The 57,409-nt window shown below is 71.7% G+C and carries 48 protein-coding genes and 1 pseudogene (1 of these 49 cut by a window edge); 29 read left to right on the top strand and 20 right to left on the bottom strand.

Going from position 1 to position 57,409, the window contains the following annotated elements:
• The 5 genes from AB0F81_RS19835 to AB0F81_RS19815 form a co-directional block, all read left to right on the top strand.
• Positions 1–128, top strand: partial view of a carbohydrate ABC transporter permease gene (locus AB0F81_RS19835; protein ID WP_360199221.1) — the final stretch only. It extends 703 nt beyond the left edge of the window; 128 of the gene's 831 nt are visible here — the last part of the coding sequence; its start codon lies off the left edge, out of view; the stop codon is at positions 126–128.
• Between the two features lie 11 nt (positions 129–139).
• Positions 140–1,372, top strand: coding sequence for a sn-glycerol-3-phosphate ABC transporter ATP-binding protein UgpC (gene ugpC / locus AB0F81_RS19830; protein ID WP_360199219.1), 1,233 nt, complete (start codon positions 140–142; stop codon positions 1,370–1,372).
• Positions 1,362–2,936, top strand: coding sequence for a glycoside hydrolase family 13 protein (locus tag AB0F81_RS19825; protein ID WP_360199217.1), 1,575 nt, complete (start codon positions 1,362–1,364; stop codon positions 2,934–2,936). Before ugpC ends, AB0F81_RS19825 begins: the two co-directional genes overlap by 11 nt.
• 232 nt (positions 2,937–3,168) lie before the next feature.
• Positions 3,169–4,524, top strand: coding sequence for a cellulase family glycosylhydrolase (locus AB0F81_RS19820; RefSeq protein WP_360199215.1), 1,356 nt, complete (start codon positions 3,169–3,171; stop codon positions 4,522–4,524).
• Between the two features lie 398 nt (positions 4,525–4,922).
• Entirely contained in the window at positions 4,923–7,085 is a 2,163-nt protein-coding gene (locus tag AB0F81_RS19815; protein WP_360199213.1) for a molybdopterin-dependent oxidoreductase, read from the top strand.
• Here the strand turns inward: AB0F81_RS19815 and AB0F81_RS19810 are convergent.
• Positions 7,082–7,282, bottom strand: a pseudogene (locus AB0F81_RS19810) (hypothetical protein); the annotation flags it as partial. The gene AB0F81_RS19815 and the pseudogene AB0F81_RS19810 overlap by 4 nt on opposite strands.
• Positions 7,283–7,425: 143 nt before the next feature.
• Between AB0F81_RS19810 and AB0F81_RS19805 the strand changes: the two are divergent.
• From AB0F81_RS19805 to AB0F81_RS19780, 6 genes are all read left to right on the top strand, one after another.
• Complete coding sequence (locus AB0F81_RS19805) at positions 7,426–7,917, top strand: hypothetical protein (protein WP_360199211.1); 492 nt, start codon at positions 7,426–7,428, stop codon at positions 7,915–7,917.
• Between the two features lie 149 nt (positions 7,918–8,066).
• Positions 8,067–11,000, top strand: coding sequence for a M36 family metallopeptidase (locus tag AB0F81_RS19800; RefSeq protein ID WP_360199209.1), 2,934 nt, complete (start codon positions 8,067–8,069; stop codon positions 10,998–11,000).
• Positions 11,001–11,159: 159 nt separating this feature from the next.
• On the top strand, positions 11,160–12,107 hold the full coding sequence (locus AB0F81_RS19795) for an ABC transporter substrate-binding protein (protein ID WP_360199207.1): 948 nt from the start codon (positions 11,160–11,162) through the stop codon (positions 12,105–12,107).
• Complete coding sequence (locus tag AB0F81_RS19790) at positions 12,104–12,889, top strand: class I SAM-dependent methyltransferase (RefSeq protein ID WP_360199205.1); 786 nt, start codon at positions 12,104–12,106, stop codon at positions 12,887–12,889. The genes AB0F81_RS19795 and AB0F81_RS19790 overlap by 4 nt, the downstream gene beginning before the upstream one ends.
• Positions 12,886–13,632, top strand: a complete 747-nt coding sequence (locus AB0F81_RS19785) for an ABC transporter permease (protein ID WP_360199203.1) — start codon at positions 12,886–12,888, stop codon at positions 13,630–13,632. Before AB0F81_RS19790 ends, AB0F81_RS19785 begins: the two co-directional genes overlap by 4 nt.
• Positions 13,629–14,369, top strand: a complete 741-nt coding sequence (locus AB0F81_RS19780; RefSeq protein ID WP_360199201.1) for an ABC transporter ATP-binding protein — start codon at positions 13,629–13,631, stop codon at positions 14,367–14,369. Before AB0F81_RS19785 ends, AB0F81_RS19780 begins: the two co-directional genes overlap by 4 nt.
• A gap of 7 nt (positions 14,370–14,376) precedes the next feature.
• Here AB0F81_RS19780 and AB0F81_RS19775 read toward each other — a convergent pair whose 3' ends face one another.
• On the bottom strand, positions 14,377–14,907 hold the full coding sequence (locus AB0F81_RS19775; protein WP_360199199.1) for a hypothetical protein: 531 nt from the start codon (positions 14,905–14,907) through the stop codon (positions 14,377–14,379).
• Positions 14,908–15,013: 106 nt separating this feature from the next.
• Here AB0F81_RS19775 and AB0F81_RS19770 point away from each other — a divergent pair, with 106 nt between their 5' ends.
• The 3 genes from AB0F81_RS19770 to AB0F81_RS19760 all read left to right on the top strand — a co-directional run bounded on the left by AB0F81_RS19770 (position 15,014) and on the right by AB0F81_RS19760 (position 18,967).
• Positions 15,014–16,021 (top strand): aldo/keto reductase, encoded by a 1,008-nt coding sequence (locus AB0F81_RS19770; RefSeq protein WP_360199197.1) that lies wholly within the window; start codon positions 15,014–15,016, stop codon positions 16,019–16,021.
• 248 nt (positions 16,022–16,269) lie between these two features.
• A complete protein-coding gene (locus tag AB0F81_RS19765; protein ID WP_360199195.1) occupies positions 16,270–18,051 on the top strand; it encodes a LamG-like jellyroll fold domain-containing protein in 1,782 nt (593 codons plus the stop codon).
• A gap of 97 nt (positions 18,052–18,148) precedes the next feature.
• Entirely contained in the window at positions 18,149–18,967 is an 819-nt protein-coding gene (locus tag AB0F81_RS19760; protein WP_360199193.1) for a MerR family transcriptional regulator, read from the top strand.
• 15 nt (positions 18,968–18,982) lie between these two features.
• Here AB0F81_RS19760 and AB0F81_RS19755 read toward each other — a convergent pair whose 3' ends face one another.
• The 7 genes from AB0F81_RS19755 to AB0F81_RS19725 all read right to left on the bottom strand — a co-directional run bounded on the left by AB0F81_RS19755 (position 18,983) and on the right by AB0F81_RS19725 (position 29,801).
• The gene (locus tag AB0F81_RS19755; protein WP_360199191.1) at positions 18,983–19,501 is read right to left on the bottom strand and encodes a hypothetical protein; all 519 of its coding nucleotides are present in this window, start codon (positions 19,499–19,501) and stop codon (positions 18,983–18,985) included.
• A 19-nt stretch (positions 19,502–19,520) separates the two neighbouring features.
• A complete protein-coding gene (locus AB0F81_RS19750) occupies positions 19,521–21,170 on the bottom strand; it encodes an alpha/beta hydrolase (RefSeq protein WP_360199235.1) in 1,650 nt (549 codons plus the stop codon).
• Positions 21,171–21,228: 58 nt separating this feature from the next.
• Positions 21,229–21,543 carry a type VII secretion target gene (locus AB0F81_RS19745; protein ID WP_360199189.1) on the bottom strand — a complete coding sequence of 105 codons (315 nt, stop codon included), beginning with the start codon at positions 21,541–21,543 and terminating at the stop codon, positions 21,229–21,231.
• Positions 21,544–21,647: 104 nt separating this feature from the next.
• The gene (locus tag AB0F81_RS19740) at positions 21,648–25,019 is read right to left on the bottom strand and encodes a discoidin domain-containing protein (protein ID WP_360199187.1); all 3,372 of its coding nucleotides are present in this window, start codon (positions 25,017–25,019) and stop codon (positions 21,648–21,650) included.
• Positions 25,016–26,440, bottom strand: coding sequence for a glycoside hydrolase family 43 protein (locus AB0F81_RS19735; RefSeq protein WP_360199185.1), 1,425 nt, complete (start codon positions 26,438–26,440; stop codon positions 25,016–25,018). Before AB0F81_RS19735 ends, AB0F81_RS19740 begins: the two co-directional genes overlap by 4 nt.
• Positions 26,441–26,450: 10 nt before the next feature.
• Positions 26,451–28,910: a beta-L-arabinofuranosidase domain-containing protein gene (locus AB0F81_RS19730; protein ID WP_360199183.1), complete on the bottom strand. Its 2,460-nt coding sequence runs from the start codon at positions 28,908–28,910 to the stop codon at positions 26,451–26,453.
• Positions 28,911–28,973: 63 nt separating this feature from the next.
• Entirely contained in the window at positions 28,974–29,801 is an 828-nt protein-coding gene (locus AB0F81_RS19725) for a hypothetical protein (RefSeq protein WP_360199181.1), read from the bottom strand.
• Between the two features lie 297 nt (positions 29,802–30,098).
• Between AB0F81_RS19725 and AB0F81_RS19720 the strand changes: the two genes are divergently transcribed.
• The gene (locus AB0F81_RS19720; RefSeq protein ID WP_360199179.1) at positions 30,099–30,662 is read left to right on the top strand and encodes a hypothetical protein; all 564 of its coding nucleotides are present in this window, start codon (positions 30,099–30,101) and stop codon (positions 30,660–30,662) included.
• 460 nt (positions 30,663–31,122) lie between these two features.
• Here AB0F81_RS19720 and AB0F81_RS19715 read toward each other — a convergent pair whose 3' ends face one another.
• The 3 genes from AB0F81_RS19715 to AB0F81_RS19705 all read right to left on the bottom strand — a co-directional run bounded on the left by AB0F81_RS19715 (position 31,123) and on the right by AB0F81_RS19705 (position 32,978).
• Positions 31,123–31,449, bottom strand: coding sequence for a transcriptional regulator (locus AB0F81_RS19715; protein WP_360199177.1), 327 nt, complete (start codon positions 31,447–31,449; stop codon positions 31,123–31,125).
• On the bottom strand, positions 31,446–31,919 hold the full coding sequence (locus tag AB0F81_RS19710; RefSeq protein ID WP_360199175.1) for a hypothetical protein: 474 nt from the start codon (positions 31,917–31,919) through the stop codon (positions 31,446–31,448). The genes AB0F81_RS19715 and AB0F81_RS19710 overlap by 4 nt, the downstream gene beginning before the upstream one ends.
• A gap of 78 nt (positions 31,920–31,997) precedes the next feature.
• Complete coding sequence (locus AB0F81_RS19705; protein WP_360199173.1) at positions 31,998–32,978, bottom strand: NAD(P)-dependent alcohol dehydrogenase; 981 nt, start codon at positions 32,976–32,978, stop codon at positions 31,998–32,000.
• Positions 32,979–33,127: 149 nt separating this feature from the next.
• Here AB0F81_RS19705 and AB0F81_RS19700 point away from each other — a divergent pair, with 149 nt between their 5' ends.
• Together AB0F81_RS19700 and AB0F81_RS19695 are read left to right on the top strand one after the other, a co-directional pair.
• The gene (locus tag AB0F81_RS19700; RefSeq protein ID WP_360199171.1) at positions 33,128–33,382 is read left to right on the top strand and encodes a hypothetical protein; all 255 of its coding nucleotides are present in this window, start codon (positions 33,128–33,130) and stop codon (positions 33,380–33,382) included.
• Between the two features lie 113 nt (positions 33,383–33,495).
• Positions 33,496–34,797, top strand: a complete 1,302-nt coding sequence (locus AB0F81_RS19695; RefSeq protein WP_360199169.1) for a hypothetical protein — start codon at positions 33,496–33,498, stop codon at positions 34,795–34,797.
• Here the strand turns inward: AB0F81_RS19695 and AB0F81_RS19690 are convergent, their stop codons facing one another.
• Both AB0F81_RS19690 and AB0F81_RS19685 read right to left on the bottom strand, forming a co-directional pair.
• The gene (locus AB0F81_RS19690) at positions 34,798–35,286 is read right to left on the bottom strand and encodes a hypothetical protein (RefSeq protein WP_360199167.1); all 489 of its coding nucleotides are present in this window, start codon (positions 35,284–35,286) and stop codon (positions 34,798–34,800) included.
• 61 nt (positions 35,287–35,347) lie between these two features.
• Positions 35,348–36,229 (bottom strand): sulfotransferase domain-containing protein, encoded by an 882-nt coding sequence (locus AB0F81_RS19685; protein WP_360199165.1) that lies wholly within the window; start codon positions 36,227–36,229, stop codon positions 35,348–35,350.
• Positions 36,230–36,416: 187 nt separating this feature from the next.
• Here AB0F81_RS19685 and AB0F81_RS19680 point away from each other — a divergent pair, with 187 nt between their 5' ends.
• Positions 36,417–37,055 (top strand): TetR/AcrR family transcriptional regulator, encoded by a 639-nt coding sequence (locus AB0F81_RS19680; RefSeq protein ID WP_360199163.1) that lies wholly within the window; start codon positions 36,417–36,419, stop codon positions 37,053–37,055.
• Positions 37,052–37,513 carry a hotdog domain-containing protein gene (locus AB0F81_RS19675; protein ID WP_360199161.1) on the top strand — a complete coding sequence of 154 codons (462 nt, stop codon included), beginning with the start codon at positions 37,052–37,054 and terminating at the stop codon, positions 37,511–37,513. Before AB0F81_RS19680 ends, AB0F81_RS19675 begins: the two co-directional genes overlap by 4 nt.
• Here AB0F81_RS19675 and AB0F81_RS19670 read toward each other — a convergent pair.
• Together AB0F81_RS19670 and AB0F81_RS19665 are read right to left on the bottom strand one after the other, a co-directional pair.
• A complete protein-coding gene (locus AB0F81_RS19670) occupies positions 37,507–38,640 on the bottom strand; it encodes an acyl-CoA dehydrogenase family protein (protein ID WP_360199159.1) in 1,134 nt (377 codons plus the stop codon). The genes AB0F81_RS19675 and AB0F81_RS19670 overlap by 7 nt on opposite strands.
• 200 nt (positions 38,641–38,840) lie before the next feature.
• Positions 38,841–40,064, bottom strand: a complete 1,224-nt coding sequence (locus AB0F81_RS19665) for an MFS transporter (protein WP_360199157.1) — start codon at positions 40,062–40,064, stop codon at positions 38,841–38,843.
• A 25-nt stretch (positions 40,065–40,089) separates the two neighbouring features.
• Here AB0F81_RS19665 and AB0F81_RS19660 point away from each other — a divergent pair, with 25 nt between their 5' ends.
• The gene (locus AB0F81_RS19660; protein WP_360199155.1) at positions 40,090–40,965 is read left to right on the top strand and encodes a winged helix-turn-helix transcriptional regulator; all 876 of its coding nucleotides are present in this window, start codon (positions 40,090–40,092) and stop codon (positions 40,963–40,965) included.
• A 71-nt stretch (positions 40,966–41,036) separates the two neighbouring features.
• Here the strand turns inward: AB0F81_RS19660 and AB0F81_RS19655 are convergent, their stop codons facing one another.
• Positions 41,037–42,461 (bottom strand): MFS transporter, encoded by a 1,425-nt coding sequence (locus AB0F81_RS19655; protein ID WP_360199153.1) that lies wholly within the window; start codon positions 42,459–42,461, stop codon positions 41,037–41,039.
• Positions 42,462–42,536: 75 nt separating this feature from the next.
• A complete protein-coding gene (locus AB0F81_RS19650; protein ID WP_360199151.1) occupies positions 42,537–43,022 on the bottom strand; it encodes a MarR family winged helix-turn-helix transcriptional regulator in 486 nt (161 codons plus the stop codon).
• A 107-nt stretch (positions 43,023–43,129) separates the two neighbouring features.
• Between AB0F81_RS19650 and AB0F81_RS19645 the strand changes: the two genes are divergently transcribed.
• Positions 43,130–44,380: a cytochrome P450 gene (locus tag AB0F81_RS19645; protein ID WP_360199149.1), complete on the top strand. Its 1,251-nt coding sequence runs from the start codon at positions 43,130–43,132 to the stop codon at positions 44,378–44,380.
• On the opposite strand, the gene AB0F81_RS19640 is transcribed toward AB0F81_RS19645, so the two are convergent.
• On the bottom strand, positions 44,367–45,029 hold the full coding sequence (locus AB0F81_RS19640; protein WP_360199147.1) for a sensor domain-containing protein: 663 nt from the start codon (positions 45,027–45,029) through the stop codon (positions 44,367–44,369). The genes AB0F81_RS19645 and AB0F81_RS19640 overlap by 14 nt on opposite strands.
• Positions 45,030–45,144: 115 nt before the next feature.
• On the opposite strand from AB0F81_RS19640, the gene AB0F81_RS19635 reads away from it, so the two are divergent.
• The 7 genes from AB0F81_RS19635 to AB0F81_RS19605 all read left to right on the top strand — a co-directional run bounded on the left by AB0F81_RS19635 (position 45,145) and on the right by AB0F81_RS19605 (position 55,584).
• Positions 45,145–45,762: a response regulator transcription factor gene (locus AB0F81_RS19635; RefSeq protein WP_360199233.1), complete on the top strand. Its 618-nt coding sequence runs from the start codon at positions 45,145–45,147 to the stop codon at positions 45,760–45,762.
• Positions 45,763–45,810: 48 nt separating this feature from the next.
• Positions 45,811–46,368, top strand: coding sequence for a D-alanyl-D-alanine carboxypeptidase family protein (locus AB0F81_RS19630; protein ID WP_360199145.1), 558 nt, complete (start codon positions 45,811–45,813; stop codon positions 46,366–46,368).
• Between the two features lie 8 nt (positions 46,369–46,376).
• On the top strand, positions 46,377–48,356 hold the full coding sequence (locus AB0F81_RS19625) for an ATP-binding protein (RefSeq protein ID WP_360199143.1): 1,980 nt from the start codon (positions 46,377–46,379) through the stop codon (positions 48,354–48,356).
• Between the two features lie 163 nt (positions 48,357–48,519).
• Positions 48,520–50,808, top strand: coding sequence for a LuxR C-terminal-related transcriptional regulator (locus tag AB0F81_RS19620; protein WP_360199141.1), 2,289 nt, complete (start codon positions 48,520–48,522; stop codon positions 50,806–50,808).
• Positions 50,809–50,961: 153 nt separating this feature from the next.
• Entirely contained in the window at positions 50,962–52,206 is a 1,245-nt protein-coding gene (locus AB0F81_RS19615) for a hypothetical protein (RefSeq protein WP_360199139.1), read from the top strand.
• An 88-nt stretch (positions 52,207–52,294) separates the two neighbouring features.
• Complete coding sequence (locus AB0F81_RS19610) at positions 52,295–54,118, top strand: dynamin family protein (RefSeq protein ID WP_360199137.1); 1,824 nt, start codon at positions 52,295–52,297, stop codon at positions 54,116–54,118.
• Positions 54,115–55,584 (top strand): dynamin family protein, encoded by a 1,470-nt coding sequence (locus AB0F81_RS19605; RefSeq protein ID WP_360199135.1) that lies wholly within the window; start codon positions 54,115–54,117, stop codon positions 55,582–55,584. The genes AB0F81_RS19610 and AB0F81_RS19605 overlap by 4 nt, the downstream gene beginning before the upstream one ends.
• 11 nt (positions 55,585–55,595) lie before the next feature.
• Here AB0F81_RS19605 and AB0F81_RS19600 read toward each other — a convergent pair whose 3' ends face one another.
• On the bottom strand, positions 55,596–56,129 hold the full coding sequence (locus tag AB0F81_RS19600; protein WP_360199133.1) for a hypothetical protein: 534 nt from the start codon (positions 56,127–56,129) through the stop codon (positions 55,596–55,598).
• A gap of 105 nt (positions 56,130–56,234) precedes the next feature.
• On the opposite strand from AB0F81_RS19600, the gene AB0F81_RS19595 reads away from it, so the two are divergent.
• Positions 56,235–57,409 (top strand): Hsp70 family protein (locus AB0F81_RS19595; protein ID WP_360199131.1); only part of this gene is annotated, 1,175 nt, incomplete at its 3' end.

The raw sequence follows: 57,409 nt of genomic DNA, 5'->3' as shown, positions 1-57,409 counted from the left end.
AGTTCTCCCAGCCGACCGCGCCGATCGCGGCCGCCGCCGTGGTGGTCACCATCCCGGTCGTCGTCCTCGTACTGCTCTTCCAACGCAAGATCGTGGCCGGCCTGACGTCCGGCGCCGTCAAGGGCTGAAAGGGACTCTCATGGCAGGCATCGAGATGCGCAACATCGTCAAGGAATACGGCGACGGCTTCAAGGCGGTCAACGACGTCAGCCTGGACATCGCCGACGGGGAGTTCATGATCCTGGTCGGGCCGTCCGGCTGCGGCAAGTCCACGCTGCTCCGCATGATCGTCGGACTGGAGGACATCACCTCCGGCGACATGCTGATCGGCGGTGACCGGGTCAACGAGAAGGCGCCCCGGGACCGCAACCTGTCGATGGTCTTCCAGAACTACGCGCTCTACCCGCACCTGACCGTCTTCGAGAACATCGCCTTCCCGCTACGGCTGCAGAAGGGCCTGAAGGAGGACGAGATCCAGCGCCGGGTCCGCGAGGCGGCCTCGATGCTGGAGCTCAACGAGCACCTGGACCGCAAGCCGGCCAACCTCTCCGGCGGGCAGCGACAGCGGGTGGCGATGGGCCGGGCCATCGTCCGGCAGGTGAACGCGTTCCTGTTCGACGAGCCGCTGTCCAACCTGGACGCGAAGCTGCGCGGGCAGATGCGCACCGAGATCTCCCGGATGCAGCGCCGGCTCGGCACCACCACGGTCTACGTCACCCACGACCAGACCGAGGCGATGACGCTGGGCGACCGGGTCGCGGTGCTGCGCCGCGGCCTGCTGCAGCAGGTGGCCTCACCCCGCGAGCTGTACGAGCAGCCGGTCAACATGTTCGTCGCCGGCTTCATCGGTTCCCCGCCGATGAACTTCCTGCCCGCGGTGGTCGAGGGCGGCCGGCTGAAGCTGCCGTTCCTGGAGACCGACGTGCCCGCCGTGGCCGCCGACAAGGTGACCGACGGGCAGCTGCTGATCGCGGGGATGCGCCCCGATCACTTCGAGGACGCCCGGGTGCTCGACGAGGCCAAGCGGGCGAAGGGCGTGGTGTTCCGGGCCCGGGTCGACGTCACCGAGTGGCTCGGCGACTCGCAGTACGCGTACCTGCCGTTCGAGTCGAACGAGGAGGTGGCCGAGCAGCTCGCCGCCCTGGCCGCGGAACTCGACAGCGAGGCCCTGCGCAGCCAGCTGATCGTGTCGATCGACGCGACGAGCCGGCTGCGGGAGAACCACGAGGGCGAGTTCTGGGCGGACACCCGCCGGATGCACCTGTTCGAGCCGCGGACCGGGGAGAACCTGACCCGCGACGAGGCGGCCGCCGCCGACCTGGCCCAGCTCGAGCAGGAGGAACTCCGCGAGCGGATGGACCATGTCCGGTGAATGGTGGCGCAGCGCCGTCATATACCAGGTGTACGTGTGGAGTTTCGCCGACTCCGACGGCGACGGGATCGGGGACCTGCCCGGTGTCCGGTCCCGCCTGCCGTACCTGCGTGACCTGGGCGTCGACGCGGTCTGGCTGAACCCGTTCTACCCCTCGCCGCAGGCCGACAACGGCTACGACGTCGCCGACTACCGGGACGTGGACCCGCGGTTCGGCACGCTCGACGACGTGGCGGGACTGATCGCCGACGCGCACGACCTGGGTCTGCGGATCATCCTCGACCTGGTGCCGAACCACACCTCCGACCAGCATCCCTGGTTCCGGGCGGCGCTGGCCGCGCCGCCCGGCAGCCGGGAACGGGCCCGCTACCTGTTCCGCGACGGCCGCGGACCGGACGGCGCGCAGCCGCCGAACAACTGGATCAGCATGTTCGGCGGCCGCGCCTGGACCCGGGTCGGCTCGCAGTGGTACCTGCACCTGTTCGCGCCCGAGCAGCCCGACCTGGACTGGACCAACGACGAGGTCCGGGCCGAGTTCGAGGACATCCTGAGGTTCTGGTTCGACCTGGGCGCTGACGGTTTCCGCATCGACGTCGCGCACGGCCTCGCCAAGGACCCGCAGATGCCGGACCTGGGGGAGAAGCAGATCGCGACCGGCCCGGCGCCGGAGGGGCACCCGCACTGGGACCTCGACGAGGTGCACGACGTCTACCGGTCCTGGCGGCGGCTCAGCGACAGCTATCCGGGCGAGCGCGTCTTCGTCGGCGAGGTGTGGGTGCAGAGCCTGGACCGGCTCGCCCGTTACCTGCGGCGGGACGAGCTGCACACCGCCTTCAACTTCACCTTCCTGCTGGCGCGGTGGTCGGCGAAATCCTTGCGTACGGCGGTGGACGACAGCATCGGGCATCTGCTGACGGTGGGCGCCCCGGCGACCTGGGTGCTGTCCAACCACGACGTGATCCGGCACGTCACCCGGTACGGCGGCGGCGAACTCGGCCTCCGGCGGGCCCGGGCGGCCGCGCTGCTGATGCTGGCCCTGCCCGGCGGGGCGTACGTCTACCAGGGCGAGGAGCTGGGCCTGCCCGAGGTGACGGAGCTGCCCGACGAGCTGCGGCGGGACCCGACGTTCCGGCGCAGCCAGGGCGCCGACCCCGGTCGTGACGGGTGCCGGGTGCCGCTGCCGTGGTCGGGCGCCGTCCCGTCGTACGGCTTCGGCCCCGGTGCCGCCGCCTGGCTCCCGCAACCGCCGGAGTGGGCGCAGCTGACCGTGGCCCGGCAGACCGGCGACCCGGCTTCGATGCTGGAGCTCTACCGCTCGGCGCTGCGGCACCGCCGCGAGCTGCCGGCGCTGGGCGACGGCGCGCTGCACTGGCTGTCCACCGAGGACGAGGTGCTCGCCTTCCGCCGGGAACCGGGTTTCACCTGCGTGCTCAACGTCGGTGACGTCCCGGTCCCGCTGCCGCCCGAGGTGGACGGCGCCCGGCTGCTGCTGGCCAGTGATCCCGCCGCCGATCCGGGAACCCTGCCGGCGGCCTCCGCCGCGTGGTTCGCCGCCGGGCGGTAAGCGGTCGTTTTCACCCCGTAACGGCGCGGCAGCTTCCCAAGAGGTGGATTCCGGGAAGTCTTGCCAAATCGCTCACTATCCAAGATCATGGATGGTGCGTGCCCGTCCCGGTTCCCCCGTGCCCGGACGGGCACGCCCTTTCTCGGGCTCATTGCCAACCCTGTAACGACGTGAGTCAATGAATGCACGCGCTCATGGGAGCGCTCCCAACACCCTCTCCCGAGGTAGGTCCATGAAACGCCAACTCGCCACCCTCGCCGCCGCGCTGCTCGCGGCCGCCGCCGCGGTGCTCTTCCACGTCGCGCCCGCCTACGCCGCCACCGGCCTGCACGTGGCCGGCACCGACATCGTCGAGGCCAACGGGCAGAAGTTCGTGATGCGCGGCATCAACCACATGCACACCTGGTACACCAACCAGACCAACTCGTTCGCCGACATCAAGGCGAAAGGCGCCAACACCGTACGGGTGGTGCTCAGCGGCGGCCGGTGGACGGCCAACTCCGCCGCGGACGTCACCAACGTGATCAACCTGTGCAAGGCGAACCGCCTGATCTGCGTGCTGGAGAACCACGACACCACCGGGTACGGCGAGGACGCCGCGGCGTACAGCCTGGACCAGGCGGCCGACTACTGGATCGGGCTGAAGAGCGTGCTCGCCGGCCAGGAGGACTACGTCATCATCAACATCGGCAACGAGCCGATCGGCAACACCAACGCCGGACAGTGGACCGCCGCCACCGTCGCCGCGATCCAGAAGATGCGCGCCAACGGCTTCGAGCACCTGCTGATGATCGACGCCCCGAACTGGGGCCAGGACTGGCAGTACGTCATGCGGGACAACGCGCAGACCGTGCTGGACGCCGACACCCGCAACAACACGGTCCTGTCGATCCACATGTACGCGGTCTTCAACACCGCCGCCTCGATCACCGCCTACCTCGACCACTTCGAGAGGCAGGGCTGGCCGCTGGTGATCGGCGAGTTCGGCTGGCGGTTCGACGCGAGTCAGGTCGACCACGAGGCGATCCTCGCCGAGTCGGCCTTCCGTGATCTCGGCTATCTGGGCTGGTCGTGGGCCGGCAACACGGACCCGATCCTGGACATGGCCACCAACTTCAACCCGGACCAGCGCACCACCTGGGGCGACCGGATCTTCAACGGCGCCAACGGGATCCGGGCCACCGCGAAGGAGGCCACCATCTTCGGCCGCACCTCCTCACCGTCGGCGTCGCCGTCACCGTCGATGCCCGGCCCCGGCCCGAGTTCGCCCAGCCCGAGCAACCCCACGAGCGCCTGCACCGCCACCTACTCCGTGGCCGGCCAGTGGCCCGGCGGTTTCCAGGGCGACGTCAAGGTGACCGCGGGCCCCTCCGCGATCAACGGCTGGACCGTGACCTGGACCTACGCCAACGGCCAGACCGTCTCCGGCCACTGGGGCTCCACCGTGACCAGCAGCGGCGCCACGGTGACCGCCCGCAACGCCGGCTGGAACGGCCGCCTGGCCGCCGGCGCCAGCACGTCGTTCGGCTTCCTCGGCTCCTGGACCGGCGCCAACAGCGTCCCCGCGGTGACCTGCACGGCAAGCTGAAACCCACACCCACTCCGGGCGCCACGCCCGCTCACGCACCTTCGGCGTACGCCGTGAGCGCACGTCCCGCCCCGCACCCACCCTCCGGCTGACGCCCAGTGTCGGCGCGAGGGCGTGCCGGCCACTCCGGGCGTCAGCCGTTTCATCCGGCTGACGCCCGGAGCCGTCTCACCGGCGCGTAGGGCGCCCTGCCGGGCAGCCGGTTTATCCGGCTGGCGCCTGGCGCTGTTCCGGAGGCGTGGAGGGGGTGCTGGTGGGCAGCCGGGTTCTCCGGCTGGCGCCTGGTGCTGGCTGGGTGGCGCGGAGAGGGCTCTGGTGGGCAGCCGGCGGGGTGGGGCGATCATGGCGGATTCGTGGCAGGATACTCGCCAGTAACCGCCTGGAAGGCTGGTGAGACCATGCGCACGGCGTACCGGACCTGCCCTCTGTGTGAGGCCGCCTGCGGCCTGGAACTCACCGTGGCCGACGGCGAGGTGGTCGCCGCGCGCGGCGACCGCGAGCACGTCTTCAGTCACGGCTTCGTGTGCCCGAAGGGCGCCACGTTCGGCCAGCTCTCCAGCGATCCGGACCGGCTGCGCCGGCCGCTGGTGCGCCGCGACGGCCGGCACGTCGAGGTGGAGTGGGACGAGGCCTTCGCGGCCGTCGAGGCGGGCCTGCTGCCGATCATCGAGCGGGCCGGGCGCGACGCCGTCGGGGTCTACGTCGGCAACCCGAACGCCCACACCATGTCCGGCGGCCTCTACCTGTCGCCGCTGCTCAAGGCGATCGCCAGCCGCAACGTCTTCTCCGCCAGCACGGTCGACCAGATGCCCAAGCACGTCTCCTGCGGCTATCTGTTCGGCCACCCGCTCGCCATCCCGGTGCCCGACCTGGACCGCACCGACCTGCTGCTGATGCTCGGCGCCAACCCGTGGGAGTCCAACGGCAGCCTCGCCACCGCCGCCGACTTCCCGGGCCGGCTCAAGGCGATCCAGGCCCGTGGCGGCCGGTTCGTCGTGGTCGACCCGCGGCGCACCAGGACCGCCGAGCACGCCGACGAGCACCTGTTCATCCGGCCCGGCACGGACGCGTTCCTGCTGTTCGGCATCGTGCACACGCTCTTCGCCGAGGGCCTGGCCGAGCTGGGCGGGCTCGCCGGCCACGTGACCGGCGTCGAGCAGGTGCGGGAACTGGCCGAGCCGTTCGCGCCGGAAGTGGTCGCCGCCGCCTGCGACGTGCCGGCCGAGCGGATCCGCGGCCTGGCCCGGGAGCTGGCCGCCGCGCCCACCGCCGCGGTGTACGGGCGGATCGGCACCTGCACCGTCGAGTTCGGCACCCTGACCAGCTGGCTGATCGACGTGGTCAACGTGCTCACCGGCAACCTGGACCGGCCCGGCGGGGTGATGTTCCCGCTCGCGCCGCACCTGCGGCCGAACAGCCGGCCCGGCGGCAAGGGGTTCCGGGTCGGGCGCTGGCACAGCCGGGTCCGCGGGCTGCCCGAGGTCAAGGGCGAGCTGCCGGTGGCGACCCTGGCCGAGGAGATCGAGACTCCCGGCGACGGGCAGGTGCGGGCGCTCGTCACGGTGGCCGGCAACCCGGTGCTGTCCACGCCGAACAGCGGGCGCCTGGACCGGGCGCTCGGCTCGCTGGACTTCATGGTGAGCGTGGATCCGTACCTGAACGAGACCACCCGGCACGCCGACGTGGTCCTGCCGCCCACCGACAGCACGCGCAAGGGCCACTACGACTTCGCGTTCCTGGCGCTGTCGGTGCGCAACTTCGCGGCGTACTCGCCGCCGGTGCTGCCGGCCGACCCGGCCGGCATGGACGAGTGCGACGTCCTCGCCCGGCTCCTGCTGATCGTCACCGGCCGCGGCGCCGGCGCCGACCCCGCGATCGTGCACGAGGAGATGCTGGCCCGGGCTCTCGAGCGGGCCGGCGCCGCCGGGATGCGTGACGCGGTCACCGGTGACGGGCCGGCCGAGCGGCTGCTCGACGTGGCGCTGCGCGCCGGGGCCTACCAGCTCTCGCTGCAGAAGCTGCTGGACAACCCGCACGGGATCGACCTGGGGCCGCTGCAGCCGCGTATCCCGGAGGTGCTGAAGACGACGAGCGGCACTGTCGAGCTGTACCGGCCGGAGATCGCCGCCGAGGCCGAGCGACTGCGCGGCGCCCTCGACCGGCAGCGGCACGACCTGGTGCTGATCGGCCGCCGGCACCTGCGCTCCAACAACAGCTGGGGGCACAACGTGCCGGCGCTGGTGAAGGGACGTGACCGGTGCACCCTGCAGGTGCATCCGGCGGACGCGGCCCGGCTGGCCCTCGCCGACGGCGACGAGGCGCAGGTGACCTCACGGGCCGGCGGTCTGTCCGCGCGGGTCGAGGTGACCGACCGGGTGATGCCCGGGGTGGTGAGCCTGCCGCACGGGTGGGGTCACGATCTGCCCGGCACCCGGATCGCGGTCGCCGCCGCCCACCCCGGGGTGAACTCCAACGTCCTCACCGACGAGCTGGTCGTCGACCCGCTCTCCGGCAACAGCGTGCTGAACGGCATCCCGGTCGAGATCAAGGCGGTGGGCTAACCCGCGTTGTCGCTGGTGTACTCCTCGGGCGGGGTGCGCATCCCGCCGGTCGTGGCGTCGCCGGTGGTCGTGTTCGCCACGCCCGGTCCGGAGCGGGCCCGGTCCGGGAAGCTGGCCGGCCCGGCGGTGCCGCCGGTCGTGGTCATGATGCCGCCGTCGGCCGGCGGCGGACCGCCGTTGCGCAGCTGCTCGGGGTCGGTGTCCGGGTCCAGCGTGCTGGACAGTTCGGGATCAAGCTGGTCGCTCATGGTCCCGGAATGCCCGATCAGCGTCTCCTCAAACGACCTTGGGCCAGCACCGGGATTGATACCCGCGAAGGCATCGGCTAGCGTCCCCGCTCGTGATTCGTACCCGGGTATTTTCCGCCGTTCTGACCGGCGCCCTTCTCATGACCGTTGCCGCCTGTGGCGGCGACGACGCCGCGTCGACGGCCGGCGATGCCGCCGCGCCGGCCACCGCAGCGCCGGCCGAGACGACCGCGGCGGCCGCCCCGGCGGACGACAAGGCCCTCTGCGAGCAGGCCGGAGCCGCGAGCGAGCAGATGCGGACCGAGTTCGTCAAGCTGCTCACCGGCTCCCTCGAGGCGGGTGCCGAGCCGAAGCCGGAGGACTTCAAGAAGATCCTGGTCGGCATGGAGGAGTCGCTCACCAAGGCGGTCGGCACGGCCGACAGCGAGGTGGCGGTGGCGATGAAGGAGGTTGCCGCGCAGTCCGCGAAGGCGGCCGCGTCGGCGGACCCGTCGACGGCCGCCGAGGACCCCGCCTTCGAGAAGTCGGGCGTGGCGCTGGACGCCGCCTGCAAGAAGGTCGGCGTCGAGGTCAACTTCGCCTGACAGTCGAAACTCGCGTGAGGCCGGGACGTCGTCCCGGCCTCACCTGTTATTGATCACCTTCGATTCTGGACGTTCGGCCCATGTCGTGACCCCTCGGCTGTGGGGTCGGATCAAGGCGACCGGTCAATGCCGTCCGAAGAGGAGGTAGCGTGCGCACACCATCCCGTGCGTTGGCGGGCACCACCGCAACAGTCGTCGCCGCAGTGCTCGTGCTCGCCGTAGGATCCGGCGGGAACGCGGCCCCAGGCAGTCCGTCCCGGGCACCCGAGGGCGTGAAGGTGCACGGCGACGAGAACCACGCCAAGATCAAGGACAATCGCCGGGGCCGGGTCGCACCGACCTCGCAGCAGAAGGCGCAGGCCGCCGAGGCCGGCGCCCAGGCCCGGTGGAACGCGCTGGGCACCCCGGCCGCGCTGACCGCGGTGCGGGAGCCGCTGGCCGCCGGGCTGCCCGCGGACCCGGTTGCCGCCGCCAAGGCCTACGTGGCCGCCAACCGCGACGTGCTCGGCCTCACCGCCGAGGGCGCCGCCGCGCTCGAGGTGCTGACCAGCGCGCCGCTCGGGGAGGGCGCCGCGGTCGTCATGCGCCAGCGGTTCGGCACCCTCCCGGCCGGCGTCGACGGCCTGCTCTCGGTGGGCGTCCGCGACGGCAAGGTGTGGTATGTGAGCTCGTCGCTGGCCCGTGACGCCGGCGCGCCGCAGCCGGCCACCCTGACCGCGGCCGACGCCGAGCGCATCGCCCGGACCGACGCCGGGATCCCGGACGCGACGATCCTCAGCACCAAGCTGGTCGCCGTGCCGACGGCCGACCAGGGTGCGCGCGCGGCCTACCAGGTGACCCTCGGCGACGGCCTGACCGGCGCGGAGCCGGTCGCCTTCACCACCCATGTGGACGCCCGCGACGGCTCGGTCCTGGTCCGCCAGAACATCGTCGACTCGCACAGCGACAACCCGGAGTGGGACGTCTTCCCCAGCTCGCCGTCGACCAGGTACTCCTCGGCCGACACCCGCAAGACCTGGTGCTGGGCGCCGCAGCGCGGCTGCGACGAGGTGGTCGGCAACCCGGCCTCCCCGCTGCCGTGGGACGTGGACCCGGAGACCGAGACGCCGACCCTGACCACGAGCGGCAACAACGCCTTCGCGGTGCACAACTGGAACTCCAACGACCCGTTCACGGTCGGCACCGAGCTGGCGACGCCCAGCCCGACCCGGGAGTACCAGTACCCGTGGACCAACCAGTGGTACCGCGAGCAGTGCTCGCCGACCACCTTCGAGTCGCCGGCGCGCAACGACATCGACGCGGCCCGCGCCAACCTGTTCGCGCAGCACAACCGGATGCACGACTGGTCGTACCACCTCGGCTTCACCGAGGCGACCTGGAACATGCAGGACGAGAACCTGCGGCCCGGCGGTCTGGGCAACGACCCGGAGCAGGGCAACGCGCAGGCCGGTGGCATCAGCGGCGGCCCGCCGAACTTCGAGGCCCGCAACAACGCCAACCAGATCACCCCGGAGGACGGGGTGGCGCCGATCACCAACATGTACCTGTGGCAGCCGATCGCCGGTGTCTTCTACGCCCCGTGCGTCGACGGTGACTACGACATGTCGGTGATCGCCCACGAGTACACGCACGCCATCACCAACCGGATGATCGCCGGGCCGGACGCCGGGCTCAGCTCCCCGCAGGGCATGAGCGAGAGCTGGTCGGACCTGCTGTCGGTGGAGTACCTCGCCGAGCACGGTTACGCCCCGCGCGGCAGCCAGGGCTTCACCATCGGCCAGTACGTGACCGGTGACGGCAACGCCGGCATCCGCAACTACAACATGACGAGGAGCCCGCTCAACTACAGCTCGGTCGACTACGACTTCGTCGGCCTGCAGGTGCACGCCTCCGGTGAGGTGTGGAGCGCGGCCAACTACGACGTGCGCTCCGCTTTCCTCAAGCGGTACGGCGCGGGCAACGCCGCCCTGCAGAAGGCCTGCGCCAACGGCAAGGTGGCGGTCACCAAGTGCCCGGGCAACCGGCGCTGGATCCAGCTCGTCCTCGACTCGTTCCTGCTGATGGCCAACAGCGCCAACAGCCAGGTCGACGCCCGCGACGCGCTGCTCGGCGCGGACCTGGTCCGTTTCGGCGGCAGGAACCAGGACCTGATCTGGAACGCGTTCGCCAAGCGCGGCCTGGGCGAGACGGCCTTCAGCAACGGCGCCACCGACGCCGACCCGCGGCCGGGCTTCACCTCGCCGCACGCGCGGGAGGCGACGGTCACCTTCCGGCCGGTCGACGAGAACGGCCGCGCGGTGGCCGGGGCGAAGCTGTTCGTCGGTGACTACCAGGCGCGGGCCGTGCCGGTGGCCGACACCGACCCGGCGACGCCGCTGACCGACCAGGTCAGCCTGGTGGCGGGCCGGTACGGGTTCCTCGCCCAGGCGCCCGGTCACGGGCACGCCCGGGTGAGCGCGACGTCGCTGCGTTCCGGCGAGTCGGAGAGGCTGTATGTGCGGATGCCGCGCAACCTCGCGTCCGCCACGTCGGGCGCCACGGTCAGCGGCGACGGCATCAACCTGGCCCGGATCAACGACGACGACGAGGCGACCAACTGGGCGTCGCTGGGCAGCCCGGTGGCCGGCAAGCAGGTCACCGTCGACCTCAGCGGCGAGGCGCAGCGGGTCCGCCGGGTGCAGGTGAGCGCGATGCTGCGCCCGGCGATCACCGGTGACCCGGACGCCGGCGGGCAGAGCCGGTTCTCCGCCCTGCGGCAGTTCCGGGTGCTGGCCTGCACCGCGACGGCCACGGTCAGCTGTTCGGCTCCGGCGGACTTCCGGGCCGTCTACACCAGTAAGCCGGACGCGTTCCCGGCGGTCGCGCCGCGGCCGCGGGCCCCGCACCTGATCGTGCGGTCGTTCGACATCCCGTCGACGACGGCCACGCACCTGCGCGTCGAGGTCGTGACCAACCAGTGCACCGGCACGCCCGACTTCGCCGGTGAGCAGGACGCGGACCCGCGGGCGAACACCGACTGTGCCACCGCGAGCCCGCAGGCGCAGAACGTGCGGATCGCGGAGTTCCAGGCGTTCACCAGGTAGTTGCCGTCCATGGGGCGGGCAGGCCGGACGGCCTGCCCGTCCCATGCCGATCTTGCGCATCGAGCGGTATCGTTTCAGTGGTTTTGCCACCGACGCGGGGATCATGGCATGAAACGTGTCTGTGCACCATTCGCGACGCTATTACTGATAACAGTGCTTATGTCTGGCTGTGGGGACTCCGGCGACTCGGGAGAGGGCGCCGCGCCGGCCGACAAGATCACCTATCTGACCGCCTTCGGCGCGGTCGGCCGCGACGCCTTCGCCTTCGTGGCCCAGGAGAAGGGCTACTTCCGCGACGCCGGCCTCGACGTCACCATTCAGCTCGGCGCGGCCACCGGCGAGAACATCAAGGTGCTCGCCGCCGGGCGGGCGCAGTTCTCCCACCTCGACCTGACCGGCACCTGGATCACCATGGGCAAGGGGGAGTTCACCGACCTGCGCGCCTTCGCCGCCGTGCACCAGCAGACGCTGGTCTCGATCATCACCCTGGAGGGCTCGGGCATCACCGAGCCGAAACACCTCGAGGGCCGCAGGCTGGGCGCCGCCACCGGATCGGTCAACCAGCTGCTCTTCCCGGCGTACGCGCAGCTCGCCGGCATCGACGCGGCCAAGGTGGAGTGGGTCAACGCGCCGCCCGCGCAGCTGCCGACCCTGCTGGCCAGCGGCCGGGTGGACGCGCTGAGCACCTTCCTGATCGGCACCCGCGGCATCGAGAAGGCAGCCGGCGGCAAGAAGACCGTGGTCCTGCCCTACGGCGACTATCTGCCCGACCTCTACGGCAACGGGCTGGTCGGGCCCACCTCGATCGTCGAGGGCAACCCGGACCTCACCAAACGGTTCCGCGACGCCGCCCTGAAGGGCCTGCGGTACACGATGGAGCATCCGGACGAGGCGGCGCAGATCCTCAAGAAGGCGCAGCCCGCCGCCGACGTGACCGCCGCGGTCGGTGAGATCACCCTGATGGCGCCGTACGTGAAGGCGTCCGGCGTGATCGACCGCGACCGGGTCACCCAGGTCCTCGCCACCCTGGAGAAGGAGAAGCTGGTCAAGCCGGGGCTGCTGACCCCGGACACCGTCGTCGACTTCGACCTGGCGCCCACCGGATGAGAGCCACCTACTCCTTCGACAACGACGACCCGGCGGCGGCCGAGCGGCACGAGCTGCTCGCCGAGATGAACGACCCGTTCACCGTGGCGCGGCTGACCGCGCTCGGCGACCTCACCGGCCGCCGCTGCCTGGAGCTCGGCGCCGGCGGCGGCAGCATCGCCGGCTGGCTGGCCGCCCGGACCGGCCCGGGCGGGCGGGTGCTGGCCACCGACCTGAACCCGCGGCACCTGCCGGTCGACCGGGGCTACACGGTGCTGCGCCACGACCTGACCAGCGAACCGGTGCCGGACCCGCCGTGGGACCTGATCCACGCCCGCCTGGTGCTGGCCCATCTGCCCGGCCGCGCCACGATCCTGCAGCGCCTCGCCGAGGCACTCGCCCCGGACGGGATCCTGCTGGTCGAGGACTGGGCTTCGGCGTACCCCGGCATCGTGCTGGCCGCGCCCGATGCGGCCGCGGCCGACCTGGTCGAGCGCTACCACCGCATCCTCGTGGGCCGGCTGTTGCCGGCCAACGGCGCCGATCCGGCCTGGGGTGGCCGGGCGCACGCCGCGATGATCGCCGCGGGCCTGGCCGGCGTGCACACCGAGATCCGGGCCGAGTCGTGGGCCGGCGGCACCGCCGGCGCCCGCCTGATCGCGGTGAACGTGGCGCAGACCGGCGCCGGGCTGCGGGCGGCCGGGCTCACCGAGCGGGAGCTGACCCGGCTGTGCCGGCTGGCCGTCGATCCGGCCCTGGTGATCCGCAGCCACTTCACCTATTCGACGATGGGCCGACGGTGAAGTGGGGCCTGCCGATTCTCGGCACGGTGACCGCGATCGCGCTCTGGTGGGCGGGCACGGCCGTCCTCGGCATCCGCTCGTTCTTCCTGCCCGCCCCGCCGGACATCGTCGCCGCGTTCCGCGCCCAGCCCGCCTACCTGCTGCGTGAGCTCGCCGCCACGGTCACCGGGACGGTCGCCGGGTTCGGCATCGCCACCGTGGCCGGGCTGCTGCTGGCGGTGGTGCTGACTGCCTGGCGCAGCCTGGAACGGGCCACCCTGCCGGTGCTGGTCGCGCTGAACTCGGTGCCGAAGGTGGCGGTGGCGCCGCTGCTGGTGGTCTGGCTCGGTTTCGGGTCCCGGCCGAAGATCGTGCTGGTCGTGCTGATCTGCTTCTTCCCGATCCTGGTGGCGACGATGGCCGGGCTCACCTCGACCCCGGCCGAGCTGAGCGAGCTGGGCCGGTCGCTCTCGGCGAGCTTCTGGCAGGCGTACGTCAAGATCCGCCTCCCGTGGGCGCTGCCGCAGGTGTTCGTCGGGCTGAAGGTCGCGATCTCGCTGGCTGTGATCGGCGCGGTGGTCGCCGAGATCAACAACCCGACCAGCGGGCTGGGCGCGGTGATCGTGCTGTCCGGCATGTCGTTCGACACCCCGCTCGCGTTCGCCGCCATCTTCCTGCTCGCGATGCTCAGCACGATCCTGTTCTACCTGGTGGTGGCCCTGGAACGATGGCTGGTGCCGTGGGCGCGGGCGATCAGCGGATGATCGAGCTGAACCGGGTCTGCCGGGCCTTCGGCGCGGTCGAGGCGCTGCGCGGGATCGATCTGCACATCGCCGAGCACGAGTTCGTCGCGGTCATCGGCCGGTCCGGGTGCGGCAAGTCGACCCTGCTGCGGCTGATCGCCGGCCTGCTCGCACCGACCGGCGGCACGGTCACGGTCGGCGGCGCGCCGGTGCGCGAGCCGAGCCGCGAGGTGGCGCTGATGCAGCAGGTCCCGGCGCTGCTGCCGTGGCGGACCGCGCTCGGCAACGTGCTGCTCCCGGTGGAGATCCTGCGGCTGCCCCGCGACGAGCACCGGGCCCGGGCGGCCGAACTGCTCGACGCGGTGGGACTCGCCGGGTTCCACGACCGGCACCCGTACGAACTGTCCGGCGGCATGCAGCAGCGGGTGGCGCTGTGCCGGGCCCTGATCCAGCGGCCTCGCGTGCTGTTGATGGACGAGCCGTTCTCCGCGCTGGACGCGCTGACCCGCGAGGAGCTGGCGGGCCAGCTGCAGGAGCTGCACCTGGCCCGGCCGGCGACCACGGTGTTCGTCACCCACTCGATCCAGGAGGCGGTGCTGCTCGCCGACCGGGTGGTCGTGTTGAGCCCGCGCCCGGGCCGGATCCGCAAGGTGCTCGACGTGGGCATCCCGCGGCCGCGCTCGTTCGGCCACAACGCGCACCTGGAGGCGGTCGCGGAATGCGTCGCCCACCTGCACGACCTGCTGCTGCGCGACTGAGCGAGCGTCAGCCGGAGACGGCGAGGACGATGACGCCGATCCCGAGCGGGACGTCGAGGAACATGCACGCCTCGGCGAGCGAGCGGGGCACGACCGTGTCGCGGCGGAAGTGGACCATGTCCCAGGCGGCGTGCGTGGCCAGGGCCAGGCCGGCCACGATCGCCCCGGCGAGCGGGGACAGGTAGAGGGCAAGGACGGCCGGGGTTCCGTACGCCAGAGCCGCCGCGGTCTGGGCCAGCAGCGCGCGCCGGGGTGCGCGGGTGGCCAGGCCGATGCCCAGCAGCAGGACCGTGACCACGACGAACGCCGCCCACCAGGGCACCCCGGCGAGTTCGACGGCGACCACCACCACGCTGAAACCGGCCACCCCGGCCCAGGCCACCCACGGCCGGGCGAACGCGGCCGCGCCGAGGTAGCAGAGCAGGGCGACGGTCACCGCGGTCGAGGCGGTGTCCCGGTCGGCGGCGAAGATCAGCACGAGCACGGCGGCGGTCAACCCGAGCGCCGACGGCCACCGGCGCAGTAGAGCGTTCGTCATACGGCCAGCGTCACCGGCAGGCGCGTGGCCGTCCGCCCTCGCGTGGCTGCGAGGTCCGGATTCGTGGGGCACCCGTCCGGTTCCCTGGCGGGGTTGAATGGTGTTCATGGAACACAGATATCTGGGTGCCAGCGGACTTCGGGTCAGTGAGCTCTGCCTCGGCACGATGACGTTCGGCAAGGAAGCCGACGAGGCCACCTCGCACCGGCTGCTGGACCGGTTCGTCGAGGCCGGCGGCGACTTCATCGACACCGCCGACGTCTACGGCGGCGGCGCCTCCGAGGAGATCCTCGGCCGGTGGCTGTCCTTCCGGCGCCGCGACGACCTGGTCATCGCCACCAAGTTCTTCTGGAGCACCGGCGCGGCCGCCAACGACCACGGCGCAGGGCGCAAGCACATCATCGCCGCGGTCGAGGCGAGCCTGCGCCGGCTGCGCACCGACTACATCGACCTCTACCAGGTGCACTGCTTCGACGAGACGACGCCGCTCGAGGAGACCCTGTCCACCCTCGACGGCCTGGTCCGCGCCGGCAAGGTGCGCCACCTCGGGGCGAGCAACTACGCGAGCTGGCAGCTTCAGAAGACCATCGACGTGGCCCGGCACCGTGGCTGGGAACCGTTCGTGGCGCTGCAGCCGCTCTACAACCTGATCGACCGGGAGGTGGAGTTCGAGCAGGTGCCGGTCAGCCGCAACGAGGGCGTCGGCATCATCCCGTGGTCGCCGATGCGCGGCGGCTGGCTCACCGGTAAGTACCGGCGGGGCATGACGTCGGCGCCGGCGGACACCCGCTGGGAGGGCAACAAGCAGCCCTGGCTCGGCGACTGGCAGAAGAGCGTCGACGAGCGGACCTGGTCGGTGACCGACGCGCTGATCGCCGTCGCGGAGGAGGTCGGGCACAGCCCGGCTCAGGTGGCGCTGCGCTGGCTGATGCAGCGGCCCGGTGTCACCGCGCCGATCATCGGGGCCCGCAAGCTCGATCAGCTCGACGACAACCTCGGCGCGGCCGGGTGGTCGCTGGACGACAAGAGCATGGAACGGCTCACCGCGGCGGGCGAGATGCCGCTGCCGTACCCCCATGGTTACCTGGCCGGATCGCCGCGCCGGCGGGCCTGAGAAAACTGTCGAGAGAGGGGCCGGCGGCCCCTCTCTCGCGCTTTCTGCAACAAACCTGCAAATCGATTCTGTTGACTCGGTTATCTCGGCGATGGCAGATTCCCTTACGGAATAACCGTCCCCGGACCCCGCCGGATCCCCACTGTCGGACGTGCCGCACGCTGCGGAAACGCATTCCATCCCCTTTTTGTGTCGGGCGCGTGGCGCGTCCCTGCCGGCGGATTCCATTCTCGACAGGAGAAACACCCATGGCTCCAACACTGCGCCGATGGGCCGGTGTCGGTTCAATCGCCACAGCGGTGACCGCGGCCCTGGTCGCCACCGTGGCGACCGCCGAGGCGGCGACCGTGTTCAGCGCGAATTTCGAGTCCGGCGGCACCACCGGCTGGTCGAAGTCGGGCGGCACCTGGTCGGTCGTGGCCGACGGCTCGCAGTCACTGCGCCAGACGAACGCGAGCAGCGAGAACGCCCGGCAGTTCGCCGGTGACGCGGCGTGGACCGATTACACCGTCTCGGCGCGGGTCAAGCCGCTGTCATTCGGCAGCAACGGTTTCGTCGGCCTGCTGGCCCGGGCGAAGAGCTCGACGACGTTCTACCGGCTGGCGCTGCTGCCCGGCAACCAGGCGCAGCTGCAGGTGGTGAACAGCGGCAACGTCACCGTGCTGGGCACCTCGTCGCGGACGGTGGCCACCGGCTCCTGGTACTCGCTGAGCCTGAGTGTCGCCGGCACCACGATCAGCGGCAGCATCGACGGCACCGCGGTCGGGACCGGCACCAGCTCGGTCGCCGGCACCGGGCGGATCGGCCTGCAGACCGGTTACGCCTCGGCCGGCTTCGACGACGTGGTGGTCAGCACGGGCGGCACCACCGCGCCGCCGAGCAGCAGCCCGCCCACCAGCGACAGCCCGTCCCCCAGCCCGTCCACCTCCACACCGCCGCCGGTCAGCGGCGCGCTGTACGTCGCGCCGAACGGCTCAGCGAGTGCTGCCGGCACCGAGGCCGCACCGACCACGCTGCCGTCCGCGATCACCCGGATCGCCGCCGGCGGCACGATCTACCTGCGTGGCGGCACCTACCAGTCGGCGTCGACGATCACCATCGCGCCGGGCAACAACGGGTCGCCGGGCGCCCTCAAGAAGATCGCCGCCTACCCCGGGGAGAGGCCGATCCTGAACTTCTCCGCCCAGGCGGAGGAGACCACGGCCCGCGGGCTGGCGATCAACGGCAACTACTGGCACGTGCACGGCCTGATCGTGGAGCGCGCCGGTGACAACGGCATCTTCATCGGCGGCAGCAACAACATCGTCGAGCGCACGGTGACCCGGTTCAACCGCGACAGCGGCCTGCAGATCTCCCGGATCGCCTCGGACACCCCGAACGCGCAGTGGCCGGCGAACAACCTGGTGCTCTCCTCGGAGTCGCACGACAACGCCGACTCCGACGGCGAGGACGCGGACGGTTTCGCCGCGAAGCTGACGGTCGGCTCCGGCAACGTCTTCCGCTACACGGTGTCGCACCACAACATCGACGACGGCTGGGACCTCTACACCAAGACCGACACCGGGCCGATCGGCGTGGTCACCATCGAGGACTCGATCGCCTACCAGAACGGCACGCTCAGCAACGGCGGGCAGGCCGGCGCCGGCGACCGCAACGGTTACAAGCTGGGCGGCGAGGACATCGGCGTCAACCACATCGTGCGGCGCAGCATCGCCTACGACAACGGCAAGCACGGGTTCACGTACAACAGCAACCCGGGCTCGATGACGATCTCCAACAACCTGTCGATCGACAACGCCGAGCGCAACTTCAACTTCGACGAGGGTTCGCACGTCTTCCGCAACAACACGTCGTGCCGCAGCGGCAGCGGCACCAACGACCGGATCATCGGCAACGCGGACAGCTCGAACCAGTTCTGGTCCGGCAGCAACGGCTCGCGGTGCGCGTCCTACACCGGGGCGCTGGGCTGGTCGTTCGCCTCCGACGGCAGGCTGGTCGTCACCCTGGGCGGGCGGGTGGTCTCGCTCTGATCTCTCGCCGGCGGGCCCGGCCGGTGTGCGTGTGCCGGCCGGGCTTGACCCTCCTCCTGGGGGAGACTCCAAGCTGGAGTCCAGGAAGGAGGAACCCATGACCGACCTGATCCCGATCGGCCGCTTCTCCCGCATGACCCGACTGTCGATCAAGGCGCTGCGCTTCTATGACGAGCAGGGCATGCTGAAGCCGCTGCGGGTCGACCCGTCGTCCGGATACCGGTTCTACGGCCGGGTCCAGGCCAACCGCGCCGAGGCGATCCGCATCCTGCGGTCCACCGGCATGCCGATCGACGAGATCCGCGAGGTGCTGGCCGAGGACGATCCGGAGCGGACAGGCAAGCGCCTGGCCATGCACCGCGAGCGACTGCTGGAGCGGCTCGCGGAGCAGGAGCGGATGCTGCGGTTCCTCGAACGGCTCATCGATCGAGGAGAAGGCGTCATGCCCTATCAGGTAACCGTCAAGCAGGCCGAACCGAAGTTCGTCGCCGCCCTGCGCCTGCGGACCAGTCTCGCCGCCGCCGGCGCCGATGTGCAGCGCGGCTTCGGCACGCTGGTCCAGGCCATGTCCGCGGCCGGCGCCGGGCCGGTCTGCAAGCCGTTCGTCATCCACCACGAGGTGGTCGACGAGCAGACCGACGGCGACATCGAGATCTGCATCCCGGTGTCGCCGGGCACCACCTTCCCCGACGGCCCGGTCCGGGCCGTCGAGATCCCCGGCGGCCAGGTGGCCGCCACCGTCCATCGCGGGCCCTACGCGGAGATCTCACCCGCCTATCACTACGTGACCGGCTGGATCCAGGAGCAGGGCCATCAGCACGCCGGCCCACCCCGCGAGATCTACCTCAACGACCCCCAGACGGTCACCCAGGACGATTTGCTCACCGAGGTGCAGTTCCCGATTTCGTACGGGTGAGGCGCGCCCCCGTGGCTACTGCGGGTCGGGGGTTCCGTTCTCCCAGACGCAGGGGGAGTCGCTGCTGAGTGAGACGTCCAGGTGGTCGCCGCGGTCCCAGCTGTTGAGGGTGACGTAATAGCCGTCGGGCGTCTCCACGCTGTACCGGGGCTCGGGCTCGGTGCGGCCGTCGGTGTGCAGCCGGTATCCCTTCTGCTCCCAGAAGGCGGCAAGCGTCGGGATGGCCCGGTCGGCGGGCCAGCCACCGCCGGCCGGCGGCACGATGAGGTAACGCTTCTCCGCGAAGACGCGGCCGGCCGGCCCGCCGTCGGTGGGGTCGTCGCACGGCGCCGAGTCGACGTCGATGTTCACCTTCAGGGTGGCGCCGGCGGGGAGCTGGGCGAACGCTTCCTGGATCAGCTCCTCGACCCGCTGCGCGGCCTGCGCCTTGGTCTGGGTCGGCTGCACGGTCTTGTCCTCTCCGGTGCATGCGGCGGTTGCCAGCACTGCGGTCACCGCCGCTACCAGCAGCGCGCCGCGTCGTCGGATTGCCATGTCAGGGTGCACCTCGCTACTACAGCTTGCCGGTGACGATCATTGCGATGTTCTTGCGGGCGATGTTGTTGTCGTTCCAGTACGCGGAGTGGGTGGCGCCCTCGTTGTCCGGGTCGCCCGGGTCGCTGGCGAAGACCCGGGCCCCGAAGTCCAGGTCGCTCGGGTCGTTGCCGTGGGCCACGTCCAGGTCCGGCACGATGCGGATCATGTCGTGCGCCGCCCGGGTGGCGTAGACCTGCTCCGGCCGCACACCGCGCAGCTCGGAGGCGTGCTCCGCGTCGACCCCGGGCGATCCGACGAAGACCAGCGCGTCGGCGCTGATGCTCGGGTCCTTCGCACCGTAACCGATGACCGTGGAGCCGTAACTGTGCCCCAGCACGGTGTTGCGCGACGGCACGTCACCCTCGTGGGTGGCCCGCAGCCCGGTCTGGAAGCGGTCGAGCACGGGGCCGCCGTCCTCGGCATACCGGTCGAGCCCGGCGTCCGGCAGGATCGCGTCCGGGGCGTCGTAACCCATCCAGTAGACCGCGGCCGTGGACTTGTCCGGTGCCTCCATCGCGGCGTCGCCCGCCATGATGTCGGCCCGCGCGATGCCGCCGCCCGCCTTGGACAGGTCCTCGCCGGTCCCCGGCACGTAGGTGACCACGTTGTCGGCCGTGTCGGGGTTGCCGACCGCGACGATGGCCTTGCCGTCGCCGTCGGTGGAGAGCCCGACCAGATACGCGCCGGGTTTGCCGGGGTCGGCGAGCCGGGAACTGATCGCCTCCATGCCCCGGATGTTGCCGGCGGCGTCGGCACGCTGCGTCTCGAGCCGCAGCATCTCGTGGTCCATCATGGTGCGCGGGTCGCTCGCGTCCGGGTAGACCTCGCGGATGCGGCCCTGGTCGAACATGCTCTGCAGGTAGTAGATGCGCGCCTCGGTCGAGGCCAGCAGCTGCTGCTGCTCCCCGGTCGAGCGTTCCAGCACCGAGCGGTTCGCCACGTCGCGGTCGGTGACCGGGATGCCGTCGATCGACCCGACCAGGTCCGGATGCTCCAGGATGGCCTGTTCCTGCTGCTGCGGGGTGAGCGAGTCCCACCAGGTGTTGACCAGGCCGGGTGCGCGTTTCGCCTGCGCTTCGAGATCGGCACGGGAGACGCTCTCCAGCTGTCCCGTCCCGAACCCGGCCTGCGGCGACGGAGTGTTGACGGCGATGGCGTTGGCGGTCGAGTCGTCCAGCGCCCGCGCCCGCTCGACCACCGCCCGCAGGTCGTTGAGCAGGGCCCCGGTCTCCCGGGCGGTGTGCGCCAGGTTCCCGGCCGAGTAGGCGGAGGCCGGCGCGGTGATGGTGCCCGCTGCCGTGTCCACGGTGTAGCCGGCCTGCCGCGCCGAGGCGACTATCCCCTCCGCCTGCTGGCGCAGCGAGCTCATCCCGTACGCATGCTGGTCCGTCGCCTCGAAGATCCGCTTGGCCGGGTTGTAGGTGTTGCTCACCTCGGCGCGCAGCGCCGTGGCCCGCTCGGCTGCCGCCGCCGATCCGGTGCCGCTCGACCAGACCTCGGCGAGGTCCCGCGTTCCCCGGATCAGCTGCTCGGCGGCGTCGTCGAGGCTCTGCGCGAGCCGCTGCCACCGGTCCGCGGCCGTGTGCCATGGCCCGACGTCGACGGTGAGCAGATCCTGCAGACTCATCTCGCTCATGCCGCCGCCTCCGCTGCGCGCCGGCGTCGCCACGAGGTCGCAAGCTTGCTCATAACGGCACCCGGGATCCGCTGCGCCGCACGTTGTCGGCGTTCGCCTGGTCACGGGCCTGGTATTCCTGTGCGGCCCTGATCAGGCTCTCGCCGAACTCGGTGACCTGGCCGGTGAGCCGGCGCAGGTCCGCGAGCCAGGCCTTCTCGGCGGCCTGTGCCGCGGTGGCCGCCGAGGACCCGGCGCCCGGCGCGGGCGCGAGACCCGAGCCCGCGGCCTCGGTGGCCTGCCGCAACGTTGTCGCGGCGGCGGCCACCTCGGTTCCGATTCCGCGCAGGGCCACTACGTCGACCCCGAGTTGTCCGGGTGGCATGGGTGCCCTCCCCTCGTGCGTGCGGATTCAACGCTCGTCAAGGGGTACGCCGGCATCGATGCCCCGGTTCAATGCGGGCCCGCCGGAGCGGGCCCGCATCCACCTCAGGCGAACGCTTTCACCTCCAGGAGGCCGACCGAGGCGGCGCCACTGGTCAGGGCCACCCGCAGGCGGGTGGTGGAGACCTGGCCGAAGGTGACGTTGTTGTACTGGTCGGCGGCTGTCGGATATCCGCTGGGGGAGGGGACGTCGGCGTAGGCCGAGCCGGTCCAGTACTGCAGCTTCCACGACGCCGGCAGGTCGATGCCCTGGCCGTCGTCGAAGAAGTAGACCTGGGCGGAGCGCAGGGTCTGCGCCGACGACCAGGTCAGCTCGGCCCACTGCTGGCCCTGGTTGGGCCACGTCCCCCAGCGCGGGTTGACCGTGTCGTTGGAGGACGGTGGGTCGATGCCGTCGTTGAGCGCGGCGACGCTCTCCCACGACGAGGTGTAGGAGGCGCTGGGTGTGGCGGTCGAGGCCAGGTTCGGGTTCGCCGGGACGGTGCCCTGGCCGTAGAGCTTCACCTCGGTCAGGCCCACCTTGGCGGCGCCGGACGGCTGGGTGAACTGGATCCGCAGCCGCGACGTGCTGACCGGGGTGAAGGTGACCCGGTTGTAGTTCGACTGCGGGGTGCCCGGCGTCTTCACCTGCGACGCCGCGGCCACCCAGGCGGAACCGTTCCAGTACTGCACGGTGTACGCCGCGGGCGGCCGGTACCGGTTGCCGGCCCGGTCGTTGCGGAAGTACAGCCGGGCCTCGTTGACCGTCCGGTTCGCGCCGAAGTTCAGCTCGTACCAGTCGGTGGCGTTGGGGGTGCCGTAGCTGCCCCACAGCGGTGAGTTGGTGGGCAGGTCGTCGATCGCGGCGGCCGCCGACGTGCCCGAGGTGGTGTAGGACGCCGACACGGTCGCGCCCGCCGCCAGGTTGGGGGCGGTCGAGGTCAGGTCGACGCCCGCCTTGGCGAAGATGTCGACCATCCGGGCGCTGCTCTGCGCCACGTTCTGCGGCGCCTGCAGGCCGGAGAAGGCCACGTTGTGGGTGACCGTGCCGGCGCCGGACGGGAAGGTGACCGCGCCGGTGGCCGGGTTGTAGACGAAGCGGACCAGCCGGTCGACGGTGGCGACCCGGGTCCCGTTCAGATAGATCGAGTAGCCCTGCGGGACGCCGCTGTAGCGGGTCACCCCGTCGGCCGGGTCGTCCCAGACGACGGAGAGGTTCGCATTGCGGTACCGCAGGTTGTTGACCGCGAAGTGGCTCCAGCCGATGGTGATCGGCGCGAGCTCGATCTGGGTGTCGTTGCGCGGCCGCAACCCGGCCACGTCCTCGATGATCGTCCAGTTGCTGCTGCCGAGGATGTTGTGGTGGATCCACGAGCGGTAGTTGATGGTGCTGCCATTCCAGTCGGCCCAGAACTCGTTGGCGTCCGGCCAGGCGGTGTTGCCGCCGACGTACTGCGCCCAGGCGTTCCAGTACAGCAGCTTCTTGTAGTCCTCAGTGGTCATCCACGAGTTGGGGTAGTTGCGCAGCACCGACGAGTAGAGCCGGAACTGCACCGTCGAGTTGATCGTGGAGAAGTTGTTGCTGCCCGGGTTGCCGGCCGCCGCGGCGGCCGCCTTGTCCCGCTGGTTGGCGGTGTAGAACGGGAAGATCGGGTACTCGGCGGGGTCGGCGTACAGGCGCAGCGCCTCGCGGTACTGCGCGGTGTTCGGCATCAGGCCGACCGAGTACGGGTAGTAGTTGTTGATCTCCTTCCACGGCACGTGCGTGTTGGTCGACACGTGCTTGTGCTCCAGCAGCTGCCGCGACGGGTTCCACAGCGTGTTCACCACGCCGTCGCGGATCCGGTTGGCGAGCGTCTGCATCTCGGTCGCCTTGGCACTGTTGCCGAGCAGCGTGTAGGCGTCGCGGGCCGCGTTGGCGGCCGACCACACGTAGGCGGTCTCGGCGCGGTCCAGGTTGCCGGCCCGCCAGTGGAACGACACCGCGTCGGCGTCGTTGCCGGTCATCGCGCCCCAGTCGTACTCGATCACGCCGTTGTTGTTGGTGTCGTAGGTGGCGAGCTGGCCCTTGGCGTCACCCTCGGCGTAGCGGGCGAAGTTGCGCAGCATGGCCGGCTGCCCGCCGTGGATCTGGTACGCCCGCCAGGCCGCCTCGGCGATGTACTGGGTGTAGGAGTTCGACCAGTTCTCCGGGTCGCCGGGGTTGTCCATGAACCGGCCGTTCGCCGAGTACTGCCCGACGGCCAGATACGGCCCGTAGCTGTACTCCGCGTTGCGCAGGTACTTCAAGTCGTCGATGTGCATCGGCTGCGTCAAAGCGATCGCGTTGTTGTAGCCGGTGACACCCTCGATCGACTGCGGGAACTGGAAGTCCTGCCCGGGGATGTCGGCGTCCAGGTGGTTGAAGCGCATCAGCCACCAGCGGTAGTAGATGTTCTTCTTGATCGCCGCGTCCGGCACGTCGATGTAGGGCACGTTGTCGGCCCACCACCGGTTGTAGGCGCGGACGTGGGTGGCGAACGCGTCGGCTGCCGACTGCGCACGGTAGGAGTCGTACTCCGTACGCGACTGGGGGATCTCGGTGGTGACCAGGCCGAGTTGCACCTTGACGGTGACCGTCTGCCCGGCCGGCACCGTGACCGAGCGGCTGAGGCTGCCGCTGGCGGCGGTGAAGCCGTCGCCGGAGAGCCGCGGGTAGAGCGTGGTCAGGTTGTTCTTGACCGCCCGGGTGCCGGTCAGTTCGCTGCCGCTGACCGTCGTCGCGTAGGGCGAGGTGGCGTTCAGCTGGACGGTCGCCGAGGCGGACCCGGTGTTGACCACCGCGACGTTGGTGACCAGCACGTTGTTGTGGGTGATGAACTTCGTGACGTCGAGCCGCAGCGAGCCGCCGGTGTGCACGCTGCGCCAGTGACTCGGGGTCTGCCGGCGCTGGGCGGGCTGCTCGGTGAAGGTGCCCGGCGAGGCGGTGATCGCGTAGGCGTTCTGGCTGCTGATGTTGTCCCAGTAGGCGGCGTTGCCGCCGAAACCGATCACCGCGGGGTTGTGGGTGTACATGAACGCGGCGCGGCCGCGGCTCATCAGCCAGGTCCCGGCCGGGTCGTTCCCGGTACGGGCGAGCAGCCGGTCCATCCAGAAGTCGGTGCCGGAGGCCTCGGCGTCGTAGATGGCCCGCATGGTGTCGCCGGTGGAGTAGCCGACCGGTGGCGCGGGGATCGACCCGGCGCCGGTGAAGGTGGGGTAGCCGATGGTCTGCGCGGCGTGCGCGGGGGTCGCCGGCACGGTCAGCCCTGCGGCGACGAGGATCGCCGTGGTGAGGATGCGGCCGCTGCCAGGCCGGCGTTTGATGATCGGACGCTTGTTGACCGGGCGCTTGTTGACCGGGCGCTTGAAGATCGGGCGCTTGAAGATCGGGCGCTTGAAGATCGGCGGGCGCTTCATGACTGGAACGCCTTCCACTCAAGTACACCTGTGGAAAACCCGCTGCGCGACGTGATCAACAACCGCAACCTGGTCGTGTTGACGGTGTTGAACGTGATGGCGTTGTCAACATTGCCGGCCGTGCCACATGTTGATTGGCCGGGCACCGATACATATTGACTGCCGTTCCAGTACTGCAGTTGACACGACGCAGGCAGGTCAATGCCCTGGTTGTCGTCGAACCAGTAGACCGACGACCGGTTGATCGACCGGGCCGACGGCCACTGGTACTCGATCCACTGCGTCCCCTGCTGCGGCCAGTTGCCGTAGGCGAGGTTCGACCGGTCCTGCGAGTTCGCCGGGGTGCCGCCGTTGTTGATCGCGGCCAGGCTCTCCCAGGCCGACACGTGCGACGTCGACGCGGTCGCGGACGGCGCGATGTTGGTGCCGCTCCCGCCGCCGGTGCCCGGGTTGGGCGGCGGCCCGGTGCTGGTCTGCACGACCGGCTGGATCGTGCCGTCAGCGTTGAAGTACAACCGGTCGACCGCCACCGACCTGCGGAAATTGCCGCCGCCGGGCGCGTTGGCGTTGTGGTAGACGATGTACCACTGACCGTTGAACTCGACGACCCCGGCGTGATTGGTGGTCGACGAGACCTGACCCAGCACGATGCCGCGGTGCGTCCACGGGCCCATCGGATTCGTCGCGGTCGCGTACCGCTGGCAGGCGTAGTTGGCGTTGGTGACGCAGCCGCTGGTGTCGTTGGCGGCGTACATCATGTAGTAGAGGCCGTTGCGCTTGAACATCCACGGGGCCTCCCAGAAGTTGGTGAGTCCCGTCGGGGTGACGACCGAGCCGACCGTGTCGATCATGTTGCTGGCGAGCCGCACCGCCCGCGGTCCCCAGTAACCGCCCCAGTACAGGTACGCCTGGCCGTCGTCGTCCACGAAGACCGTCGGATCAATGTTGAGGCCCGACGAGTTCGGGGTGCTGTCGCTGATCAGCGGGCCGCCCTTGGCGTCGGTGAACGGGCCCAGCGGGCTGTCGCCGACCGCCACGCCGATGTTCATCCAGCCCGGGCCGTTGCCGTTGATCGAGGTGTACCAGTAGTACTTGCCGTTGCGCGGCTCCACCTCGCTGGCCCACGCGTCGGCACCCGCCCACGGGAAGGTCGCGATGTTCGCCCGCGCGCCGCGGTGCGTCCAGGTCGCCGCGTCGGTGGAGGAGAGCACGTGCCACTCGCGCATCACGAAGTTGTTGGTGCCGGTGGGCGCCTCGTCGCGGCCGGCGTAGACGTACAGCGTGTTGCCGACGACGAGCGGGGCTGGGTCGGCGGTGTAGATGCTGGTGATGATCGGGTTGGCGGCGTGTGCCGGGGCGACGGTCAGGGCGACCGCCGTGATCACCCCGCACGCGGCGGCTGCCCATCTTCGTAGGGACATGTCGACTCCTCTACTGACCGGTGGCGTTCAGTTGGGAAACCTCGGTCGCGGACAGCGCCCGGCTGTAGATCCGGACGTTGTCCACGGCCGCGGCGAGGTAGGGATCGTTCGCGTACTGGGAGCGGCCGATCCAGTTCTGGGTGGTGGAGCCGAGCGCGCTCGGGCGGACGGTGAGCGCGCTGTTGCGGGCCACCTCGGCGCCGTTGACGTAGAGGACGCCGAGGTTGCCGGTGTGGGTGACGGCGACGTGTGTCCAGGCAGCGGTGGGCAGCGCGGTCGGGGCGTCGATGCGCTGCTCCGAGACCGCGCCGCCGGTGGTGATCGCGTACCGCGCGGTGCCGGCGCTGCTGCGCGGGGTGAGGAAGAGGTAGGAGCCGGTGCCGCTGCCGAAGTCGAACACCCGCGTCCAGGTGGCGGCCGTGTCGATGCGCACCCAGGCGGCGATCGAGAACGAGGCCGCGCCGGCCAGGATCCCGGCGGGCAGCGCGATGTGCGCGTTCGCGCCGCTCAGCAGCACGCCGCGGCCGGTGCGCCCGGTGGTGCGGGAGGCCGCGCCGGCCAGGACGCCGTTCCAGCCGTTGCCGGTCGCGTCGACGACGGCGCTGCCGGAGGCCTCCTCGAACGGGTAGCGCGCCTCCCTCGGGGTGTTGCTGACGACGTTCCAGTACACCGAGTAGCGCTGACCATGGGTTTTGTAGAACGGCCGGAGCAGCACCGAGCCGGCGGTGTACTCCAGCGGGGCGGCCGCCGGGCGCAGCGCCGACGGGTCGAGCGACGGCAGCGCGCTCAGGTTGGTGCTGCCGAACTGTCCGGCCAGGACGATCGGGCCGTGCTTGACCGCGCGGACCGCCGGGTTGTCCGGGGTGGCTTCCAGCGCGAGAGTCATCGGCAGGCTGATGTCGACGGTGTCCCCGGACGACCAGGTGCGGTTGATCGCCAGGTAACTGCCGGGTGTGGGGGAGCCGGTGAGGGCGCCGTTGACGCGGACCTGGGCGCCGGCGGCCCAGGACGGGATGCGGACCCGCAGGTCGATCGGTCCCGAGCCGGTGACGGTCAGGCGGGACGTCGCCGTCTCCGGGAACGTGGTCTCCTGGCGTACGGTCAAGCCCCGGCCGGGCCAGGAAAGCGTGGCCGCGATGAAGAGATTGACCCACAGCGTGCGCGCGTTGTCGTGGAAGAAAATGCTGTCCGCGAACTTGGTGTTGGTCTCCATCCCGGTGCCGTGGCAGCAGGTGAAGTTGTCGTAATCGTTGCTGTAGGTCTTGATCCCGCCGGCCCGCAACGGCACGTAATAGCAGTGATGGCCGTGCGCCGAGCTCGGGTTCTGCGCCCCGAGCAGGTGGTTGTAGAGCGCCTTCTCGTAGAAGTCCATCCACTCGGCGGCCCGCGACGGGTCGGTGAAGAACAGCTGCCGGGTCAGCTTGAGCATGTTGTAGGTGTTGCAGCACTCGCAGGTGGTGTCGGACAGCTCGCTCGCGATCCGGTTCGGCGCCTGGAAATACTCGCCGTTGGAGTTGCCGCCGATCGCGTAGGAGTGCTGGCGCACCACGAAATTCCAGAAATTGACGGCGATCTGTCGATAACGGGTGTCGCCGGTGGCGTGGAAGCCGCGGATCGCCGCGATCGCCTTCGGGATCTGCGTGTTGGCATGGAACCCGGCCAGGGCGTCCACGTTGTTCGCCAGCGGGTCGAGCACCTGGGCGTGGTCGAAATACTGCGCCGTGGTCAGGTGCGCCGGGTTCTCGCTGAGCTGGTAGAGGTTGAACAGCGTCTCGCCGACCCCGCCGAACTCGACACGCAGCATCTGTTGACGCTGTGCATACGTCAACCTGCTGTTGCGGGCCTGCGCCCACGCCGCCTTGCGTTCCAGCACGGTGAGCGCCTGGGCGTTGCCGGCAAGCTGATGCATGTCCAGCAGGCCCTGCATGATCTTGTGCAGCGTGTAGTAGGGCGCCCACACCTGCTGGCCGGTCTCCACCCGGTCGATGAAGCTCTCCGGATAGGCCGACAGAAACCCGTTGGGTCGCTGGCAGAGCGCCAGTTGCGCGACCAGATGGTCGCCCTTGGTCTTGAAACCGGCTTCGCCGGTGCCGGCGTACGCCTGAGCGAGCGCACTGAGGACGTGGCCGATGGAGTGGCCCCGCAGCTCGGTGGTGGGTGACTCCCAGCCGCCGCACGGGGTCGCCGAGGACGGCAGCCCGGCGGTGACCCGGAACATGTGCAGCAGCCGGTCGGCGTTGAGGAAACGCAGGTAGGCGTGGGTGCGGGCGGCGTTGTCGGCGAACGGGCCGGCGCCCAGGCGGACGGCGGTGAGCGGGAACGCGTACGCCGAGACGCCGTTGTCGGGGCGGGCTTCGGCAGCGCCGGCCGGGTTCTCGTCGGCGAGCAGGAGGCCGCCCGCGGCACCGGCGCCCGCGGCGACGGCGCCGGTGCGCAGAAGGGAACGACGGGAGAGAGCAGGCTGGTCCATTTCGGGTGCCTTTCGTCGGCCCCGGCCGGGCACGACCCGGCCGGGGCTCTCGGTACGCGTGGATCAGTAGCCGTAGCGGCTCTTCAGATGCCGCCACCAGTCGCGGAACATCCAGGCGTCGAACTCGGTGATCGACGCGGAGCTGCCGGCGCGCATGATGAAGTTGCTGACGCCGCTCGGGGTCCAGTCGTAGAAGTCGTCCAGACCCCAGGTATGGCCGATCTCGTGCAGCAGGATGGTCATGTTCGCCGCGTTGAGGTTGTTCATGTAGTACTCGCGGCCCATCCGCTGGCCCCAGTCACCGCCGGCGCCGCCGCCGAAGCCGTCGGTCAGCCACAGTGACTGGTCGTAGTGCCGGGCGACGCCGCCGGGACAGCGCGGATACTGCCCGTTCTGGTTGAAGAACCGGCCGCACGGGACCGAGCACTGCGGCGCGTTCTCCCGGATGTCGTTCACGTAGATGTCGACCGAGTTGTCGCTCCACTGCAGTTGCGAGCGGTTGCGCACGGCCCAGCCGACCACCCGGATCGGCACCTCGGTGTACGGCCAGGCGTTGTGGCCGACCAGCTCGTCCATCCACTTCTTGTACTGACGGGCCAGGGTGGCGTGGATCTGGTCGCGCTGGGCCGCGGTCACGGTCGCCGAGGAGTCCCAGCGGACGCAGTAGTTGATGTAGCCACGGTTGGCCATCACCTGGTCCCAGCCGTAATTGCGGAAGCCGTACAGATTGCCGTTGTTGTAGGTCTGCTCCTGGTGCTGCCATACCTGGTTGAGCGGGGTGACCAGATGGGCCGGCGGGCTCCAGGTCGCGGGTGCGGCGTGCGCCGGCGCCGGAATCAGGCTGACGGCCACCAGTGCGGCGGTGATCGCCGCGAGGATTCGTGTTCGCACGGAACCTCCATAGACAAGCATCGATCTTTTAGGTGGTGGTGCACCCCCGTGCGTGATTCGTGATGGTCGCCGGGCATCGACTCGCGGCAGTGCCCCTGAACCGCGAGGTGACCCGGCAGAGGGCTCCGTCCTCTGTCGGTGCTGAAGGTCAGGGTTCCCTACGAAAACGTTTTCGGCAAGATGTGCATCGCGTTAACTCTGGGATGTGAGATCCCGCTGCTCGCGTCCCCCGCGGGCGGTGCGTCCCGCACCGAAAGGCCGGTTGACGGGCGGGGAAGAGCAGTGTCCGCTGAGGACATGACTGCGATTGTGGGCCTGGCCCGGCGCGGCTCCGTCTTCATCGGCGGCGACAGCGCGGGGGTCAGCGGCATGAACCTGTCCGTACGCGCCGACAGCAAGGTGTTCCACAACGGTGGCTACCTGTTCGGGTTCACCACGTCGTTCCGGATGGGGCAGCTGATCCGCTACTCGCTGACCCCGCCGGCGCCGGAGGGCGACCTCGACCGGTTCATGGCCACGGCGTTCGTCGACGCGCTGCGGGACTGCCTCAAGAGCGGTGGGTGGGCGCGCAAGGAGGACGAGCAGGAGCTGGGTGGGACGTTCCTCGTTGGTGTGCGGGGGCGGCTCTTTGCCGTGCACGACGACTATCAGGTGGCCAGCGCGGCTGACGGTTATGCCGCGGTCGGTTGCGGTGATCAGGCGGCGCTCGGCGCGCTGTATGCGACGGGGAGGACAGGCCTCAAGCCGGCTGCCCGGATCCGGGTCGCGCTGGGCGCGGCGGAGAGGTTCAGCGCGGGTGTGCGCGGGCCCTTCCTCTGCATGGCGTTGCGGAAGAAGGGGCGGGCAGAGCTGCTCGATTGATCCCGACCTGGCGCGCGGCCTTGTCTCGCTGTTGCTCATGCTGGGACTCGCCAGCCCGCGATCAATCCCGCACGCAGCGGGCCCCTGGCCGGGCAGCTTCCGCGGTCGGGGCTGCCCGCCACCCGATGTCCTAGATCATCTCCGGCTGCCAGCCAGAGTCGCCTCTCACCCCCTGAACAAGCCCTGCACGTCAGCCGAACCGTCCTGCTGACGCGCAGTGTTCCCTTGGGCCTGCTGCGCAGGCGCTGCCTGCCAGCTGGATTGCCGGGCTGACGTGCGGTGTTGCCTGGGGCGTGCTGAGCGGGCACTGGCCGGCAGCCGGATTGGCCGGCTGGCCGGCGGTGCCGTGCAGCGGCGCCGGGGCGAGCGCTGCTGGTCAGCCGAGGTCGCTTGGCTGATCGGCGGTGCTGCGAGGGCGCAACAGCGAGCCGCGGATTCTGACTGTGGGCAGTGCCTTGCCTCAGTGGGTGACCTGGTCGGGGAGGACGGCCAGGCCGGCTCGCGCGACGATCTGCTGCAGGGCGGCGACGTGATCGGCGAAGGCCTGGCGGCCCAGCTCGGTCAGCCGGGCCGAGGTGCGCGGGCGCTTGCCCACGAAGCTCTTGCGGATCTCCACATAGCCGGCGTCCTCCAGCGTGGTCAGCTGCTTGGACAGCGCCGAGTCGGAGAGGGCGAGGCTGTCGCGGAGGAACTTGAACTCCGCCCACTCGGTCGCAGCCAGCAGACTGACCAGCGACAACCGGGTAGGGGCGTGGATCAGTTCGTCGAAGATGGGGGTGTCGCTCATCGGGAGCCACCCGCCAGCGGCCGGGACAGCATCAGCCGGCGCAGGTGGGTCATCAGGAGCGGGCCGCCGGCGGCCAGGCCGAGGGCGACGGGCACGCAGGCGAGAGTCCCGGGCATCGGCACGCCCAGCTCTTCCAGGAGGAAGCCGAGCACCAGGCCGAGCGCGACCAGGCTGAGGGTGAAGGCCGCGATGGCGAGGCCGCCGCGCACCCCCAGCAGATCCGGCCGGACCTGCACCTTCGCCTTGCGCACCATGGCCAGGATCAGCGCCGACAGGCTCAGGGCGTAGACGACGCTGCCGGTGGCGACGAGCCAGCCGATCTCACTCTCCACGGCGGCGACGAACAGCACCATGAGACCGCCGATGCTGAACCAGAACCAGGACGGGACAAGGTTGCTGTCGACGACCTGCGCGCGGCGGGCCTGCATTTCGGCTAGAGCCAGCTCGGCGTCGATGGGTGGAATGGTCATCGCTTCCTCCTCGGGCATGTACTTGCCTACTAGGAAAGTAGCCTCCACTTTCCTAGTAGGCAAGTACTTTCCTCAAGGTCAGAGCGGGATGGCTCCAGAGGGCACGGTGATGACCACATTGCCGACCTTGTGGCCGCTGTCCACATATCGGTGAGCGGCCACGATCTCGTCGAGCGGATAGGTGCGGTCGACGACGATCTTCAGGTCACCTCGCTCCAGCAGGCCGCGCAGCTCGGCGAGGGCCGCGTGCTTGCGTACCGACATGCCGGTGCGCACCCGCGGGCCGCCGGTCAGCGCGGTGCGCAGCTGGAGCACGTTGTTGACCAGGCCGGTCGTCGGCAGGTAACTGCCGCGTGGCGCCAGCACCTTCCGGCACTGCGCGAACGAGCTGCGCGACACCGTGTCGAACACGACGTCGTAGCGCTCGCCGGAGGTGGCGAAGTCCTCCACCGTGTAGTCGATGACCCGGTCCGCCCCCAACGACTCCACCAGCTTGACGTTGCGGCCGCTGCACACCCCGTGGACCGTGGCCCCGGCCCGTTTCGCGACCTGCACGGCATAGGTCCCGATGCTCCCGGAGGCGCCGATGACGAGCACCCGCTGACCGGGCCGAACCCGCACCGTCTGGCGCAGGAAATGCCAAGCGGTGGTGAAACCGTCCACCGTGGCGGCCGCCTCCGGATAGCCGACACCCGGCGGGATCGTCGTGAACGACGCCTTCTCGGCAAGGCACTTGAACTCGGCGTTCGCCCCGACGGCGAATCCGGTGAAGCCGAAGACCCGGTCGCCGGTCCGGTACCTGCGGACCTGCGGGCCGATCGCCGTGACCTCGCCGGCGAACTCCAGGCCCAGCACGCGAATGCCGGACCGGGGCCGGAACGGGCCGATGATGACGCGCCCCCACCGGGGCTCGCCGCGCCGCATCCCGCACTCGGCGGATGTGACCGTGGTGGCGTGCACCCGGATCTGCACCTGGTCGCCGCGCGGCTCGGGCTTCGGCAGCTCGACCTGGGTGAGCACTTCGGGTGGTCCATACCTGTGGAACATCACCGCACGCATCCCATCATCGTGAACGAGTGATGCTGTGACCGCGCTGAGTGGCGGTGGCACGACCACGAGTGAACCGAAGCGGCGCGCAAGGCGTACACCAGGGCATCCGTAACGCGGTGAGGGGGACAACCATGGCCGATCGCCTGCAAGTGGACCTTGTGCTTCTCGAATCGATCTCCAGCCGGCTGCGGCGGTCCAGCGAGATGCTCGGCGCCACGCGGGCCGGCACGCCGGCCGCGCCGGACGCCGGCGAAGCCACACCGATCTTCGCCGAACTGCTCAGCCGGCTCTCGGAGAGCTCCGCCAACCTCGTTGCCGGCCTCCAGGAGGCCGGGACGCTGGTCGCCGAGGCGAGTCAGACGTACGCCGCACGCGACGCCGCCGCCGGGCGGACCATAGACGGGGCCTACTGATGTCGATCGACACCCGTCTCGACGGTGATCCGGCCCAGATGTACGCGGCTGCCCGCTGGCTGCGTGACGAGCTCGGCTTCGAGGTGAGCGCGGGCGCGTCCACGCTGCGGTCGGTGGGCGCGGACGCCGCGGAGAATTGGCGTGGCACTGCCGGAACCACGTTCCACAGCCGGATGTCCGGCGCCGCCGCGAAAGCTGACGCCCTGTACAGCGAGATCCAGACCACGGCGGGGGTGTTCACCGGGTACGCCGATCGGCTCGCCGGTGCGCAGGGCCGGATGGCCCGGGCGCGGGAAATAGCGGCCGCCAACGGCTTGACCGTTTCGGGTCAGGTGATCCTGGAACCAGGGGCGGGGCCGGACGCGTCGAACCCCGCCGGCGGAGCGGCAGCGATGGCCGACCATCAGCGCAGAGTGCAGGCCTACAGCCTGGCGCAGGGCGAGGTCGAGGGCGCCCGTGCCGAGATGGCGGCCGGCACCGAGATCGCCCGGGGTGCGCAGAGTTCCGCCCGTGCCCGGCCGCTGCTGCAACAGAACGACGTGCTGCACGGCGGCGCCGCACCGGCCAACGCGAGCAAACCGGCCGAGCCCGGCCCGGCCGGCACCGCGGCGCCGGAGGTGAGCAGGCAGCTCTATCCCGGTCCCGACGGCAGTGCCGTGCCGCCCACGAGTAACCGTCCGCCCGACGGCCCCGGCAGCGCATCCGGCGAGGCCCGCGGAACCCCGGAGCAGAACGGCAGCACAGCCACTCTCCCTCCGAACGCGAGTAAGCCTTCGGAGGGTGGGCCGAGCGCTGGTGGTGAGGCGCGGTCGGGTTTGGAGGAGCGTTCGCGTAACGGTGATGGTGGCGGTGGGTTGCCGTCGAATGCGAGTAAGCCTTCGGAGGGTGGGCCGAGCGCCGGCGGTGAGGCGCGGTCGAGTCTGGAGGAGCGCTCCCGCAGCGAGGAGGGCGGCGCCGCAGCGCCGCCGAACGCGAGCAAGTCGGACGAAGGCACCGGCAGGGCGCCGGAGGACGGTCGCGGCGAGCTCAACGACCAGACAGGCGGCGCCAGGAAGCCCGAGGAGGGCCGGGGCGAGCTGAACGACCCAGCGAGTGGCGGCGCGGTGGCCGGTGGTGCGAGCAAGCCGGATGAGGCGCGGATTGCGCCGAACGAGCATGCCGGCGGTGCGAGCGAGCCGGATGAGGCGCGGATTGCGCCGAACGAGCATGCCGGTGGTGCGAGCAAGCCGGATGAGGCTCGGATTGAGCCGAACGAGCAAGCCGGCGGCGCCAGGAAGGCTGAGGGCGAGCGGGGTGAGCTGAACGACCAGACGAGCGGGGGAGCCAGGAAGCCCGAAGAGGGACGGGCTGAGCAGGCCGGCGGCAGCGGCGAGGCAGCAGGGGCCGCGGCGGAGCGCAGCCGCAACGCCGGCTAGCTAGCGGCTGTCCTTGCGGGCCTGCCGGCGGGCGCCCTGGGCGCGCGTCGAGGCGTGGCGTTTGGTCAGCTCGACCGATTGCGGCCGGCGGTCCTTGCGCTGGGGGTGCAGCTTCGGGACCGCCGGCGGCTCGGAGGACACGCCGCGGGCCGTGCGTTCCTCGGCGTGCCGTTCGGCTTCCAGCGACTCGGCGCTGGCCTGCGCGGCCAGCGCCAGGTGCCGGCTCACGGTGGCGAGGATGACCTCGAAGACCTCGGCCTTGGCCCGTTTGCGGCTGTTCTGCGCGTGGGCCTTTCCACGTCCGCCGGCCTCCGGGACCCGGGTGGCGGCGCGGCGCCGGTAGACCTTGACGTGTTTGTTGCGGGCGCGGCGGACCCGGGTGTGCAGCTCGATCAGCGCGTCCTCGTCCAGGCCGGCCAGCCGGTCCGGATCGGCCTCGCGCACGATCGCCAACTCCGCCTCGGAAAGGGAACCCAGCAGCAGATCCATGCGCCCACGCTAGGAAGGCCGGCGGGCCGCCCGCCTCATCCGAGAAGGATGATTGATCCGCTCATTTTCCCGTCGTGCTGGGCGTCTCGTCGTACGCGGGGTAGCCGAGCAGTTCGACGAGGTTGCCGGTGGCCTTGGTGAACGCCTCGGTGATGTCGTCGTCGAAGTGGTTGCGCCAGTCGCCGGGCTGACCCTTGCGGTAGTGCGACACGGCGCCGGTGCCCTTGCGGTCGTTCATGTTGGAGAAGCTGTACCGCGACAGCAGGGTCGCCATCTCGGCCGGCGGGATCGCGATGCCGCAGTGGCGCATCAGCTGGTCCACCTCGTTCGCCTGGTTCTCGCCGACGAGATCCTCGTAGCGGAACAGCCGCACCTCCTCGGAGGGCGGTGCGACGGCCCACGACCGGACCGCCTTGAAGGTGCCCTTGGCGGTCAGATTGTCGATCAGGTAGAGCAGCCCTTCCTTCCGCGGCAATTCGTGGAGAACCTTGCGGACCTCCAGCACGTCGCCCATAGGGGCGTGCGAATTGCGGGTGGAGAAGTAGCTGGAGACCAGCATGTCGCGCGGGTCGCGCATGACGAAGAATGCCCGGTATTTGTCCGGCTTCGGGATCTTGTCGAAGCGTTTACGGGAGAAGAACAACGACAGCGCGATGCGGTTCGGCGGCGTGACCCGGGGATGGCTCCAGTTGTAGAACCGCGGGTCATAGGTGAGCAGGCCGGAGTGCCGATAGGTGATCGGGTCGCTGAAGAGTTCCTTTATCCACTGGCTCGCGGTCTTGCGCACTGCGCAGTGATAGATGTTCACGTATTCACTGCGCGTGACCACCGGAACGGTGAGCCGCAAACGCGTGTTGTGTGCTCCCAGCAGCGTGCGGCGCGTCATCACCCGCATGGGCAGGGGCGCGTTCTGCTTGGCGAACATGACAGTGCGGTTGAACATCGTCCTTTACCTGCGCAGTCGGGGGCACGCGGTCCGTCAGTGGGATTCTGGCGTCGAACGCGCCGGAGCTTACAACAATTTTGACGGGGTTACTACAGATGATCTTCACAGCTATTTATAAGAATCGATATGTACGCAAGCCCACACTATGTTTACGACCGGTCGGTCGTTTAGTACGGTGAGCGGCATGACGACGCAGGACGGCCGGCTGATCCGCGGCGAGCGGACCCGCACCGCGGTGCTGGACCAGGCGCTGCTGCTCGCCACCGTGGCCGGGCTCGACGGCCTCTCGCTGAGCCAGGTCGCCGACTCGCTGCGGGTCAGCAAGTCCGGCCTCTTCGCGCACTGGCGTTCCAAGGAGGCCCTCCAGCTCGCGGTGATCGACCACGCCCGCGCACAGTGGACCGACCGGGTCATCCGGCCCGCGCTCGCCGAGCCGGCCGGGCTGCGCCGGCTGTGGGCCGTGCACCACCACCGGCTGGCGTTCTACGAGGCCGGCGTCCTGCCCGGTGGCTGCTTCTTCGCCAACGCGCACTTCGAGTTCAACGCCCGGCCGGGGGTGATCCGCGACCGGCTCGCCGCCGAGCTGACCGACTGGATGACCTTCCTGACCGGAGTGGCGACCGAGGCCGTCACCCGCGGCGAGGTGCCGGCCGGTGTGGACGCGGCCGGCCTCGCCTATCAGACCGAGTCGCTCGGTGTCTGCGCCGTCATGCAGGCGCCCGTGCTCGGCCCCGAGACCACCTTCCGCCAGGCGCGCCGCGCTCTGCACGACCACCTGCGCGCTGTCGCCACCGACCCGACGATCCTTCCGGAGCTGACATGACCACCGTGACCGAAGCCCCCACCGTCGCCCACGGCGACGTGGTGCGCATGCCCGTGCACTTCGACGACCTCGACGCCATGGGCATGCTGCACAACTCCCGTTACGCGGTGCTGGTCGAGCGCGCCATGACGCTCTGGTGGACCGAGCGCGGTGTGTCGTTCACCGGCGGCCGCCCCACCACGCCGGACGCCTTCAACGTCGTCCGGGAGTACGGGATCACCTTCCACCGCCCGGTCCGCGGCACCGGGGACGTGAGCGTGCACTTCTGGCTCGACCGGCTCGGCACCTCCAGCGCGGAGTACCGGTTCCGGGTGACCTCCACCGACGGCGAGACGGTCTACGCGGAGGGTCGCCGGGTCAACGTGCGCCTCGACCCGGCGACCATGCGGCCGGCGGCCTGGAGCGAGCACGCCCGGGAGATCGCGGGTGCTCTCCTGCGTACGGATCAGGGTCAGTAGGAGAGACCACCCGCGGCGCCGAGCATCGCGCTGCCGTGACCACCCAGCCAGCCCTCGGCCGCGGCGGCGTGCTGGCTGAAGGTGTGCATGTCGCGGAAGCGACGCTGGATCGGCGAGCTGTCGCGGGCGGCCTGGCCGCCCGCGGCGCGGTAACAGGTGTCGACGGTGGACAGCGCGGCCTCGGTGACCCAGGCGAGCGTGGCGGAGACCCGCGGGCCGGCTGCGGCCAGGCCGGCCGGGTCGGTGGAGCACAGCTCCCACACCTCGTCGGCGGTCGAGGCGAGCAGGGCCCGCGCGGCACGCAGGGTCAGGTCGGCGCGGCCCAGGTTCACCTGGAAGAGCTGACTCTCGGTGAGCTTCGCGCGGGCGTACAGACGCTGTTTGCCGCCGGTCGCGAGAGCGACCGTGTCGTCCAGCGCGCCCTGCGCGATGCCGACCGCGACCGCGCCGAGGTGCAGCACGAAGTGCATCAGCGGGGCGACGAAGCCCGGGCCGGGGACTGAGGACGTGCCGGCGAACAGGTCGAAGGTGTGCTCGGCGGGCACGTGCACGTCGCTGAGCTCGACGTCGTGCGAGCCGGTGCCGAGCAGGCCCAGCACCTTCCAGGTGTCGACGATCCGGGCCTGCGAGGCCGGGACCAGCATGGATCGCATCCGTGGCGTCTCCGGGTCGATCGGCGCGACCAGGCAGTTGCCGAAGATCCAGTCGGCGTGGGTGCTGCCGCTGCCGAACGCCCAGCGGCCGTCCACCCAGTAGCCGTCGGCGGTGGGGGTGGCCGTGCCCTGCGGGCTGAAACCGCCGGCCACGATCACGTCCGGCCCGGTCGCGTAGATCTTGTCGAAGGTCTCCCGGCCGAGGAACGCGAGCAGTTGCGGCGTCTCGGACCCGATCATGACGGTCCAGCCGACCGCCGGTTCGGCCGTGGCGAGCGTCTCCAGGACCGCCATCCCGGTCCGCAGGTCCAGCTCGTGCCCACCGTGCGAGCGCGGCACGAACATCCGGAAGAAGCCGGCCGCCTTGAGCTCGGCGACGAGGTCCGCGGGGAGCTGCCGCGCCGCGTCGAGCTCGGCCGAACGGGCTTGCAGGGACGGCGCCAGCTCGTTCGCGCGACGAAGCACCTCATGCATGTGTTCCTCCTGGTGGAATTCGGGTTCGGCACCATCCAAACCGGAACGTGTCCCGGCCGGACAGGGACCGGTGTCCCGGCCGGCCGGGAAAAACGCCGGTCAGGGAGGAACGCTAGGTGCGCCGCGGTGCGCTGTCGTCCACCCGCGGGCGCGGCCGCCTCCGTCCCGATGCTGATCCCGGGTCGTCCACCAGACGGATCTCAGCGCTCGGCCGCCGCCTCCGCCGGCTCCACCATGGGCAGGTCACGCAGCGTACGCATCGGCGACAGCACCCAGATCAGCGGCGCGAGGAGGGTGACCGCGCCGAAGACGAACAGCGTGGCCCGCGCGCCGAGCTGGGTGGCCAGCGCCCCGGCGGCGAGCCCGCCGACCGGGATCGCGCCCCAGGACACGAACCGCACCGTGGCGATCACCCGGGACAGCAGCTCGGGCGGGCTGGCGATCATCCGGTAGGTGCGGGTGGTCACGCTGAGCACCACCACCGACCCGGCGAAGATCAGGTTGCCGGCGGCGAAGGCGACCGGGCCGCCCGCGGGGATCAGCAGCGCGCCACCCACCCCGGCGAACCCGGCGATGATCAGGCCGCGGGCGGTGCCGAACCGGTCGGTGAACCGGGTGGTCACCGCGGCGCCGATCAGCGAGCCCAGGCCGTCGGCGGCGAGCAGCAGCCCGACCAGGCCGGGCGAGGCGTGCAGCTCGCGGATCAGGTAGAAGGCGAACAGCGCGTGGAAGGCGCCGTTGACCAGGTTGACCGCGGTGGCCGCCCACATGCCCGGGGCCATCACCGGGTGCCGCGTGACGAAGTGCCAGCCCTCGCGGATCTGGGCGAGCATCGACGTCCGTGCGGCCGGCGCCGGGTTTCGCCGGGCCGGGAGGGTGCGCAGCAGCACCGCCGAGATCAGGTAGCTCACCGCGTCGCAGAGCAGTGTCGGCGCCGCACCGAGCAGCTGCACCGCGAACCCGCCCAGCGACGGGCCGCCGAGCTCGGTCACCGCGTGGGTGCCGGAGGTGAGGCTGTTGCGGGCCTGCAGCTGCTCGGCCGGGACGATCTCCGGCAGGAACGTCTGGTTCGCGACCGCGAACAGCACGTTCGCCACGCTCACCACCAGCGCCACGGCGAGCAGCTGGGCGAGGCTCAGCACCCCGGCCCACCAGGCCAGCGGGAGGGACAGCACGGCCACGGCGCGGACCAGGTCCGCGCCGACCTGGACACCCCGCAGCGGCAGGCGCTGCACGATCACTCCCGCGGGCAGGCTGATCACCAGGTACGCCAGATAGCCCGCCGCCGTGAGCAGGCCCATCTCGAAGGCCGACGCGTCCAGGACGGTCAGCGCGGTCAGGGGCAGCGCCACCGTACCGATCGCCGAGCCGAGCCCGCTCGTGGTGCCGGCCGCCCACCACCGCCAGAACGCAGTAAGTTTCATATTGGAACGCACTATAGTCGTGGGGGTGAAGAGAGTCGACCTCGCCGACGCGGACTGTGGCATCGCCCAGGCCGTGGGCGTGCTCGGTGACTGGTGGACGTTCCTGCTGATCCGCGACATCGCCGGCGGCGTGACCCGCTTCGACGCCCTGCAGCGCGCCCTCGGGATGAGCCGGCGGGCGCTGGCCGAGCGGCTCGCCGAGCTGACCGACCACGGGGTGCTGCAGCGCCGGCGCTACTCCGACCGTCCGCCGCGCTACGACTACCTGCTCACCGCCAAGGGCGAGGGTCTGCTGCCGGTGCTGATCGCTCTGCAGGAGTGGGGCGACCGGCACCTGATGGGCGACGGCACGCTCACCGCGACCGCTGAGGCCGGCTCGGCCGAGTCCCGGCGGGTGCACGCGCTGGCCGGCCGCAAACTGCCCGAAATCGAGCTGACCAGCCATCGCGGTCAGCCGGAGCCGCTGGCTCGGGAGAACCGGTGGACCGTGCTCTACTGCTTCCCCGGAGCGTTCGTGCCCGGCGCGCAGGGCTACCCGCCCTACTGGCCGGAGATCCCCGGCGCGGCCGGCTGCACCCTCGAGTCGACGACCTACGCCGCCCGGTCCGCCGACTTCACGGCCGCGGGCGCCCGCGTCCTGGGCGTGAGCACCCAGCGCCCGGACCAGCTGGCCGCCTTCGCCGAGCACGCCGGGCTGCCGTTCCCGCTGCTCTCCGACCAGGACCAGCGCCTCGCCGCGGCGCTGCTGCTACCGACCTTCCGGGCCGCCGGGGTGGACCGGCTGAAACGGCTCACCCTGCTCATCGACCCGGCGGCCACGGTGCGGGCGGTGCAGTTCCCGATCACCGACCCGGCCGGCTCGGTCGACGAGATGCTGCGCCAGGTGTCGGCGGCGCGCTGAACTCCGCAATCCGCAACGGGCAGGCGCCCCACGAGGCGGTCTGCCTCTGGGGCGCCTGCGCGCGGCGGATGTCAGACGGCCGCGGTCACCGGCTGGGTGGTGGTGGACCGGGCCGGCTGGCGCAGGACCAGCAGGCTCACCACGAAGGCGGCCAGCAGCAGGCCGGCCGAGGTGGTGAAGGCGAGCCGGTAGCCGTCGGTGAGGGCGAGCGCCTGGTCCTGGCCGGCGGCGAGCAGGTGCTCGGTGCGGGAGGCGGCCAGGGTGGAGAGCACCGCGACGCCGATCGCCATGCCGACCTGCTGGGTGGTGTTGAACAGGCCGGAGGCCAGGCCGGCGTCGCTCTCCCGGGCGCCGGACATGCCGAGCGTGGCCAGCGCGGGAAGCACCAGGCCGCCGCCGGAGATCAGCAGCATCACCGGCAGCAGGTGGGTGACGTAGCCGGCGTCCACCGGGATGCGGGTGAGCAGGCCCATCGCCGAGATGAGGAGCACCAGGCCGGACAGCAGGACGGTGCGGGCACCGAACCGGGCGGTCAACCGGGCCGAGGCGAACAGCGAGATCGCGCCGATGCCGACGGCGGCGGGCAGCATCGCCAGGCCGGTCTCCAGGGCGCCGTAACCGAGGACTTTCTGCATGTAGAGGGCGACCAGCACCTGGAAGGCGAACATGCCGGACAGCGACAGCATCTGGGCGATGTTGGCGCCGGTGACGTTGCGGGAACGCAGGATGCGCAGCGGCATGAGCGGGGCCTGCGCGGTGGCCTGCCGGATCACGAAGGCGGCGAGCAGGGCCAGCGAGACGGCCCCGAGGCCGAGGGTGTGTGCGGCGATCCAGCCGTACTGCTCCACCTTGACCACGGTGTAGATGCCGAGCATCAGGCCGGAGGTGACCAGGACGGCCCCGATGACGTCGGCGCCGGCGGCCAGGCCGGCGCCCCGGTCCTTCGGGAGCGCGACGAGGGCCAGGGCGAGGGTGGCGATGCCGATCGGCACGTTGATGAAGAAGATCCAGGGCCAGCTCAGCAGGTCGGTGAGCACCCCGCCGAGGACCTGGCCGATGGAGGCGCCGGCGGCCCCGGTGAAGCTGAAGATCGCGATGGCCTTGGCGCGCTCGGCCGGCTCGGTGAAGAGGGTGACCAGGATGCCGAGGACCACCGCGGCGGCCATCGCGCTGCCGATGCCCTGCAGAAACCGGGCCGCGATCAGCAGGCCGGGGGTGGTGGCGAAGCCGGCGAGCAGCGAGGCGGCGGTGAACAGCGCGTTCCCGGCGAGGAACATCGTGCGGCGGCCGAGCAGGTCGCCGAGCCGGCCGGCGAGCAGCAGCAGGCCGCCGAAGGGGATCAGGTAGGCGTTGACCATCCAGCTCAGCCCGGCCGGTGTGAAACCGACGTCCTGCTGGATGGCGGGCATCGCGACGGTGACGATGCTGCCGTCGAGGACGGTCATCAGCCCGGCGGCCGAGAGGACGGCGAGGGCGGTCCAGCGTGAGTGCGACATCGGTCTCTCCTCAGGAAGGGGTTCCTGAGGAGAGACGTTAGCAGATAGTCCCGAAGCAGACGATATTTTTCGGGACTACTTTGTGCGCTCCCGGGCCCGCCGGGCCGGCGCGCTCTCGGCCGGTGTCGCGAGATGCCCGGTGACCAGGCGATTCAGGGCGCGGACCAGGATCTCGCGCTCGTCCTCGGGTAGGGCGCTCAGGGCGTCGCGGTGCACGCCGTCGACGATCCCCTGACTGCGGGCGGCGATCTCGGCCCCGGCCGGGGTGACCGCGATGATCCGCGCCCGGCGGTCGGTGCTGGACGGGCGGCGCTCGGCGAATCCTGCCTTCTCCAGGGCGTCGACGGTGACCACCATGGTGGTCTTGTCCATGTCGCCCAGCTCGGCGAGCTGGATCTGGGTGCGCTCCGCCTCCAGCGCGTGCACCAGCACGCAGTGCATGCGCGCGGTCAGGCCGATCTCGGCGAGCGCCGCGGCCATCCGGGTGCGCAGCACGTGACTGGTGTGGTCGAGCAGGAAGGACAGGTCGGTCTCGGTGCGGGTCGGCGCCATGGCGGTCATGTCTCCAGCATAGTTTCGCTGTAGATAATCCGCGACCAATCGCTTTTCTCCGTACGCTAGGGTGCGCTCTAGCGACAAGTATCGATGGATGACGGATGAGGTGCGCGATGACCACTCCGGCCGAGCAGGCGAGGCGAACCGACTCCGTCGCGGCGTTGCAGCGGCTGCTCCCCGTCGACCTGGTCGAGCGCGGAGGCCGCCCGTTCGATCCGCCCGCGGGGCTGCGGCAGCGGCGCGGCCACGGCGCCGTGCAGCCGCTGACGCTCGCCAACGGCGCCGGCGCCTGGCTGGTCACCGGCCTGGAGGAGGCCCGCGCGGTGCTCGGTGACGTCCGCTTCAGCTCCGACCGGGTCCGGCACCCCGGCGCCACCCGGCCGCAGCCGGCCGCGCCGCACGCCGGCGAGCGCACCGACGGCAACTTCGTCTTCATGGACCCGCCCGAGCACACCCGGCTGCGCAGGCTGCTGACCGGCCAGTTCACCGTCCGGCGGATGCGCGCCCTGGAGTCGCACATCAGCGACATCGCGGTGCGGCACATCGAGGCGATGCGGGCCGCCGGGACTGAGGCGGACCTGGTGCCGGCGTACGCGCTGCCCATCCCCTCGCTGGTGATCTGCGAGCTGCTCGGGGTCGACTACGCCGAGCGGGCCGAGTTCCAGGAACGCACCGCGATCGCGCTCAACTCGACGACACCCCCGCCGGAGCGCGCCCGTGCCGCCACCGAGCTCTACCGCTTCATGGGGAAACTGGTCGCCGCCAAACGCGCCGAGCCCGGGGACGACCTGCTGTCCGGTCTGATCCGCGACGCCGACCCGCCGCTGACCGACGCTCAGCTGACCGACGTGGCCGTGGTCCTGCTCGGCGCCGGCCACGAGACCACCGCCAACATGCTCGGCCTGAGCACCTTCGCGCTGCTGCGCAACCCCGAGCAGCTCGCCGCGCTGCGCGCCGACCCGGCTCTGCTGGACAGCGCGATCGAGGAGCTGCTGCGCTTCCTGTCGATCATCCAGATGGGCGTCAGCCGGGTCGCCACCGAGCCGCTGACCGTCGGCGGCGTCGACATCCCGGCCGGCGCCACGGTCGTCATCGCCACCCCCGAGGTCAACCGCGACCCGCGCCAGTGGGACGACCCCGACCGGCTCGACCTGCACCGGCGCCGCGCCTCGCACCTGGCCTTCGGCCACGGCATCCACCAGTGCCTGGGGCAGCAGCTGGCCCGGGTCGAGATGCGGGTCGGCCTCGGCGAGCTGTTCGCCCGGCTGCCGCGGCTGCGCCTGGCCGTCCCCGCCGATCAGGTGCCGCTGCGCAACGAGATGCTGATCTTCGGGGTGCACTCGCTGCCCGTCACCTGGGCGTGACGTCCCGCGGGCCGAGCAGCGCGCGGGCGAAGCGGGCCTCGAGCAGGGCCGAGCCGCGCACCACCGCGGGCAGGGTGATCGCGAACAGCACCGCCAGGACCAGGTAGAAGCCGACCGCGGTCAGGTATCCCTCGCCGAAGCCGAGCAGCTCCGGCAGATCCCGCTCGTCCGGGCCGTTCGGCAGCGACCAGCCCCACAGCGACCAGGTGAGCGAGCCGAGCATCCCGGCCCACCACGCGAGCACCAGCGAGAACGCGACCGTGCTGGGCACGAAGCGCAGCGAGGCGTGCGCCAGGTCGCGCCACGACTGCGGGTCGGCGAGCACGGCGAGCAGACGGCGGACCAGGCCCGGGCCGTTCGCGGTGCGGTAGGCGGGCTGCGGCATCGGCTCGCCGAGCACCGCTGAGATCCGGCTGCGCTCGGTGACGGCGAAGCCGCGGGCCAGCATCATCGCGGCGGCCAGCAGCGGCACGCCGACCCAGACCACCGCCAGGCCGAGGCCGGCCGCGACGCCGGTCAGGCACAGGATGACCGCGGCCAGGCCGAGCGGCATGCCGGTCAGGACGTACCGGGTGTCGGCGCCGAGCCGGCGCAGCGCCCGGGTGGCCGGGGCGGGAGCGAGGGGCACATCGAACGGGGTCGTCGTCATGCCCTTGACGCTAGGCGCGGCAAACCGCCCAGCCGATCCGGTTGGCTCCCCGGCTGTGGGTAGGGCTACCACTACCCTCCGGCCGATTATCGTGACCGCCGTGACGGTGCGCGTGATGGTGGTCGACGACCACCCGATGTGGCGGGACGGGGTGGCCCGGGACCTGACCGAGGCCGGGTACGAGGTCACCGCCGCGGTCGGCGAGGGCGCGCAGGCGCTGCGGGTGGTCGCCGCGGCCCGCCCCGACGTGGTCGTTCTCGACCTGCAGCTGCCCGACCTGTCCGGGGTCGAGGTGATTCGCGGGCTGGTCGGCGCGGTGCCGCAGGTTCGCATCCTGATGCTGTCGGCCAGCGGCGAGCAGCAGGACGTGCTCGACGCGGTGAAGGCGGGCGCCACCGGATACCTGATCAAGTCGGCCGGGCGGGCGGAGTTCCTGGACGCGGTGCGGCGGACCGCCGAGGGCGAGGCGGTGTTCACCGCCGGGCTGGCCGGGCTGGTGCTGGGGGAGTACCGGCGGCTGGCCGCGTCCCCGGCGGACAAGCCGCTGCTGACCGCGCGGGAGACCGAGGTGTTGCGGCTGGTCGCCAAGGGGCTGTCGTACCGGCAGGTCGCGGAACGGCTGGTGGTGTCGCACCGCACGGTGCAGAACCACGTGCAGAACACGCTCGGCAAACTCCAGCTGCACAACCGGACCGCGCTGGTGCGATATGCGCTGGAGAACGGGCTCGATTGAGTACAAGTACTCATGCCCGGCCCGGCCCCGACCGGGATCTTGTCAGGCATGGCACTGCACACCTCCCGCGCGACCGTCCGGCGCCGAGACCCGGTCTACCGCGCGATCACCCGGTGGCTGGCGTTCGCGCTGGCGCCGCTCGCCGCGCTCGTCGCGCCCGGCCGGGCCCGGCACACCGCCTGCCAGTGGGCGCTGCGCATGCGGTTCCCGGCCGAGAACCTGGCCGGCCTCACCCCGGCGACCCGGGCGGCCTTCGAGGCGGCCCGCACCCGGGCCCTCTGGTCGCACGGTGAGCTGCTCGGGCTGACCTCCGGCTTCCGGGACGCCGCCACCCAGGCCGCGCTGTACGCCGCGGAGGTCGAGCGCAGCGGTTCGGTCGCGGCGGCCCGGCGGTGGACGTTGCCGCCGCACGAGTCGCGGCACGTGGCGGGCGTGGCCCTCGACGTACGGCCGGCGGAGGGCGCCCGCTGGCTGGAGGAGCACGGGGCGCGGCACGGCCTCTACCGGGTCTACGACAACGAGTGGTGGCATTTCGAGTACTGCCCGCGGGGGCGGCCGGTGCGCCTGCCGCACCCGGGCGCGGTGCACGCCGGAGGTCAGCGATGATCATCGGCATGGATGAGCGGACGGCGCGCTGGTGGGCGGCCCTGGCCGGGCTCGGGGGCGGTCTGCTGGTCGCGCTGGTGAGGTCCTCCCCGTACGGCGGCGGCTTCTCCCCGCGGCTCGGCGTGCAGGGTCCGGACGCGTACTACGGCCCCGACCCGTTCACCCCGCTGATCCCGACCGTGGCGACCGTGCTGGCGCTCTGCCTGCTGCGCCACTGGCCGTACCTGCTGGCGGTGGCCGGCCTGCTGAGCGTGCCGATCGCGGTGCCCGCTCTGGTGCCCGACACGGCCGGCCTGCAGGTGTACTACGCGCTCGGCGCGGTCTTCCCGCTGCTCGTCGTCGGGGCGCTGGGCGCCGCGCAGAGCCTGCTGAGCAGCGGGTCGCCGGGCCTGGGCGCGGCGGTGGCCGGCGTGGTCACCGGCGCCGCCCTGTTCGCCGGCGCGCTGGGCGCGACCGGCCCGCAGGGACCGGATCCGGCGCTGCCGGTCTGGCACGTGGTGCTGTTGACGGCCGGGCTCGCCGGGCTCGCCCCGGCGCTCTGGTGGTGGCGCGGCGGGGACCGGGCCGCGATCGGGTTGGCGTTCGGGCCGTGGACGTGGCGGCGGCTGCGGCTGGTGATCACGGGCGGGCTCGTCGCCCTGGCGGTGCTGCCGCTGGCGATGATCTCGGCGGGGCGGCTCGGGTCGCTGCTGGACGTGGACTGGACCACGCTGTGGCGCTACTCGTACACCAAGGCCGCGATCATCGGCGCGCTGACGCTGGCCGTCACCGCCGCGCTGTCGCTGCTGGCCGGGGTCTGGTCGGCGGCGGGCGCGCTGACCGCCGCAGCGGTGCAGGTCGCGGTCTCCGCGCCGTTGGTGATCGCGTTCGGGGCGACCGCGGCGGTGGGACCGGCCCGCTGGTGCGCGGTCCTGGCCGGCGTGGCGATCGGCGCGGCCTGCGCCGCCTGGCGGTGGCGGGTGCCGGCCGCGGTGACGCTCGCGGTGGCCGCGTCGATCACGCTGTTCATCGCGTACGCGGCCACCAGTGGACAGCCGGAGAAGCTGGTCGAGCAGCAGCGCGCCGTACCCGCTCTGCTGATGCTGGTGCTGTCCACCGCGGCAGCGACCGCGGTGGTCGCGGCGACCGCGCCGGTGCTGGCCCCGCGCGGTGCGATCCCCGCCGCGCTCGGGCCGATCGCCGGAGTCCTCGCGGTGGCCGGCACGCAGACCGTTCCGGTGATCTACCTGCGTGACGGCCAGCCGCGGGAGACAGCGCTGGCCACGATGATCCAGCTGGACACCGCGGCCGTGCTCCTGCTGGTGGCGGCCGCGGCGATCGGTGGCCTGGGCCTCGCCCACTACCTGTCGGTGCGCTGGGCGGAACGCAAGAAGGCCGAGCTGATCCGGCAGGAGGCGGCGGCCGCGGAGCGCGACCGGCTGGCCCGGCCGATCCACGACGGGGTGCTGCAGGTGCTCGCCCTGGTCCAGCGGCAGGGTTCGGAGCTGGGCGCGCCCGGGGCGCAGCTGGCGGCGCTGGCCGGCGAGCAGGAGGTGGCACTGCGCAACCTGCTCAGCGGGGGTGGCGCCGTACCCCTGGCGGCGGCCGAGGCGGACCTGCGGGCCGTGCTCACCGCACTGGCCGCGCCCGGGATCGAAGTCTCGGCGCCGGCCGAGCCGGTGGTGTTGCCGGCCGCTGCCGCGGCCGAGCTCACCGCGGCCGTGCAGGCCGCGCTGGACAACGTGCGCCGGCACGCCGGCGCCGGCGCGCGGGCCTGGATCCTGCTGGAGGACGAGGGCGACGGGGTACGGGTGACCGTCCGCGACGACGGCGCCGGATTCACCCCGGAACGGCTGGCCGAGGCCGAGCGGGCCGGCCGGCTCGGGGTGGCCCAGTCGATGCGCGGCCGCATCAGCGATCTGGGCGGCACCACGATCGTCCACAGCCGACCGGGCGAGGGCACCGAGGTCGAATTCTGGGTGCCCGCCCGAAGGCGCCGCGGCGTGTAGGGGCGCGGTCTTCTGGGTGCCTGCGCGGGGCCGCCGCGGCGGGTCGGGGCGCGGTCTTCTGGGTGCCCGCGCGGAGCCGCCGCGGCGCGTAGAGTGTCGCCGATATGGGGCACCCCCGTGACATGGCACCGTCCGCACGGCACCGGCGGGGCGGTGGCCGGGCGTGACCGTGGTGGTCGGCGTGGACGGTTCCGGGCGCACTCACCGGCTGCGCCGGCTCGCCACGGAAGCCTCCGCAGCCGTGTGGTGGCCGACCGGCCTGACGACCGCGCGGGCCGAGAACCAGCTGGTCGTCGTGGACGACGCCCACCGGCTCGACCCGGCCGCGCTGGCCGAGCTGGCGGCGGCCGCCCGCGACGGCGTGCCGATGGTGATCGCCCGCCGGCCGACCATCGACCGGCCCGAGCTGGCCGAACTCGACGAGGCCGTCGCCGCCGGCGGGGTGGAGCTGCTCGGCGCCCTGGACGCCGACGGCGTGGCCCGGCTGGTCGCCACGGTGACCGGCCGGCCGGTGTCACCCGAGGTCGCCGAGGCCGTGTTCGCGGCATCCGCCGGTCTGCCCGCGGTGGCGGCTGCCGTGGCCACCGCCCCGCCGGGCGCGCCGCCACCCGCCCTGCTGGCCCGGGTGCAGCGGCGCTTCGCGGTGCTGGACGTCGCGGCCGTGACCGTCGCCCGGGTCCTGGCGTTGCGGCTCGACCTGACCGACCAGGTGCTCGCCACCGCCGCCGGCGCCGCGGTGCACGAGCTGGCCGCGGCCCTGCGGACCCTGCGCGACGAGGGGCTGCTCGTCCCGGACGGCGAACGGATGATCCCGGCGGTCGCGGCCGCGGTGCTGGCCGAGCTGCCCGCCGCCGAGCGCCGCCGGATCCACGACGCGGTCGCCGGGGCGCTGGTCGCGGCCGGCACCGATCCGGTCGCCGCGGCCGGGCAGCTGCGCGCGGCGCGGGCCGCCACGCCGGCCGCCGCGGTCGTCTACCGGCAGGCGGGGGAGCGGCTGCGGTTCACCGACCCGGCCGCCGCGATCGGTTGGTTCGACGACGCCGCGGATGCCGGGGCGGAACCGGTCACCCTGGCGGCCGGGCGGGCCGAGGCGGGTGCGCTGCTCGGACTGCCCGTCGAGGTCGAGCACGCCGGCCCGGGTGACCCGGACGCCGACCGGCTCGGCCTGGTGGCGGGTGCGGTCGCGGCGCACCAGGGGCGGGCGGTCCGGGCGGCCGAGCTGCTGCTGGGAGCGGCCGCGCCGGGGCCGGTGCTCGCCGTACCGTCGCTGGTCGGAATCGGACAGATGCCGCAGGCGCGGCAGGCGGCCGGCGGTCCGGCGCCGGCCGCGCTGTCGAGGTTCGCCGAAGGTGCGGTGGCCGCGGTCGAGCCGGCCGTCGCGCTGCCGCTGCTGATCGAGGCGGCCGAGGCGGTGGAGCGGGGCGCGCCCGCCGTGGTGCTGCCGGACACTCCGCACGCGGTGGCGGCGGTGGTCGCGGTCGCCGCCGGCGATGTGGCGACCGCGGAACACCTGCTGATCCGCGCGGCGGAGACCGGGATCGGCGGCCCGGCCGCCGGCGTCCGGCACCGGCTGCTGCTGGCCTGGGCGCGGATGCGCACCGGACGCTACGACACCGCGCTGCGTGAACTGAGCCAGCCGGCCGGGGCGGACCCGCCGGGACGGGACCGGCTGCTGCGGGCCGCGCTGGCCGCGGGGATCGCCCGGCGGCGCGGCGACATCGCGGGGCTGCGTGAGGCGTGGACCGGCGTCGAGCCGCTGCTGGCCCGCCGCACCGCCGACCTCTGGCTGGTGGAGATCGTGGAGGAGCTGGCGGTGGCCGCGGCCCGGCTGCGCCGGCTCACCCGGGTGACACCGGTGCTGGACCTGCTCGACCGGGTCCTGACCGGGCTGGACCGGCCGGTGAGCTGGGCGGTGTCGCTCGACTGGGTGCGGCTGCAGACCGCGATCGTCACCGAGGACGCCGGCGCCGCGGCCGAGACCGCCGAACGGCTGGCCGCCGTGGCGACCGGCGAGCCGCGGCCGCTCGCCCAGTGCGCGGCGGCCGGGCGGTGGGCGGCGGTGCTGGCCGGTCGGGTGCGGCCGGAGGAGGTTCTGGCCGCCACCGAGGACCTGGTCGCGGCCGAGTTGCCGTGGGAGGCCTCCCGGCTGGCGGGGCAGGCGGCGATCCGTACCGGGGATCCCGCTGCGGCCCGGCGCCTGCTGGAACGGGCCCGGGAACTGTCCGAGCCGGATGCCGCCGCAGGCGGCGCCGCGGCGGCCGCGACGCTGTCCGAACGGGAGGTCACGGTGGCCCGGCTGGTGCTGGCCGGCAGCACCCACCGGGAGATCGGCGCGCAGCTCTACATCGCACCGAAGACCGTGGAGCATCACGTGGCCCGCATCCGCGGCAAACTCGGCGCGAACAGCCGCGCGGAGCTGCTCGCGGCGCTGCGGGAGATGCTTCCCGACTGACGCCCGAGTTGGATATGCGACACGAGGCTGTGGATCCCCTAACCGAACCCCTATACCACGGGGAACACCCCGATGCCCGGACCGGGCCGCAGGTCGCACGCTGGTGTCGTGTCCGGGTGAAGGAACCGGATGCGCACCTAGCGAGGAGAGGTCATGACCGTCAACGCCACCGAGGTCCTGAAGGAATTCGTCACCAACCTGCTGAGCGACCGGGAGTTCGCCGCCAAGTACGCCGAGGACCCGAGCGGGACCCTGACCGCGGAGGGCGTGACCGATGTCGACCTGTCCACGGTCGACGTCCCGGCGGTGGTCACCGAGGCCAGTTTCGAGCCGGAGGTTCCGGAGACGGCGCGGACCGCGCTGCAGAGCTTCAGCGGCGGCAGCGGCGGCGGCGGATCGTCCGGCGGCAGCTCGGCGCCCCCGCCCCCGCCCGCGGCGCCGGCCGGCACGCAGTCGGTCGAGCACGTCGTGCAGCACCTGAACTACGTCACCTACGCCACGTACGAGGGCGACGACTACATCACCCAGAACCTCGACTTCAGCGTCACCAGCATCACCGACAACAGCCTCGACGTGGACGTGGACGGCAACGTCTTCGGCGACGTCGACGTGGACTCCACCAACGTCAATGCCACCGGCGACGGCTCGGTCGCCAACGCCGGCGACGGCGACGTGAGCGCGGCGACCGGCGACGGCGCGGTGGCGGTACAGGACGCCGAGGACGTCAACGCGATCACCGGCGACGGCAACCAGCTCATCGACGGCGACCTCACCTCGGTCAGCGGTGACGGCGCGCAGCTCATCGACGGCGACAACTTCGGCGCCGCGAACACCGGCGACGAGGCGCTCGTCTTCGACGGCGCCAACTTCGGCCAGGCCAACACCGGCGACGGTGCGGTGCAGGCCGGCGGCGACATCGAGGCCGGGGTCAACACCGGCGTCAACACCGGCATCGTGGCCGACGACGTGGACAACGCGGTGGTCGGCGACGGCAACCAGACCGCCCAGGTCGACGGCGACGCCGACGAGTCGGTCTTCAACTTCGGCGACGGCGACGGCGACGTGGCGAACCTGCCGGACGCCGAGATCGAGGACAGCGCCGTGACGTTCGGCGAGGGCGACGCCTCCAACGCCTCCAACAACACCGCTGACGACGGATCGGCGATCTCGGCCGGCGGCAGCGCGAGCGGCAACAACGAGGACAACGACACCACTGTCAACGACAACGACACCACCGTGACGACCGTCAACGACAACGACACCACCGTCAGCGACAACGACACCAACATCAGCGACAACGACACCTCGGTCACCGACATCGACACCACCACCACGACCGTGAACTCGGACGACGACACCATCGAAAGCGGTGACGACACCACCGTCGTCGGCGCCTGACCGGACGGACCACGATCGCGGGCCGGACGGGCCATTGGCCCGGCCTGCCCGCTGACGTGCGCTCAAGACAGATGGGAAGGGAGGAGCCGTGACCGAGGCCGCCACCGCCCCGGGCGTAGCCGCGAAGGCTACCGCCGTGGTGGACCTGGCCCTGCGCGCCTGCGAGGCCTACGACCGGCCGGACGCGGCCGCCCGCCTGACCGCCGCCCGTGAGGCGCTGGCCGACCCGGTGCTGCACGTGGTCGTCGCCGGCGAGTTCAAACAGGGCAAGAGCTCACTGGTCAACGCCCTGGTCGGCGCGGCGGTGTGCACGGTGGACGACGACGTGGCGACCGCCGTGCCGACCTATGTGCGGCACGGCGAGAAGGCCGAGGCCAGTCTGCTGTTCGAGGACCGCGGGCCGGAACCGGGACCGCCGCGCCGGCGGACCATCCCGATCGCCGACGTCCGACGCTACGTCGTCGAGGGCGGCGAGACCGGCGGGCCGGAGGGCCGGGTCACCGGCGTCGAGGTGCGCATCCCCCGCAAGATCCTGGCCGGCGGTCTGGTGCTGGTCGACACCCCCGGCGTCGGCGGGCTGGGCTCGCCGCACGCCGCCGCCAGCCTGGCCGCCGTGTCGATGGCCGACGCGGTGATCTTCGTGACCGGCGCCGCGCAGGAACTCACCCGCAGCGAGGTCGACTTCCTGCAGCGGGCGCGGGCGCTGTGCCCGGTGGTGGCCTGCGTCATCACCAAGACCGACTTCTACCCGGCCTGGCGCAAGATCCGGGACCTGAACGAGCAGCACCTCGCCGCGCACTGCCCGGTGCCGCTGATCGCGGTCTCCTCGGCGCTGCGCTCGCGGGCGGTGAAGTCCAACGACTCCGCCCTGAACGCCGAGTCGGGCTTCACCGACCTGGTCGCCTTCATCAACAACCGGATCGGCTCGTCCGCCGCGGACCGGCTGGCCGCTGACGCGGCCGCCGAGGTGGTCGCTCTCTGCGACCAGCTCGACGCGCAATTCCAGGCCGAGCGTACGGCGCTGTCCGACCCCGAGGCGGCCCGCCGGGTGGTGCGCGAACTGACCGTCGTGAAGTCCCGGGTCGAGACGCTCAAGAGCACCGCCGCCAAATGGAACCAGACCCTCAACGACGGGGTCACCGACCTCACCTCGGACATCGACCACGACCTGCGTGGCCGGGTCCGCACCGTGATCGCCGAGGCGGACACCGCGATCGAGGAGGCCGACCCGGCCGACACCTGGCCGGAGATGGAACCCTGGCTGCAGGCGCGGATGGCCGACGAGCTGCTGGCCAACTACGACCTGCTGCGGATCCGCGCGGACGCGCTCAGCGAACGGGTCGGCAACCATTTCCACGAGGCGTCGACGGCGCTGATGAGCCGGCCGGCGGTGCACAACCCGTCTCCGCTCGCCACCGTCGCGGACTTCCAGCACAAGATCGACCTGCAGCGGATGCGGGTCACCAAACAGGCGATGGTCGCGCTGAAGAACGCGTACGGCGGCGCCCTGATGTTCATCATCCTGGGCAGCCTGGTCGGCGTCTCGCTCGGCCCGATCGGCATCGGCATCGGCCTGGTGATGGGCCATCGCGGGCTGCGCGAGGAGAAGAAACGGCAGGTGCAGCGGCGCCGCACCGAGGCACGCAACGCGATCCGCCGCTACTGCGACGAGGTCAGCTTCGTCGCCGGCAAGGACTCCCGGGACACCCTGCGCCGGGTGCAGCGCCAGCTGCGCGACCACTACAGCGCGCTGGCCGAGGAACTCAACCGGTCCAACGCGCAGGCGCTGGCCGGCGCGTCCGAGGCGGCGAAACGCACCCAGGCCGAACGCGAGACCCGGCTCAAGGACGTCGACGCCGAACTGGCCCGGGTGCTCAAACTGCGGCAGCGCGCCCTGGCGGTGATCGGATGAGCCTGATCGACCGCACCCGGGCCGTGCTCGACCAGGCCATCGGCGTCTACCGCGGCACCCCGTACGCCGGCCGGCTGACCGGCGTCCGGGACCGCCTCGACGCCCCGCTGCGGGTGGCCGTCGCCGGGCGGGTCAAGGCGGGCAAGTCCACCCTGCTCAACGCGCTGGTCGGGGAGCGCCTGGCACCCACCGACGCGGGCGAGTGCACCCGCATCGTGACCTGGTACCAGGACGGGCACACCTATCAGGTGCAGGCCACCCCGAAAGGCGAGGCGCCGCGCCCGCTGCGGTTCACCCGCGAGGACGGCGCCATCGACATCGACCTCGGCGGGCTCACCTCGGCCGAGGTCGAGCGGCTCGTGGTGACCTGGCCGGCACGCGGCCTGCGGACCGCCACCCTGATCGACACGCCGGGCATCGGGTCGCTGTCCGACCAGAACGCCCAGCACACCTGGGACCTGCTGGTGCCCGACGACGAGGAGACCCCCGCGGACGCGGTGGTCTACCTGCTGCGGCACCTGCACGCGGGGGACGTCGAGTTCCTGCGGGCGTTCCACGACACCGAGGTGTCCCGGCCCAGTCCGGTGAACGCGATCGGGGTGCTGTCCCGCGCCGACGAGATCGGCGTGGGGCGGCTCGACTCGATGGCCTCGGCCCGGCGGATCGCGGCCCGGCTGGGTGCCGACGCCAACGTGCGGCGGCTCGTGCAGTCGGTCGTACCGGTGGCGGGGCTGCTCGCCGAGACGGCCGTGACGTTGACCGAGATCGAGGTCGCCCAGCTGCGCCGGATCGCCGACCTGCCAGTCAAACAGGCCGAGGAACTGCTGCTGTCGGCGGACCGGTTCGTCAACACGCGGCCTGAGCTCGGCCTCACCAACCTCGAGCGCGAGGCGCTGCTGGGCCGGTTCGGGCTTTTCGGCGTACGGCTGACCAGCACCCTGCTGCGGCGGGAGGTGGCGACGACCGCGACCGACCTGTCCCGGGAACTGGCCGAGCGCAGCGGGCTGACCCAGCTGCGGGAGATCATCGGATCGCTCTTCCTGGAGCGCCGCGACGTGCTGAAGAGCCGGTCGGCGCTGCTCGCCCTGGCCGAGACCACCCGGGCCTGCGACCGCCCGGGCGGCGAGGCGGTGGCGGCCGCCGTCGAGGAGATCATGGCCTCGGCGCACCCGTTCAACGAGCTGCGGGTGCTCTCCAGCCTGCGGGCCGGATGGATCACCGGCAAGCCGGACGTGGTGGCCGAGCTGGAACGTCTGATCGGCGGCTCGGGCAGCGCGGCCAGCGATCGGCTCCGGCTGCCGCCGGACGCCGGCGCCGCCGAGCTGACCGACGCCGCGGCACAGGCGCTGACCCGGTGGCAGCGGCGTGCGGAGAACCCGATGACCACGTACGAGATGGCGGTGGCCGCGCGGGTGGCGGTCCGGTCCTGTGAGGGTCTGCTGGCCGGGATGGGGCGGCCGCGATGAGCCGCCCGCCGCTAGCCGGCTTCCGGCTCGTCGTCCGCCCAGTCGGTGACGTCCTCGTCGAGGGCGATCGGGTCGGTCCCGAGCTCCAGGAACTCGTCCTCGATGGCCGGCAGCACGTCACCGGCCTCCTCGGCAACGGGCTCGTCCGCGATCGGCTCCTCGACGGGCTCGTCCGGCGCGAACTCGGCGCCACCGCCGAAGTCCAGGCTCTCGTCGAGGCCGGCGTCACCGGTCTGCGGCGCCAGGTCGTCGATGTCGTCCGGCTCGGCGCCGGCCGGTGCGGTGGCCAGCAGATCCATCCAGCCGGCCGGCTCGCCGGCCTCGGCGTCCGCGCCGACCACGCTGTGGGCCGTCACGTACGGCGCCAGGTGCTCGGCCACCTCGGCCGGGGCGGTGTCGGCGTAACTGACCACGGCCTCGGCGACCAGATCGTCCGGCAGCGCCGGATGGCCCTGGTCGCGCAGCAGCTCACCCGGGTCGGCGGCGACGCGCCCGGCGCCGGTGAGGTCGGCGAACACATCGCGGAGGGGGCGAGCGGAATCCATGTCCCCACCTTATGAGCGCCGGGCCCCGGACCGTCTCGGGGAAACCCCCCGCACCTACCCCCTTCTTCGACTCACCTCCATCGGACAACCTACGGAGCGACCGCGATGTACGCACTCGGCATAGACCTGGGCACGACCTTCACCGCGGCGGCGACCTGGCGCGACGGGCACGCCGAGATCGTCCCGCTCGGCAGCCGCAGCGCGGCCATCCCGTCGGTCGTGCTGCTGCGCGACGACGAGACGTTCCTGACCGGCGAGGCCGCCAACCGGCGCGGGCTCACCGAGCCGCACCGGGTCGCCCGCGAGTTCAAGCGCCGGATGGGTGACACCACGCCGATCCTGCTCGGCGGGGTGCCGCAGTCGGCCGAGGCGCTGGCGTCACGGCTGCTGCGGGCGGTCGCCGACGAGGTGATCAGCCGGGAGGGCGGGGCGCCGTCGGCGACGTGTGTGTCGTACCCGGCGAACTGGGGTCCCTACAAGACCGACCTGATGCGCCAGGCGGTGCGGATGGCCGACCTGCCCGGGCCGGTGAGCTACACGACCGAGCCGGAGGCGGCCGCGGTCAGCTACGCCCAGCAGCAGCGCATCGAGCCGGGTGCGGTGGTCGCCGTCTACGACCTGGGCGGCGGCACCTTCGACGCGGCGGTGCTGCGCAAGACCGGCATCGGCTTCGACATCCTGGGCCGTCCGGAAGGCATCGAACGGCTCGGCGGCATCGACTTCGACGCCGCGGTCTTCAACCACGTGCGCAGCGCGCTCGGCGCCAAGCTCGACGAACTCGACGAGGACGACTCCGCCGCGATCGCCGCCGTGGCCCGGCTGCGGGAGGAGTGCGTCCACGCTAAGGAGGCGCTCTCCGCCGACACCGACACGTCGATCCCGGTGCTGCTGCCGAACGTCGTCACCGAGGTGCGGCTGACCAGGTCGGAGCTGGAGGCGATGGTCCGGCCGGCGCTCTACGGCTCGGTCGAGGCGATGAACCGGGCGATCCGCTCGGCGGAGTGCACGCCGGAGGAGTTGCATTCGATCCTGCTGGTCGGCGGCTCGTCCCGGATGCCGATCGTGGCTCAGATGGTGACCGCGGAGTTCGGCCGCCCGGTGGCGGTGGACGCGCACCCCAAGCATGCGGTGGCGCTCGGTGCGGCCTGGCTGGCCAGCGGCTCACCCGGCTTGAACGCGACCCCCACCCCGGCCACGGGCCGGGCGACAGCGCCCCCGATCCCGCCGGTCTCACCGGTTTCACCTGCCCCGCCCGCTCAGGCGGTGCAGGCGGCGCGCCC

Source organism: Actinoplanes sp. NPDC024001, assembly GCF_040638955.1.
GTDB lineage: Bacteria > Actinomycetota > Actinomycetes > Mycobacteriales > Micromonosporaceae > Actinoplanes.
The sequence above is the reverse complement of the archived record's forward strand: the minus strand, read 5'-3'. Positions and strand labels throughout refer to the sequence as shown.

Coding starts and splice junctions, on each gene's coding strand:
- AB0F81_RS19640 (WP_360199147.1), bottom strand. CDS start 45,029: ATGACGACGACCCCGTTCGATGTGCCCCTCGCTCCCGCCCCGGCCACC.
- AB0F81_RS19770 (WP_360199197.1), top strand. CDS start 15,014: ATGGAACACAGATATCTGGGTGCCAGCGGACTTCGGGTCAGTGAGCTC.
- AB0F81_RS19765 (WP_360199195.1), top strand. CDS start 16,270: ATGGCTCCAACACTGCGCCGATGGGCCGGTGTCGGTTCAATCGCCACA.
- AB0F81_RS19690 (WP_360199167.1), bottom strand. CDS start 35,286: ATGGATCTGCTGCTGGGTTCCCTTTCCGAGGCGGAGTTGGCGATCGTG.
- AB0F81_RS19635 (WP_360199233.1), top strand. CDS start 45,145: ATGGTGGTCGACGACCACCCGATGTGGCGGGACGGGGTGGCCCGGGAC.
- ugpC (WP_360199219.1), top strand. CDS start 140: ATGGCAGGCATCGAGATGCGCAACATCGTCAAGGAATACGGCGACGGC.
- AB0F81_RS19815 (WP_360199213.1), top strand. CDS start 4,923: ATGCGCACGGCGTACCGGACCTGCCCTCTGTGTGAGGCCGCCTGCGGC.
- AB0F81_RS19710 (WP_360199175.1), bottom strand. CDS start 31,919: ATGACCATTCCACCCATCGACGCCGAGCTGGCTCTAGCCGAAATGCAG.
- AB0F81_RS19745 (WP_360199189.1), bottom strand. CDS start 21,543: ATGCCACCCGGACAACTCGGGGTCGACGTAGTGGCCCTGCGCGGAATC.
- AB0F81_RS19715 (WP_360199177.1), bottom strand. CDS start 31,449: ATGAGCGACACCCCCATCTTCGACGAACTGATCCACGCCCCTACCCGG.
- AB0F81_RS19665 (WP_360199157.1), bottom strand. CDS start 40,064: ATGAAACTTACTGCGTTCTGGCGGTGGTGGGCGGCCGGCACCACGAGC.
- AB0F81_RS19755 (WP_360199191.1), bottom strand. CDS start 19,501: ATGGCAATCCGACGACGCGGCGCGCTGCTGGTAGCGGCGGTGACCGCA.
- AB0F81_RS19735 (WP_360199185.1), bottom strand. CDS start 26,440: ATGTCCCTACGAAGATGGGCAGCCGCCGCGTGCGGGGTGATCACGGCG.
- AB0F81_RS19720 (WP_360199179.1), top strand. CDS start 30,099: ATGACTGCGATTGTGGGCCTGGCCCGGCGCGGCTCCGTCTTCATCGGC.
- AB0F81_RS19750 (WP_360199235.1), bottom strand. CDS start 21,170: ATGAGTCTGCAGGATCTGCTCACCGTCGACGTCGGGCCATGGCACACG.
- AB0F81_RS19730 (WP_360199183.1), bottom strand. CDS start 28,910: ATGGACCAGCCTGCTCTCTCCCGTCGTTCCCTTCTGCGCACCGGCGCC.
- AB0F81_RS19685 (WP_360199165.1), bottom strand. CDS start 36,229: ATGTTCAACCGCACTGTCATGTTCGCCAAGCAGAACGCGCCCCTGCCC.
- AB0F81_RS19780 (WP_360199201.1), top strand. CDS start 13,629: ATGATCGAGCTGAACCGGGTCTGCCGGGCCTTCGGCGCGGTCGAGGCG.
- AB0F81_RS19790 (WP_360199205.1), top strand. CDS start 12,104: ATGAGAGCCACCTACTCCTTCGACAACGACGACCCGGCGGCGGCCGAG.
- AB0F81_RS19820 (WP_360199215.1), top strand. CDS start 3,169: ATGAAACGCCAACTCGCCACCCTCGCCGCCGCGCTGCTCGCGGCCGCC.
- AB0F81_RS19740 (WP_360199187.1), bottom strand. CDS start 25,019: ATGAAGCGCCCGCCGATCTTCAAGCGCCCGATCTTCAAGCGCCCGATC.
- AB0F81_RS19625 (WP_360199143.1), top strand. CDS start 46,377: ATGGATGAGCGGACGGCGCGCTGGTGGGCGGCCCTGGCCGGGCTCGGG.
- AB0F81_RS19675 (WP_360199161.1), top strand. CDS start 37,052: ATGACCACCGTGACCGAAGCCCCCACCGTCGCCCACGGCGACGTGGTG.
- AB0F81_RS19775 (WP_360199199.1), bottom strand. CDS start 14,907: ATGACGAACGCTCTACTGCGCCGGTGGCCGTCGGCGCTCGGGTTGACC.
- AB0F81_RS19670 (WP_360199159.1), bottom strand. CDS start 38,640: ATGCATGAGGTGCTTCGTCGCGCGAACGAGCTGGCGCCGTCCCTGCAA.
- AB0F81_RS19680 (WP_360199163.1), top strand. CDS start 36,417: ATGACGACGCAGGACGGCCGGCTGATCCGCGGCGAGCGGACCCGCACC.
- AB0F81_RS19615 (WP_360199139.1), top strand. CDS start 50,962: ATGACCGTCAACGCCACCGAGGTCCTGAAGGAATTCGTCACCAACCTG.
- AB0F81_RS19605 (WP_360199135.1), top strand. CDS start 54,115: ATGAGCCTGATCGACCGCACCCGGGCCGTGCTCGACCAGGCCATCGGC.
- AB0F81_RS19630 (WP_360199145.1), top strand. CDS start 45,811: ATGGCACTGCACACCTCCCGCGCGACCGTCCGGCGCCGAGACCCGGTC.
- AB0F81_RS19650 (WP_360199151.1), bottom strand. CDS start 43,022: ATGACCGCCATGGCGCCGACCCGCACCGAGACCGACCTGTCCTTCCTG.
- AB0F81_RS19655 (WP_360199153.1), bottom strand. CDS start 42,461: ATGTCGCACTCACGCTGGACCGCCCTCGCCGTCCTCTCGGCCGCCGGG.
- AB0F81_RS19705 (WP_360199173.1), bottom strand. CDS start 32,978: ATGCGTGCGGTGATGTTCCACAGGTATGGACCACCCGAAGTGCTCACC.
- AB0F81_RS19760 (WP_360199193.1), top strand. CDS start 18,149: ATGACCGACCTGATCCCGATCGGCCGCTTCTCCCGCATGACCCGACTG.
- AB0F81_RS19645 (WP_360199149.1), top strand. CDS start 43,130: ATGACCACTCCGGCCGAGCAGGCGAGGCGAACCGACTCCGTCGCGGCG.
- AB0F81_RS19825 (WP_360199217.1), top strand. CDS start 1,362: ATGTCCGGTGAATGGTGGCGCAGCGCCGTCATATACCAGGTGTACGTG.
- AB0F81_RS19795 (WP_360199207.1), top strand. CDS start 11,160: ATGTCTGGCTGTGGGGACTCCGGCGACTCGGGAGAGGGCGCCGCGCCG.
- AB0F81_RS19600 (WP_360199133.1), bottom strand. CDS start 56,129: ATGGATTCCGCTCGCCCCCTCCGCGATGTGTTCGCCGACCTCACCGGC.